Annotated in this window: 43 protein-coding genes and 20 pseudogenes (1 of these 63 running past the window's edge); 20 read left to right on the plus strand and 43 right to left on the minus strand. The window is 52.1% G+C overall.

Annotated features, from left to right (window positions below; translation table 11 throughout):
* Positions 1–117: 117 nt before the first annotated feature.
* The 7 genes and pseudogenes from cbiE to JCM15764_RS11600 form a co-directional block, all read right to left on the minus strand.
* A pseudogene (gene cbiE, locus JCM15764_RS11570) lies at positions 118–1333 on the minus strand (precorrin-6y C5,15-methyltransferase (decarboxylating) subunit CbiE).
* A 30-nt stretch (positions 1334–1363) separates the two neighbouring features.
* Positions 1364–2450, minus strand: a pseudogene (locus JCM15764_RS11575) (cobalt-precorrin-5B (C(1))-methyltransferase).
* Positions 2451–2460: 10 nt separating this feature from the next.
* Positions 2461–3098: pseudogene (locus JCM15764_RS23210) on the minus strand (precorrin-8X methylmutase).
* 46 nt (positions 3099–3144) lie between these two features.
* On the minus strand, positions 3145–3402 hold the full coding sequence (locus tag JCM15764_RS11585; protein WP_279384404.1) for a sirohydrochlorin chelatase: 258 nt from the start codon (positions 3400–3402) through the stop codon (positions 3145–3147).
* Positions 3403–3481: 79 nt separating this feature from the next.
* Positions 3482–4779: pseudogene (locus tag JCM15764_RS11590) on the minus strand (M16 family metallopeptidase).
* 21 nt (positions 4780–4800) lie between these two features.
* A complete protein-coding gene (locus JCM15764_RS11595) occupies positions 4801–5259 on the minus strand; it encodes a YqaA family protein (RefSeq protein ID WP_054695838.1) in 459 nt (152 codons plus the stop codon).
* Between the two features lie 201 nt (positions 5260–5460).
* Positions 5461–6240, minus strand: coding sequence for a hypothetical protein (locus JCM15764_RS11600; protein ID WP_054695841.1), 780 nt, complete (start codon positions 6238–6240; stop codon positions 5461–5463).
* Positions 6241–6654: 414 nt separating this feature from the next.
* Between JCM15764_RS11600 and aroF the strand changes: the two are divergent.
* The 6 genes and pseudogenes from aroF (at position 6655) to hslO (ending at position 12285) form a co-directional block, all read left to right on the plus strand.
* Positions 6655–7669, plus strand: a pseudogene (aroF, locus tag JCM15764_RS11605) (3-deoxy-7-phosphoheptulonate synthase).
* 144 nt (positions 7670–7813) lie between these two features.
* Positions 7814–8287 (plus strand): hypothetical protein, encoded by a 474-nt coding sequence (locus JCM15764_RS11610; protein WP_054695845.1) that lies wholly within the window; start codon positions 7814–7816, stop codon positions 8285–8287.
* A gap of 171 nt (positions 8288–8458) precedes the next feature.
* On the plus strand, positions 8459–10141 hold the full coding sequence (locus JCM15764_RS11615) for a peptidase U32 family protein (RefSeq protein ID WP_243688828.1): 1683 nt from the start codon (positions 8459–8461) through the stop codon (positions 10139–10141).
* Between the two features lie 141 nt (positions 10142–10282).
* Positions 10283–10828, plus strand: coding sequence for a hypothetical protein (locus tag JCM15764_RS29720; RefSeq protein WP_243688829.1), 546 nt, complete (start codon positions 10283–10285; stop codon positions 10826–10828).
* Positions 10829–10861: 33 nt separating this feature from the next.
* Complete coding sequence (locus tag JCM15764_RS11620; RefSeq protein ID WP_054695848.1) at positions 10862–11395, plus strand: hypothetical protein; 534 nt, start codon at positions 10862–10864, stop codon at positions 11393–11395.
* Positions 11386–12285, plus strand: coding sequence for an Hsp33 family molecular chaperone HslO (hslO, locus tag JCM15764_RS11625; protein WP_054695851.1), 900 nt, complete (start codon positions 11386–11388; stop codon positions 12283–12285). The genes JCM15764_RS11620 and hslO overlap by 10 nt, the downstream gene beginning before the upstream one ends.
* Positions 12286–12338: 53 nt before the next feature.
* Here the strand turns inward: hslO and JCM15764_RS11630 are convergent, their stop codons facing one another.
* The 25 genes and pseudogenes from JCM15764_RS11630 to dnaA form a co-directional block, all read right to left on the minus strand.
* On the minus strand, positions 12339–12563 hold the full coding sequence (locus tag JCM15764_RS11630; protein ID WP_230198996.1) for a hypothetical protein: 225 nt from the start codon (positions 12561–12563) through the stop codon (positions 12339–12341).
* Between the two features lie 90 nt (positions 12564–12653).
* Positions 12654–12908, minus strand: a complete 255-nt coding sequence (locus tag JCM15764_RS23220; protein ID WP_243688830.1) for a hypothetical protein — start codon at positions 12906–12908, stop codon at positions 12654–12656.
* Positions 12896–13594 (minus strand): cbb3-type cytochrome c oxidase subunit I, encoded by a 699-nt coding sequence (locus JCM15764_RS26660; RefSeq protein WP_279384406.1) that lies wholly within the window; start codon positions 13592–13594, stop codon positions 12896–12898. The genes JCM15764_RS23220 and JCM15764_RS26660 overlap by 13 nt, the downstream gene beginning before the upstream one ends.
* Positions 13540–14145, minus strand: a complete 606-nt coding sequence (locus JCM15764_RS26665; protein WP_279384407.1) for a cbb3-type cytochrome c oxidase subunit I — start codon at positions 14143–14145, stop codon at positions 13540–13542. Before JCM15764_RS26665 ends, JCM15764_RS26660 begins: the two co-directional genes overlap by 55 nt.
* Before the next feature lie 56 nt (positions 14146–14201).
* Positions 14202–14911, minus strand: a pseudogene (locus tag JCM15764_RS29725) (hypothetical protein).
* 255 nt (positions 14912–15166) lie between these two features.
* Entirely contained in the window at positions 15167–15358 is a 192-nt protein-coding gene (locus tag JCM15764_RS11640) for a hypothetical protein (RefSeq protein ID WP_054695854.1), read from the minus strand.
* Positions 15359–15451: 93 nt separating this feature from the next.
* The gene (gene hemE / locus JCM15764_RS11645; RefSeq protein ID WP_054695856.1) at positions 15452–16471 is read right to left on the minus strand and encodes a uroporphyrinogen decarboxylase; all 1020 of its coding nucleotides are present in this window, start codon (positions 16469–16471) and stop codon (positions 15452–15454) included.
* A 133-nt stretch (positions 16472–16604) separates the two neighbouring features.
* Positions 16605–17684 carry a radical SAM/SPASM domain-containing protein gene (locus tag JCM15764_RS11650; protein WP_054695859.1) on the minus strand — a complete coding sequence of 360 codons (1080 nt, stop codon included), beginning with the start codon at positions 17682–17684 and terminating at the stop codon, positions 16605–16607.
* A 92-nt stretch (positions 17685–17776) separates the two neighbouring features.
* On the minus strand, positions 17777–18340 hold the full coding sequence (locus JCM15764_RS11655; RefSeq protein ID WP_243688833.1) for an ABC transporter permease: 564 nt from the start codon (positions 18338–18340) through the stop codon (positions 17777–17779).
* 5 nt (positions 18341–18345) lie between these two features.
* Complete coding sequence (locus JCM15764_RS29730) at positions 18346–18531, minus strand: hypothetical protein (RefSeq protein WP_243688834.1); 186 nt, start codon at positions 18529–18531, stop codon at positions 18346–18348.
* A 13-nt stretch (positions 18532–18544) separates the two neighbouring features.
* Complete coding sequence (locus tag JCM15764_RS11660; protein WP_054695862.1) at positions 18545–19474, minus strand: ABC transporter ATP-binding protein; 930 nt, start codon at positions 19472–19474, stop codon at positions 18545–18547.
* Positions 19471–21627, minus strand: coding sequence for a hybrid sensor histidine kinase/response regulator (locus tag JCM15764_RS11665; protein WP_054695866.1), 2157 nt, complete (start codon positions 21625–21627; stop codon positions 19471–19473). The genes JCM15764_RS11660 and JCM15764_RS11665 overlap by 4 nt, the downstream gene beginning before the upstream one ends.
* Positions 21539–23458, minus strand: coding sequence for a sensor histidine kinase (locus JCM15764_RS11670; protein ID WP_243688835.1), 1920 nt, complete (start codon positions 23456–23458; stop codon positions 21539–21541). The genes JCM15764_RS11665 and JCM15764_RS11670 overlap by 89 nt, the downstream gene beginning before the upstream one ends.
* A gap of 18 nt (positions 23459–23476) precedes the next feature.
* Entirely contained in the window at positions 23477–25027 is a 1551-nt protein-coding gene (locus tag JCM15764_RS29735; protein WP_054695869.1) for an ATP-binding response regulator, read from the minus strand.
* Between the two features lie 129 nt (positions 25028–25156).
* Positions 25157–27271, minus strand: a pseudogene (locus JCM15764_RS29740) (histidine kinase dimerization/phospho-acceptor domain-containing protein); the annotation flags it as partial.
* Between the two features lie 66 nt (positions 27272–27337).
* On the minus strand, positions 27338–28345 hold the full coding sequence (locus JCM15764_RS11685; protein ID WP_054695980.1) for an NAD(P)H-dependent glycerol-3-phosphate dehydrogenase: 1008 nt from the start codon (positions 28343–28345) through the stop codon (positions 27338–27340).
* Positions 28346–28350: 5 nt separating this feature from the next.
* Positions 28351–29964: a HEAT repeat domain-containing protein gene (locus JCM15764_RS11690; protein WP_054695872.1), complete on the minus strand. Its 1614-nt coding sequence runs from the start codon at positions 29962–29964 to the stop codon at positions 28351–28353.
* A gap of 44 nt (positions 29965–30008) precedes the next feature.
* The gene (locus tag JCM15764_RS29745; protein ID WP_439645291.1) at positions 30009–30440 is read right to left on the minus strand and encodes a DNA gyrase C-terminal beta-propeller domain-containing protein; all 432 of its coding nucleotides are present in this window, start codon (positions 30438–30440) and stop codon (positions 30009–30011) included.
* A 12-nt stretch (positions 30441–30452) separates the two neighbouring features.
* Positions 30453–30500 (minus strand): annotated as a pseudogene (locus tag JCM15764_RS29750) (hypothetical protein); the annotation flags it as partial.
* A gap of 94 nt (positions 30501–30594) precedes the next feature.
* On the minus strand, positions 30595–31341 hold the full coding sequence (locus JCM15764_RS29755; protein WP_279384419.1) for a DNA gyrase C-terminal beta-propeller domain-containing protein: 747 nt from the start codon (positions 31339–31341) through the stop codon (positions 30595–30597).
* Positions 31229–32573, minus strand: a pseudogene (locus JCM15764_RS29760) (DNA gyrase subunit A). Before JCM15764_RS29760 ends, JCM15764_RS29755 begins: the two are co-directional and overlap by 113 nt.
* Before the next feature lie 51 nt (positions 32574–32624).
* Positions 32625–35005: pseudogene (gyrB, locus tag JCM15764_RS11700) on the minus strand (DNA topoisomerase (ATP-hydrolyzing) subunit B).
* Between the two features lie 9 nt (positions 35006–35014).
* Positions 35015–36108: pseudogene (gene recF, locus JCM15764_RS11705) on the minus strand (DNA replication/repair protein RecF).
* Between the two features lie 96 nt (positions 36109–36204).
* Entirely contained in the window at positions 36205–37323 is a 1119-nt protein-coding gene (dnaN, locus tag JCM15764_RS11710; protein ID WP_054695876.1) for a DNA polymerase III subunit beta, read from the minus strand.
* Positions 37324–37536: 213 nt separating this feature from the next.
* Positions 37537–38873 (minus strand): annotated as a pseudogene (dnaA, locus tag JCM15764_RS11715) (chromosomal replication initiator protein DnaA).
* Positions 38874–39158: 285 nt separating this feature from the next.
* Here dnaA and rpmH point away from each other — a divergent pair.
* The 11 genes and pseudogenes from rpmH (at position 39159) to JCM15764_RS11750 (ending at position 46835) form a co-directional block, all read left to right on the plus strand.
* Complete coding sequence (gene rpmH / locus JCM15764_RS23255) at positions 39159–39308, plus strand: 50S ribosomal protein L34 (protein ID WP_083767187.1); 150 nt, start codon at positions 39159–39161, stop codon at positions 39306–39308.
* On the plus strand, positions 39295–39654 hold the full coding sequence (rnpA, locus tag JCM15764_RS11720; protein ID WP_054695879.1) for a ribonuclease P protein component: 360 nt from the start codon (positions 39295–39297) through the stop codon (positions 39652–39654). Before rpmH ends, rnpA begins: the two co-directional genes overlap by 14 nt.
* Positions 39648–39860 carry a membrane protein insertion efficiency factor YidD gene (gene yidD, locus JCM15764_RS23260; RefSeq protein WP_243688839.1) on the plus strand — a complete coding sequence of 71 codons (213 nt, stop codon included), beginning with the start codon at positions 39648–39650 and terminating at the stop codon, positions 39858–39860. Before rnpA ends, yidD begins: the two co-directional genes overlap by 7 nt.
* 22 nt (positions 39861–39882) lie before the next feature.
* Positions 39883–41473, plus strand: a pseudogene (gene yidC, locus JCM15764_RS11725) (membrane protein insertase YidC).
* A gap of 28 nt (positions 41474–41501) precedes the next feature.
* Positions 41502–42866, plus strand: a pseudogene (gene mnmE / locus JCM15764_RS11730) (tRNA uridine-5-carboxymethylaminomethyl(34) synthesis GTPase MnmE).
* 138 nt (positions 42867–43004) lie between these two features.
* Positions 43005–44102, plus strand: a pseudogene (locus tag JCM15764_RS23265) (FAD-dependent oxidoreductase); the annotation flags it as partial.
* Between the two features lie 276 nt (positions 44103–44378).
* Positions 44379–44840 carry a tRNA modifying enzyme MnmG family protein gene (locus tag JCM15764_RS30620; protein WP_500778429.1) on the plus strand — a complete coding sequence of 154 codons (462 nt, stop codon included), beginning with the start codon at positions 44379–44381 and terminating at the stop codon, positions 44838–44840.
* On the plus strand, positions 44837–45490 hold the full coding sequence (gene rsmG, locus JCM15764_RS11740; RefSeq protein WP_439645292.1) for a 16S rRNA (guanine(527)-N(7))-methyltransferase RsmG: 654 nt from the start codon (positions 44837–44839) through the stop codon (positions 45488–45490). Before JCM15764_RS30620 ends, rsmG begins: the two co-directional genes overlap by 4 nt.
* A gap of 370 nt (positions 45491–45860) precedes the next feature.
* A complete protein-coding gene (locus JCM15764_RS26700; RefSeq protein WP_279384410.1) occupies positions 45861–46328 on the plus strand; it encodes a hypothetical protein in 468 nt (155 codons plus the stop codon).
* Positions 46289–46477, plus strand: coding sequence for a hypothetical protein (locus tag JCM15764_RS26705; protein ID WP_279384411.1), 189 nt, complete (start codon positions 46289–46291; stop codon positions 46475–46477). The genes JCM15764_RS26700 and JCM15764_RS26705 overlap by 40 nt, the downstream gene beginning before the upstream one ends.
* A 40-nt stretch (positions 46478–46517) precedes the next feature.
* Positions 46518–46835 carry a hypothetical protein gene (locus tag JCM15764_RS11750; protein WP_054695882.1) on the plus strand — a complete coding sequence of 106 codons (318 nt, stop codon included), beginning with the start codon at positions 46518–46520 and terminating at the stop codon, positions 46833–46835.
* A gap of 2 nt (positions 46836–46837) precedes the next feature.
* Here JCM15764_RS11750 and JCM15764_RS11755 read toward each other — a convergent pair.
* The 6 genes and pseudogenes from JCM15764_RS11755 to JCM15764_RS11775 all read right to left on the minus strand — a co-directional run bounded on the left by JCM15764_RS11755 (position 46838) and on the right by JCM15764_RS11775 (position 52028).
* Positions 46838–47847: pseudogene (locus JCM15764_RS11755) on the minus strand (protein-glutamate methylesterase/protein-glutamine glutaminase).
* A 58-nt stretch (positions 47848–47905) separates the two neighbouring features.
* Complete coding sequence (locus tag JCM15764_RS11760; protein ID WP_054695885.1) at positions 47906–48808, minus strand: HDOD domain-containing protein; 903 nt, start codon at positions 48806–48808, stop codon at positions 47906–47908.
* Between the two features lie 10 nt (positions 48809–48818).
* Positions 48819–49691: a CheR family methyltransferase gene (locus tag JCM15764_RS11765; RefSeq protein ID WP_054695888.1), complete on the minus strand. Its 873-nt coding sequence runs from the start codon at positions 49689–49691 to the stop codon at positions 48819–48821.
* Between the two features lie 30 nt (positions 49692–49721).
* Positions 49722–50003 carry a chemotaxis protein CheW gene (locus JCM15764_RS29770; RefSeq protein ID WP_439645293.1) on the minus strand — a complete coding sequence of 94 codons (282 nt, stop codon included), beginning with the start codon at positions 50001–50003 and terminating at the stop codon, positions 49722–49724.
* Positions 49937–51517: a chemotaxis protein CheA gene (locus JCM15764_RS11770; protein ID WP_439645294.1), complete on the minus strand. Its 1581-nt coding sequence runs from the start codon at positions 51515–51517 to the stop codon at positions 49937–49939. The genes JCM15764_RS29770 and JCM15764_RS11770 overlap by 67 nt, the downstream gene beginning before the upstream one ends.
* A 13-nt stretch (positions 51518–51530) precedes the next feature.
* A complete protein-coding gene (locus JCM15764_RS11775) occupies positions 51531–52028 on the minus strand; it encodes a chemotaxis protein CheW (protein ID WP_054695891.1) in 498 nt (165 codons plus the stop codon).
* A 287-nt stretch (positions 52029–52315) separates the two neighbouring features.
* On the opposite strand from JCM15764_RS11775, the pseudogene JCM15764_RS11780 reads away from it, so the two are divergent.
* Positions 52316–53717 (plus strand): annotated as a pseudogene (locus JCM15764_RS11780) (sigma-54-dependent transcriptional regulator).
* Positions 53718–53726: 9 nt separating this feature from the next.
* A pseudogene (locus JCM15764_RS11785) lies at positions 53727–54493 on the plus strand (lytic transglycosylase domain-containing protein).
* 146 nt (positions 54494–54639) lie between these two features.
* Here the strand turns inward: JCM15764_RS11785 and JCM15764_RS11790 are convergent.
* From JCM15764_RS11790 to JCM15764_RS28315, 5 genes and pseudogenes are all read right to left on the minus strand, one after another.
* The gene (locus JCM15764_RS11790; protein ID WP_243688842.1) at positions 54640–54906 is read right to left on the minus strand and encodes a hypothetical protein; all 267 of its coding nucleotides are present in this window, start codon (positions 54904–54906) and stop codon (positions 54640–54642) included.
* Between the two features lie 30 nt (positions 54907–54936).
* Positions 54937–55433 (minus strand): annotated as a pseudogene (locus JCM15764_RS11795) (ferritin-like domain-containing protein).
* 76 nt (positions 55434–55509) lie between these two features.
* Positions 55510–56286 (minus strand): tRNA threonylcarbamoyladenosine dehydratase, encoded by a 777-nt coding sequence (locus tag JCM15764_RS11800; protein ID WP_054695895.1) that lies wholly within the window; start codon positions 56284–56286, stop codon positions 55510–55512.
* Between the two features lie 30 nt (positions 56287–56316).
* Positions 56317–56775, minus strand: a complete 459-nt coding sequence (locus JCM15764_RS28310) for a TatD family hydrolase (RefSeq protein WP_369412301.1) — start codon at positions 56773–56775, stop codon at positions 56317–56319.
* Complete coding sequence (locus tag JCM15764_RS28315; RefSeq protein WP_369412302.1) at positions 56688–57098, minus strand: TatD family hydrolase; 411 nt, start codon at positions 57096–57098, stop codon at positions 56688–56690. Before JCM15764_RS28315 ends, JCM15764_RS28310 begins: the two co-directional genes overlap by 88 nt.
* A gap of 202 nt (positions 57099–57300) precedes the next feature.
* On the opposite strand from JCM15764_RS28315, the pseudogene JCM15764_RS11810 reads away from it, so the two are divergent.
* Positions 57301–57671, plus strand: a pseudogene (locus tag JCM15764_RS11810) (peptide chain release factor 3) (it continues 1211 nt past the right edge of the window).

The raw sequence follows: 57671 nt of genomic DNA on the forward strand, positions 1-57671 counted from the left end.
GGGAGAGGGTAAACTATATACTCCCCACTGGGGGAGGGATAGGGAGAGGGCACACGCTACGCCGAGGAAAGCGCCGACGCGGCAACGCCGCTCTCCGCCTGAAGGCGAATTCGCTTTTTAGTCTTCTTTGCTGGCTGCGATGATATACACCGGATTATGGGCCTCAAACATCTTGTACTCGGTAAGCCCCTTGGTCCTGGAGATGTTGACGCAGGTTATCTCCACGCTGTAGCCGTGGTCTTCAAGGAATTCCACCGCCTTGGTCAGGGTATCGAGGGTGACGGCATTGAGGACGATCTGGCCTTCCGGCTTGAGCCGCCGGTCCACCGCCTCGATGATATCTTCCAGCATGCCGCCGGAGCCGCCGATGAAAACCCGGTCCGGATCCGGAAGGTCCTCCAGCCCTTCGGGGGCAAAGGCCTCGATGAGTGTGACATTGCGGGCAACGAACTTTTTCAGGTTATCGCGGATGAAGGAGAGATACTGGGCATTTTTTTCCAGGGCGAAGATTTTGCCGTTGGGCATCAGGTTGGAGGCCTCGATGGAGACCGAGCCGCTGCCGGCGCCGATATCCCACATGACCAGGTCATCCTGCAGACGCAGCTTGGCCAGGGTCACCGCCCTCACTTCTTCCTTGGTGATGAGCTTTTTGGCCGTGGCGAATTCCTCATCCCTGATGCCGATGAGCGGGTAATGCTCCAGGGTCGGCTCCCAGGCTTGATGAGGATGAGGATGTTCAGCGGCGAACAGCTGATGTTGACCAGGCTTCTCACATCGGTTTTGGTGAATTTTTCCCCCGGCAGGCCCATATCCTCGCACAGCCACGCCTCAAAGCCTTCGGCGCCACGCGCCGCAAGTTCACGGGCAATGGCCGCGGGGGAATTGACGGCATCGGTCAGGACCGCCACCTTTTCCGAGGCAATGATGCGATCAATGGCACTCTTCAGCCTCTGCCATGAACGGAAATGAACACCGCATCATCCCACGGCTCCTTGATGCGGGCAAAGGCATACTGAACGCTGGTCACGTTGGGGAAGATCTCTATCCGCTCCTTGGGCAGGTTTCTCAGGATAAACCGGGCCACGCCAAAAAAGTTCGGATCCCCGGAACCCAGCACCACCGTCCGCTTTTCCGTGGTCTTCAGGTATTCGAGCATGATGGAAAGGTCTTCCAGCACCCGCTTTTCCCCTTTGAAGTCCGGAAAAATGTCCAGGAGCCGCTGATGGCCGATCAGGACTTCCGCCTTGTTGATAGTCTCCAGCGCCGTAGCCCCGAAACCTTCCCACCCTTCGATGCCTGCCCCGATCAGATATATCTTTTCCCTTTGAGGCATAGCCCCCCCTTGCTGACTTTCCTTCGTTAATCAGCCGAAATATAACACTTCCTGGCCATAGCCCGCCAGTAAAACCTTTATGTTCAAACCCGGAACCAGCCTTTCAGCAAAGTCCCTGACCCGGTCAACGACGACAGCAATGAGCACGGAATCGTGATGGGATTCCTCCAGCACTTGGCGGGCGGTGTTAGCCCGCTGGGCAAGCAGTACCAGCCCGAGGCCCGAGGTTCAGGGCCAAGCCATGAAACCAGCTGCTGCAGGTCAAGCTCCGAGGAGGAAACATGGGTCTGCTCGTGACCGCAGGCCACCTTGAGGAGTTTTGCGAACTGGCCGGCGATGACAATCTCTCTGACCCCCTTGGCAGCACAGGTCTTCAGTGCATAGCCCACGTGGTCCCCCATCATGATGAATGCTTCTTCTTGCGTCAGTTTTCCCAGCTGCAGGTGCCGTTCCGCGACCAGCTCGCTGGTACGCCCGGTGGAGAGGATCAGGGTTTTGCTGCCGCAGGCCAGGGCAACATCGATGGCGGCATCGATGGTATCGGTCCAGCCTTGGCCGATATGGGTTTGACGATGCCAGTGGTCCCCAGGATGGACAGGCCACCGATAATGCCCAGACGGGCATTTAGCGTCTTTTTCGCCAGTTCTTCGCCGTTGGGGATACTGACCGTTACCCTCATCAGGGAAGGAACGCAGCGGATGGCAAAAACTTCGTTGATGACGACCCGGATCATCTTTCGCGGCACCGGGTTGATGGCCCATTCCCCCACCGGTACCGCCAGTCCCGGCTTGGTTACCTTGCCGATGCCGGTCCCGCCGCAAATAGCAATCTCACCCCTGGTTCCCGGCGGCGCCGGCTCAATGGTGAGCGCAACGTTGATTTCGGCGCCGTTGGTGACGTCCGGATCGTCACCGGCATCTTTTACCACTGAGCAGGAGGCGAATTTATCACCAAGCTGCTGGTTCCGCAGGGTGAATGGCACCAGCTCCCCGCCGGGCAGGATAATCTCCACCCGGTCGATGATCTGCCCGTCACGCAGCATTTCCGCCGCACCTTTTGCCGCAGCAGCTGCACAGGCGCCTGTAGTATAGCCGGATCTGAGGAAGGCGCGCGTCATGATCAGAGTATCAACCCCCCTCTGCCATTATCAGCAAAGCGTTGACCACTGCCGCCGCCACATTGGACCCACCCTTGCGCCCCCGGTTGGTAATGAATGGAATTTCCGGGTAATCATCCTCCAGAGCAAGGAGAGCTTCCTTGCTTTCAGCGGCGCCGACGAAACCGACCGGCAGGCCGATGACCAGTGCCGGTTTGAAATTTTCTTCCCGCACCAGGCGCAGCAGTTCGAAAAGAGAGGTGGGGGCATTGCCGATGACGAAGATGCCGTTGGCGGATCGGCTGCCCCTTTGCCCATGGCAAGGATCGAACGGGTTACTCCCTCAGCCTGGGCCGCCCGCGCCACCTCGGCGGCGACAAAACAGGAGATCCTGTTGCCGAATCGCTCCCGCCTGGCCCGGTTTATGCCGGCAAGGGCCATGTTGGTATCGGTGACGATGCCGAGCCCGCGACGTAGCGCTGCAACGCCACGCACGACGGCTGCCGCCGAAAAGAACAGATTTTTGGAATATTCGAAGTCGGCACTGGTATGGATTGCCCGCCGCACCACCTGCCACTCCTCGAAGGACCAGGAATGGGGGCCGACCTCAGCCTCGATCAGGCGGAAAGATTCGGCTTCAATCTCTTCCGGACGCAGGTGGGTGGACATCAGTACCACCTCTGCTCGGTAAGGGATTGGGCGATGCGCTCGACGACTATCTCGGCCAGCTTGTGGTGAACGCCAGATGTTTGCCCATGGCCATTTCCACCTGGGGATGGCGCTGCCTGGCCTCTTCCAGTTCAGCCGGCAGGTCCTCCAGCACATGGGCTCCCATGTATAGGAAATAGGGAAGCAGCAGGATGCGCTCCGCCCCCCTGGCCACGCAGGCATCGATCCCTTTTTGGATGTTCGGGGCGTGCTGCTCGCGGAATGAGACCTCGACGATGTCGTAGCCGGTCATCTTTTTCACCATGCGGCTATTTCATGCACCGCCTGGTTGGCGTCGGGAATACGGCTCCCATGGGCCATGATCAAAATCGCTGTTTCCATAACTACTCCCGTATGCATTCCTGCTCATAGTCAAGCAGTATCTTTTCCACCTCACGCTTGAGCCTGCCTTCAACGGACCGACTGCCACCAGATTCAGGTTGCAGGGGGCAAACAGTGCTGCAGCAGCCGCCTTAAGCTGGTGAGCGTCGATAGCGGCAGCCTCGGCATGGTCCTCTTCAAGTTCCCGGACTATATCCATCAGCTCGCCCCACCCGTAGCGCACCTGCATCTCATAGGTGGAGTCGCGGCTGTATTCCAGATCGAAGAAGTATCCATCCTTGACCCGCGCCAATTCCTCATCCCCAACGGCTTCCACAGCAAGCCTTCTCACCTGGTTGAGAATTTCCCTTACCGCCAGCGGCAGGTTCTCCGGTGCCGTCGCCAGTTCGATGCCGAAAGAGCCCGTTTCATCATAGGCCGATATGGAGGCATCCACCGAGTAGACTATACCCAATTTCTCCCGCAAAAGCAGGTGCAACCTGGAGCTCCCGCCGCCGCAGAGAATCCGGCGAATCAGCCTGGTGGTCATGATGCGCTGGTCGGGGCGGGCAAAGCCGCGGAAAGCGATCTGCAGGTTGACCTGGCTGTCCGCGTCCCGGACGAACAGGGACTGCGGCCGGTGCTGGTCCCCAGTGGCCTGCAACAAGGCAGGGAGCGGCTGGCCGCTCCAGTCGGCAAAAGCGTCTTCACATGCTGAAAAAATACGCTCTGCCTTGATATCCCCGGCCACTACCACCACACTGTTGGACGGCACATAGAAAGATGCCAGATGGCGACGCAGGTCCTGTTCGGTAATGGCATTGATGGTTTCCAGATAGCCGATGGTCGGCATTCCCAAGGGATGACCGGGCCACATCATTTTGCTCGACAGGTTGCTGGGATTGGTCTCTTCGCCGCGGTCGTTGATATCTTCCAACGCTTCCTCGGTGATGATGCGCTTTTCCACATCGAGCCCCGTCAACGTGGACCGGAGCAGCATGGAGGCGAACAGTTGCAGCCCCTTCTCCACATGCCGGGGATGGACCCGTGAAAAATAGCAGGTGCTCTCCTCATCGGTTGCGGCATTGACGGAACCACCGATGGCATCGAAGGCCACCTCCAGATCTATGCCGGCAGGATAGTCCTCATTACCGCGAAAAAGCATGTGTTCGAGAAAATGTGACAGCCCTGCCTGTTGCTGCGGATCATTACGTCCACCAACCCTGATATATACGGCTATCTCCACACTATGCAGGTGTGGCATTTCCACCGCCACGACCCGCAAGCCGTTGGCCAGCACTTTTTTGCGACGGGTTATCATGTAACCTCCAAAATCAGGCATTTAACCCGTTATTATCTTTGAACCCTGCAACGTCAGCCATGCCACTGCCACGTATCGGCAAAGCTTGCCGAGGAAAACCAGCCCGGAAAATCTGACGAAGCCGATCCTTAAGAGCCCGCCTGCAAGACAAAGGGGGTCGCCGATTACCGGCAGCCAGGAAAAAAGCAGCGACCATGAACCATAGCGACGGTAGAATTCCTTTGCCCGCGCCTCTGACTGTTCATTAATCCGCAACACCCTGCGGATAAGCCACGGTCCCCCATAAATGCCGAGCCAATAGGTGGTGCAGGCGCCCAGCAGGTTGCCTGTGGTGGCCACCGCCACTGTAGCTACCGGATCATGTTGATTGACGAGCATTATCGCCAGCAGCCATTCGGAACCCAGCGGAACCAGAGTTGAGGCAAGGAAACTGAGGAGGAAAAGGGCTGGATAACCATGGCTGAGGAGTATGTCTTGCACCCCGCCAAAGTAGCGGAAAGGGGGCTGATTGTCAAAGAGTTTGGCCTTATCTGACTCGGCTCATGAGAGGAAAAGGAAGCTTCAGCAAAACCGGCTCTCCCTTTATGAGTATATTTTCCGCAGTTGTATAAAAAAGGCCCCCTGCAGCACAGGGGGCCTCAGATTGCTGACAAAGTCACAATATATAAGGCAATACCGCCGTTACTGGATTTCCAGCTCCGCTTTCTCGACAATTACCACGTACTTGTAGCCGCCGCCGAAGTCCTTGTCACCGTAGAGTACGCCTTTGGCGGTGACGACCTCCCCGATGACCGGCATGGCCTGGGACGTGACAACCAGATTATGGGTGCCTTTCTTCGGATCGCCACTGCCATCCTGGAGATGGATCCAGTTCTTGCCCATGATGTTGGCAGAGACCCTCACCACCTTCCCTCTGACGACAATGTTCTTTTTGTTCAGCTTGCCCTTCAGCTTGTAAAGCTCAGCGACTGTGTAAGCATTGGCACCCGTCGCCTTCTTCACCTTTATCTTGCCTTCGGCAACGGCGATTGCCCCCTTGCTGCCCGGTGATTTTTTTGTCCCCTTTTTCGCATTTTTCCCCTCCTCGACGATTCCTTCCGAGAAGATGATCCTGTCGAAGGTGCGATTCAAGGATTTGCTGGGCAGATTGACCATCTCCATGCCCGGCTTGAAGGTCAACTGGGCACCCAGTTCGACACTGGTCTGGGGGATCGCCAGCCAGATCTTGTTGCCGTCAGCCTGTTTCACGAGGATATAGGTGTACCCTCCGCCGTTCATGGTTTGCATGACTTTTCCCGACACCTGAACTTGCTTGGGCTGTTCGGCCTCTTTGGGCTTTTCAGCTCCGGGACGGGCCGATGAAATGACAGGATGAACCGGCTTCTGCCCCTCATCTGCCTGCCCTGCAAGTGGAAGAAGCGAAATCAGGACGGCGGCGGCAAGAATCAATGGCTGTTTCATGAATCTCTCCTTGTTGGTTGGAATACTTCCCACAGAATGTCCAACTATAACATGGCAATTGTTGAAGGTGCAGCAAAAATAAGTAGCTGCACCTGTCAGCTCGTCGTGTCGCTATTTTTTCACCTATACAATAAAAAATCTTGACATGACGGAAAAGATTCAGCGATTATAGCAACCATGCTCACGACCAGTTATTTTTCCTTTTTCAGCTTTTATTTTTGGTGCGGCTTTTTCTTTAGGCCGTCTGCCCAGGGTAGAGGTTCGAATTAGGCGAGAGCAGTAAACTTTACTAATAAAAACCGAAAGCCGAGGGTGGACAGGAATCCGACCCCCGGCTTTTTCATTTGCAGTACAATTTTCAAGGCCGGGGGCGATCCTCCGGCCTTTTTGTTTTCGGGAAAAAGGAGAGGAAGAATGATCATTGTCATGAAATCCGGAGCAGTTAAAAAGGACAGAGAAGAAGTGTTGAAGCGGGTCAGGGAGCTGGGATACCAGCCCCATGTCATCCATGGTGCGACCCGCGATGTAATTGGCGCAGTTGGCGACGAAAGGGGGAAAACAGTGCTTCAGTCTATCGAGTCCATGCACGGGGTGGAAAGCGTGGTACCCATCCTGCAGCCATACAAGCTTGCTTCAAAGGAAGTTAAAAAAGAAACCAGCATCATTCCCATTACTGATACTCTCAGCATCGGCGGCAAGGAAATAGTGGTCATGGCCGGCCCCTGTTCCGTCGAAAGCGAGGAACAGATTATCTCTTCAGCCTGGCAGTGAAGGAAGCCGGTGCCCACGTGCTGCGCGGCGGCGCCTTCAAGCCCCGCACCTCCCCCTATTCCTTTCAGGGCCTTGAAGAGGAAGGACTGAAACTCCTGCAAAGGCCCGCGACCTGACCGGACTGCCGATCGTTACCGAAGTGGTTAATCCTGAGACTGCGACCTCGTCGCTGAATATTCGGATATTCTGCAGATCGGCGCCCGCAACGCCCAGAACTTCGCCCTGCTGAAGAAGGTCGGCCAGCTCTCCAGGCCAGTGCTTCTCAAACGGGGCATGTCCATGACCATCCAGGAGTTCCTCATGAGTGCCGAGTACATCCTCAGCGAAGGGAACCAGAAGGTTATCCTCTGCGAGCGCGGCATCCGCACCTTCGAAACTGCGACCCGCAATACTCTGGACCTGTCGGCTATTCCGGTCCTCAAAGAAAAAACCCATCTGCCGGTTATTGTCGATCCTTCCCACGGCACCGGCCACTACCAGTATGTGGCCCCCATGGCCTATGCCGCTGTGGCCTCCGGTGCAGATGCTGATCATAGAAGTGCACCCTGACCCGGAGCGTGCTTCGTCCGATGGTCCCCAATCCCTGAAGCCGAAAAAGTTCGCCAGGATGATGGCCCAGCTGAAACTTTTTGCCGAAGCTGCAGATAGACGGCTTTAAAAAACGGTCGGCAGTCGGTGGTCGGTGGAGCTCTTTTCTCGCCTGACCGCCGTCTTCCGTCTTCCGTCCGCCGACTGTTTTTTCCCCTTGCCCTGTGCCTCTCGTTCTTCTATTATTGGCGAAATTTTACCTGAGGAGGTGCCCATGCGGCCGTTCATCCTTATGCTCACTGTGATACTCTCACTTGCCTGCTTCAGTCCCGCCCCGGCAAAGACACCCTATCTCTCTGCCGAGGAATTGCAGGCCGAGGCGCAAAAAGGCTTCGGCGAAATCCTTGATCTTTGGCGCGATGGGCGCTATGACCAGCTTTTCGACCGAACCGTTGCCGGCAAGGGAAGCAAGGAACAATTTGTTCGCAAACTCGCCACAGCCGCCAAAAAACCTGCCTGTTGCTGGGAAAAGATGCAGGAGGTAAAGGTATCGGTAAAAAATGATTATACCGTGACCCTGAGAGCAAAGGTAGGCATGGAAGGGGAAGCGGCAGGCACCGACCATGTAACGAGATCCTTCAAGCTGCAAAAGGAAGAGGGGGTCTGGTGCATTTCCCAGGCCGACATCTTCTCCCTGGCGGGTGAAGGCAGAAAAACGAGCAAAAAAAGGACTGCCAAGAACAACTGATTATTTACCGGCGGTGGGAAGGCTGATGAAGAAGGTGCCCACCGTGCCTGCCTCGCTGGACAACCAGCCGCTCGCTACCGTGTAAAAGGTTATAAGATTTCCCTTTCATTACAAGGCATGCACTGGCTCATTCAACTTGACGCATTTCCCCCCTTCGGGTAGTCTAACCGGATGTCTTTTGTAGAAAAAACAAGAAAAAAGCCTGAATTACTCTCCCCCGCCGGCTCACTGGAAGCCTTTTTCGCCGCCATGGAAAAGGGGGCCGATGCCGTTTATGCCGGGCTGCAAGATTTTTCCGCCCGGGCCAAAGCGAAGAATTTTTCCCTTTCCCAGATGGAGCGCATGCTTGCCTATGCCCACAGCATGGGACGCAGAGTTTATGTCACCATCAACACCCTGGTCAAGGAATCAGAGCTGCCGCGCCTGGTGGAGGTGCTTGCCTCCCTGGAAGAAATGCGGGTCGACGGGGTCATCCTGCAGGATATGGCCACGGCCCGCCTGATCAGAAATTTCTTCCCCGGCATTCCGCTTCATGCCTCCACCCAGATGACCATTCACAATTCCCTGGGGGTGAAGCAGCTGGAAAAACTCGGTTTCCAGCGGGTGGTGCTGGCCCGTGAGCTGCACCTGGACGAGATCAGGGCCATCGCCGACTCTACCACCGCAGAAATTGAATGCTTCATCCACGGCGCCCTCTGTTTTTCCTTCTCCGGGCAATGCTACTTCTCTTCGTTTCTCGGCGGCCACAGCGGCAACCGGGGACGTTGCGCCCAGCCTTGCCGCCGTCAGTATACCTACCGCGGCAAGGAAGGTTATTATTTCTCCACCAACGATTTCTCCAGCATCGATTTGATCCCCCAGCTCATGGACGCAGGCGTCTCCTCCCTGAAGATCGAAGGCAGGATGAAATCCGCCGAATACGTGGCCAGTGTCGTCGGCGCTTACCGGCAGGTTCTGGATGCCCCTGAACGGAAACGAGCCGAGGCGGTGGCCGCGGCCAAGGAACTCCTGAAGCTCTCTTTCGGCCGGGTGCCGACCAAGGGCTTTCTCGCCTCCCACCAGCCGACCGATATTGCCACCCCTTCCCTGAAAGGCGCTACCGGCCGGTTCCTCGGCGCCATCAAATCCATTCAGGGTAACCGCATCACCTTTGAAACAAAGGACAAGCTGCACGTGGGGGACCGCATCCGGGTGCAACCCAAAAGCGATATGGCTGGCCGCGCCTTTACCATCAAAGAACTTTACCTTGGCAAGCAGCAGGTCAAACAGCTTCATGAAAAAGCCCTGGTTTCCACGCCATCGCCATTTCCCTTTAAGATCGGGGACACAGTGTTCAAGGTCTCGTCGGAAACGGCCTTCACCATGAGCGAAAGCGCCTGCCTGAAAAAGCTGGATGCCGTCAAGGGGGACAAGCTGCCCTGCAAACTGCAACTGGCGATGGTCGACCAAAATTTGCGCATTGAGGCCATGGTGGCGGGAAAGAATGAATGCCTGGAATTCCATCTGGGACAACTGGAAGAGGCACGCACCACCGACATGGAGGCCGTGCTTACTGCCCAGTTCAACAAGACAGGTGATACTGCCTTCACCCTCGCCTCGTTGGCCGCACCCGGATTCCCGGCCGTGCTCATCCCTCCGGTCAAGCTAAAAGAAATTCGCCGTGAATTCTACCGCCGGCTCGAAGAAAAGGTGACGGGGGAGTTGAAGGAGCATACCCGCGGTCACCGGAAAGCGGCCCTTCAGGCCCTGGTCGCAGGAAGGCTGCCAAAGAAGCAACTCGGGAGGAACTCACTGTCCGCCTTGAGCATATCCGTGACTACCATCTGCTCCACCAGAACGGAATCGACTCCCTGATCCTGCCGGTGTCCAAGGCTAACATGCATCAGGTGTCCCTGTTTGTCCGCAAACTTAAGGCGCGGGAACAGCAGGTAATCTGGCAGCTTCCCTTTATCATTTTCGAAGCGGATATACTTTTTTCGTGAAGCAGTCACCACCTTGACAAGCCTCGGTTTCCGCCGCTTCGAGGCAACGAACCTGTCTCATTTCGAGCTGCTTTCAGGCCACGCGGTGGAGATTTCCACCGATTACCGGCTTTTCTCCCTTAACAGCCAGGCGCTGCTGGCGTGGCAGGAATTGGGCGCCACCGCGGCAACACTCTATATCGAGGACGATGCGGAAAATATGGCGGAGCTATTGGCTGCCGATGTGTCAATCAAAAGGCGTGTCATCGCCTATTGCGGCGTCCCTGCCATCACCTCCAAAATCCGCATCAAGGATGTGCGCAGCGATGTACCGGTGGTTTCCGACCGCAATGACGGCTACATGGTGACAAACAGGGATGGTCTTACAGTAGTTACGCCAAATGTCATGTTTTCCCTGACCGCATTCAAGGGAAAACTAAAGGAGATGGGTTGCAGCTCCTTCATTCTCGACCTTTCCCAGATCTCTTCCGCCGACTATGGCAGGATCATCAATGCCTTCGACAGGGGAGTGGAACTGAACGGAACGTCCGATTTCAACTTCAACCGCGGCCTTGTCTGACATCTTTATAAGACTCCACAACAGAGGTATAAAATGAGCATCTTCGACATGTTGAAAAATCCGGCCCTGCTTGATCTGATCAAGGATCAGCAGCTGAAAGAGATCGTAACCCGCAGGGAAGTGCGGGTGAGCCAGGACTACTTTCATCGGGAGTTGATCGCCCGGGCAATGGACGAGGAAATCCACGAGTTGTCCATGAAATTTTATGATGGCTATGGGGAGATCAGCGGCAAGGTGAAGAAGAAGCTGATTCCGTTCAGCATTCCATTTTCTGCGCGATTTGGCGTGGAACGGATATTCTTTACGCCAAAGGAGAAGATGATCTTTCTCAAGATTGAAGAGGTAAAACCTGTTGATGTGGATTTTGTCACGAGGAAGGTCGTGGGAAAAATTCCATTTCTTTCCTACAGCGAGGGCACCATCTCCTGCGATTTGACCCAGGTGCCCGAACTGCAGAAATTTCTTGCTTATAACATCAATGGGATCAAGGTCTGTGACTTTCTCACCATTAAGGAGTTGCTTTTCAGGGAGGGTGAAATGATCGGCCGTCTGGGATTATGCCTGTGAGTGATTATCTGGTGAGGATTATCAGCAAAAACGGCAAGGTGCGGGCGCTTGCCTGCCTCACCACCGAGCTGGTCAACGAGCTTTGCCGCCGGCACGATACCTGGCCGACAGCCTCCGCTGCCTTGGGGCGGGCCCTGACCGGTGGAGCACTTTTCGGTGCGCTGCTGAAGACGGGTCAACGGGTGGCACTCAAGTTCGAAGGCAATGGACCGCTGCAGAAGATCCTGGTCGAAGGGGACAGTAACGGTGCCGTTCGTGGCTGTGTAGGCGCTCCCCATGTGCATCTGCCGGAAAAAAACGGTAAGCTGGATGTGGCCGGAGCCTTGGGTCGTGCTGGATTTCTAACTGTCACTAAGGACCTTAGTCTCAAGGAGCCCTATCGTGGCACCGTCCAGCTTTTCTCCAGCGAAATTGCCGAAGATCTGGCACTCTATCTGACCGAATCGGAGCAGATACCCTCGGCAGTCGGACTGGGTGTCTACGTGGAACCAGACAACAGTGTGGCTGCGGCCGGAGGATTTCTCATCCAGGCACTTCCACCGGCCGATGATGTTGCAGTCGATACCCTGATGGAGCGCATAGCCAAACTGCCCCCCATAAGCGAGCTGCTGCGCAACGGCAGCAAGCCGGAAGAACTGCTGGCCTTGCTTTTTGCAGATATTCCCTACGACATTCTGGAGAGGCGTGCCCTGGCCTTCGACTGCTCCTGCAGCCGGCAAAAAATTGAACGGGTGCTGTTCTCCCTTGGTCGGGAGGAGCTATCAGACATGCTTGAAAAACAGGAACAGGTAACGGTGAATTGTGAATTTTGCCGCGAGAGCTATATCTTTGATCGGAAGGCTCTGGAGCTTCTGCTGCAGGAATTGACCGATACCGCATCATCAAAATAAAAGGCCTGCCGGGTAAATCGACAGGCCTGCCTGTGTGAAAAGCGAAAGCAACTTTACCTGGCCGAGGCAATCAGCTGTCGTGCCCTGTCCTCCTGATTGGGGAACAGGTCAGCCGGTACGTTTTCCCTGCCCAAGGCCTTGCACACCAGATATCTGGCACAGCCGCTGCTGTCTTCCCTGCAATACCTCATCTTGATGACACTGGCAGTCGATGGCATGTTACCCATCTTGTCGTTGAAGAAAACGCATTTTTCCAACAACTCACAATTTTCCATCATTCTCCCCCACCGTAGGCGATTTTTTCAGGTGCTTATGTAATTATTGCCACCCAAATAATGTGAAATTATATACTTTTTAATTTATTTTTTTCAAGCTTTTAAATTTTCGCCTCCGGCAAATCTCGTAAATTCACCCTCTTCCTGCCATCCATGGCCCCCCGGCCTGTTTCTGTTGATAAACATCCGCACCGCAAGGTAGACGACCGGGAAGATACCGCCAACAATGAAGATTGCATCGCCGGGAAAGCGAAGCCATTCAAAGACCCTGACCAATGGCTGCTGAAAAAACTCTGGAGCTCTGGCGTGCCAATAGGAGTAGGTGAGGGCATCATTCAGCTGGAGCACGCCAACTGGGAAGAGGTTGATGAAGAGCATCCAGCAAGCCCGATGTTCATACTCCAGAAAGAGGATCTCATTGCCAGCATGCCGTAAACACCCATCAGCGCCCCATGCCCGTGATTGGCCGTCCATTGGGTACCGATTTCGTAATAGCTGACGATGGGCAGGTTGATGAGGAAACCGAAGACTCCGGCCCCCAGGAAGTTCCAGAAGCCGACTGCAATGAGGAACATGACCGCCCATTTGTGTGGAAATTGGCTGCTGGGGGTTGCAAACATGGACTTCTCGCCCCCCGCGACCCCCAGCTGCATGAAGCGCCAGGCCTCGTAGGTCAGGAGTACCAGCGGAATGACCTCCATGGCCGAGAAAAATGCGCCCAGCGCCATGTGTATTGCCGGTGCACCGCTGAAATAGAGATGATGCATGGTGCCGATGACACCGCCAATTGAATAGAGGATGATATCCATATAGATGATGATATTCGCCACCCTGGCCCGCACCACCCCCAGCAGGACAAAAATATAGGCGACCATGATGGTGGTGAACAGTTCGAGAAAATCCTCCACCCACAGATGCACTACCCAGAAGCGCCAGAAGTCGATGACGGCAAAATTGCTGCTCTTGCCGAAAGCCATCCCTACCGCATAGAAGAGCGGGATGGAAAGGGCACTGTAGAGAAAGAGCCAGGGCATGTTGCAGGATGCTCCTCCTGGAGCGTATCCTTGAGTCCGCGCACCAGGATCACCAGCCAGAGAAACATGCCCAGGGTCAGCAGCATCTGCCACAACCGCCCCAGGTCCAGATATTCCCATCCTTGTGACCCTATCCAGAACCAGGGGCCGGCCAGACCTATGTAGTCCTTGATGCTGGCGGCTTCACCAGCCAGGCTGCCGACAACTACCACAACCAGTGCCCCAAAGAGCACCAGTGCAAGTTTGTCCTGGTGCCTTGGCTCGTGGCGGGCGATCATCGGCGCGAGAAAGATACCCATGGCCAAAAAACTGGAGGCAACGAAAAAGAGGGCCAGTTGCACGTGCCACATGCGTGACAGGTTATAGGGAAGCCATTGGTCGAGCTTCAGGCCGAAAAAGCCTTCCGGTTCCACATGATAGTGGGCATTGACGCCACCGAGCAGCCCCTGGCAAAGAAACAGGCCGGCCACAACAAGGAAATACCACGCGGTCGCCCTTTGCGCCGGTGTCAGCCTGACTTGGTCCGGCAGTATAAAACGGCGCTCCGGCAACTGCTCTTCATCACCATGCCAACCCAGCCACTTGTAACGGCCGAAAAGAAACAGAACTACTCCAGTGCCCCCAAGAAGCGCGGCCAGGCTGAGAACGCTCCAGAGAAGGGCTTGGGCCGTTGGTTCGTTACCGGCAAGGGAGTCGCCGGCCAGTTGTTGGTATAGGAATATGGGGCGTCGGGGCGTGTTGCAGCACTCGTCCATGCCGCCCAGGAAAAGAAGGCTGTCAGCTTCCTGATTTCTCCCTCGTTGGTGATGGACGGCCGGCGCAAACCTGTGTTGTTGCCGGTAGTAATTAACCAGTCACGGTAGAAATCCACCATGGTTCCGAAGGCTTGGTCCTGCCCCTTGGTATATTTCAAAGTTCCTGTGTTCGGATCGTAGAGGTTCGCCTTCAGCTCCCGCCGTATCCGCTCCCTGGCCTCAGCATCGGAAAGCTCCTGACCGCGATAGAAGGAGAGCATTCCCGTACTTTGGTAATGGAGATATTGGGCAGTGAAATCGGGGCCAGGTAAGCGCCATGGCCATAAATAGTGCCGTATTGCATGAGACCGTATTTCTGGAATATCTGTTGACCGCTAATGATGTCTTCACCGGTAAACAGGATGCTTCCATCGGCAGTCAGCACCTGACGCGGGATTGGTGGGTGGTCGGTACTGACGCGCAAGGCAAGGTAGCCAAGCACGGCAAAGCCGAGAAGAAAGGTGATTATGGCTGTTTGAAGCCATAGGGGGGACAGCAGCATCTTCCTGTCTGAGATTTTCATGTTCACCCCCTGCGGGGAGTCAACCACATGAAACAATATTAATCACATGCTCAGGGATGTCAATTGCGGCCCCCATGGGTCGCTTGCCAGCGCACCAGTGCCAGCGGGGGGATAGGCAAGGATTTTCGCACCATCGGATCTGTCATGCATTCCTGCCTTTGCCACCGGTTAGCCTCCTTTGCTGCGAAAACAGAAAAGGCGGGGTTTACCCGCCTTGCCTGCAGAAGTTTCTCAGTTTTTCAAGCGAAGATTGTATTAATCCTTGCCTTTGTGTTTTCTTTTACCTTCTTTTTCCTTAAAGTGACCCTTATGTTTTCCATGGCCCTTTTTCTCTTTGATTATGATGGTCTCCTTCTCAATCACTCTCACCTGAGGGGCCGGAATACGGGGAGCGGGCACGCCCACATTAACGCTGACATCCACGCCGGCAAAGGCAATACCTGTCATCAACAGCAGTGCAGCAGCACCATACCTGTTTTTCTTAGCATAGTCTTCTCCTTTACTTTGTCTATGCCCTGCATAGACAGGACTGTTCGTTCCTTATTGCTGCGAAAGACGGTGTACGCATTCCACCATGTGGATGGCATTCTCCGGCGGTACCGTCGGTAAAATTCCATGTCCCAGATTGAAGATATGGCCGGGGCGTCCGCCGTTCTCATCCAGCACCCGTTTAACCTCTTTTTCGATGACATCTTTAGGCGCAAACAGCACGGTGGGATCCAGGTTGCCCTGGACGGCCATGCTACCGAGAATGTCGCGGGCTTTTCCCAGATTTGTGTGCCAGTCGAGGCCCATCACATCCCCCCCCGCCTTTTTGACGGTGTCGAGCATGGTGCCGGCTCCCTTGACAAAGTGGATAACCGGAACGTTTTGCCGGTTGAGGCCGTTGATCAGCTTGGTGGTGTAGGGAAGAACGAATTTTTCGTAGTCGGATGGGGACAGAACGCCTCCCCAGGTATCGAAAATCTGGATGGCTTGGGCACCGGCCTTGATCTGGGCATTGAGGTACTCCATGTCCATCATGGTCACTTTTTCCATGAGAGCCGCATAGACCTCAGGGGCAGCATACATCATCCGCTTGATGGTGGCCCAATCCTTGGAGCCTTTGCCTTCCACCATATAGCAGGCGAGGGTAAAGGGAGCGCCACCGAAGCCGATCAGAGGCACCTTGTTGGCCAGCTCGCGGCGAAGGATCTTGATTGTTTCCAGCACGTAGGGAACATCCTGCTCCATCTGGGGGATACGCAGCTTTTCCACGTCGGCCATTGTCCTGATCGGGTGTTCGAACACCGGGCCAGGGACAAAATCCAGGGCCATGCCCATGGGCTCCACCGGGGTAAGGATATCGGAAAAGAGGATCGCAGCATCGACACCGAGAATATCCACCGGCTGGATGGTCACTTCAGCGGCCAGTTCCGGAGTCTTACACAGTTCCAAAAAGGTGCACTTGCTGCGCACCCGCATGTAATCGGGCAGGTAACGGCCCGCCTGGCGCATAAGCCACACCGGTGTCCGGTCGACAGGCTTGCCCCAGCAGGCATCCAAAAAACGTGTATTCATTGATAACCCCTCCTTTTAATTATACAAAACGTTTTTCACCACTAAGACACGAAGATCACGAAGAAAAACAGAAGCGCAAGAATGGTGCGGCACGAATGACTCTCTTAGTGTCCTTCGTGCCTTCGTGGTGAGATTATTTTTTTTCGGACTGCTTCTGAATCCTGATCGGCACGTAATTGCAGAACGGCTCTTCTGCCATGTAATCCCCATACACCGCATCCGCCCTGGCCCGGCACCCGCCGCAGACGTTCAGATACTCGCACTGGCCACATTTGCCCTTGTACGCCTTGAAATTACGCAGCTTCTTGAAGATCTCCGAGTTCTCCCAGATTTCACGGAATGGCGTTTCTTTCACGTTGCCGGCGGTGCGGTGGAAGTAGGAACAGGGCTTGACGTTGCCGAAGCAGTCGATGAGGCAGATGGTCTGGGCGGCGATGCATCCCTTGCCGCCGCCGGTAGAGAAAGTCAGGCTGCGCCGCTCGAATTTGGATCCTTCGGCCTTGGCCTTTTGGGGGACAATGCGATAGTAATGGGGAGCGCAGGTGGGACGCATGAGGATGTCATCCTCCATCTTCTCCTGCTGGTAGTGCCAGTCCAGGATCTCTTCGTAGTCTTCCTTGGAAATCAGCTCATTCATGATTTCCTCGCCGCGACCGGTGGGAACGATCATGAACATGTACCAGGCAGTGGCGCCGAGGGACTTGGCTACCTTGAAAGTATTTGCGATATCATTCTGGTTGCGCTTGGTGAAGGAGGAATTGATGAGGAACTTTTGCCCATGCTTGCGAAACAGCTCTGCCGCCCTGACGACACCGTCAAAGGCGCCGGGGCACTGGCGGAAGTTGTCGTGTACCGCTGCGGTTGAGCCGTCCAGGGAAAGGGAGACCATCTTGATGTCCGCCTCTTTCATCTTCTGACAGACTTCATCGGTCACCAGGGCGCCATTGGTCGCCATGCACATGCGCAGGCCCAGGGAGGTGCCATACCCAGCCAGCTCGAAAATGTCCTGGCGCATCAAAGGTTCGCCGCCGGAAAGAACAACAACCGGCTTGGAAAAGTCTGCTATTTCCTTTAACAGCTTCTTTCCTTCGTCGGTGGTGAAATCTCCTTCCGACGAGGTAAGATCAGACGAGCAGCGGCAATGTACGCATTTAAGGTTGCATTTCTGGGTTGTTTCCCAGGCAATCCATTTAGGGATGAATTCTTCAGCCATACGATCTCCTGGGGAGGTTCGAGGTCGAGCCTCTGCGATAGCGAACAAGTGAATTTACTATGAAAGTCGGCTAAAACTCAAGAAGATTCGCCTTATTCGGACATCTTGCGGTTGAAGGTGACGGCTGCCACGGCAAAGGTGACAGCAGCGCTGGCTACCAATACGATGATGTACTGCCAGTCCAGGGCGCCGTGCAGCAGAGCCTGCCTTGCTCCTTCGAAGATGGCGGTGGTGGGCAGAATTCTGATCAGGGGCTGGATAGTTGCAGGATAGGAAGAAAGAGGAAAAAAGATGCCGGCCATGAAAATGAGCGGCACGATAATGACCGACTCTACCCGGCCGATGTTCTCCGGTTTATCGATAGTCGTCCCACAAACGGTGCCGAGACAGGAAAAAATCATGGAGCCCAGGACTATATAGACAAGATAGGCGACGAGATTGGAATAGTCCATGCGGAAGGGGGTAAGGAGAAAGATGACCACGGCCACGGCCATTCCTTTGATCGCCCCCTGGCAGAACCCTGAAAAAATCTTGCCGACGACGATGTCGTAGACGGTGATCGGCGTCACCCGGTATTCTTCAATGGTGTGCTGAACCCGCCGGTGGAACCACATGCTCCAGGCGCTTTCGGTAAAGGCGGCATTGACGGCGGTCATTGAGATCAGCCCGGTGCAATGAAGAGGGGGTAGGGGATGCCTTCCACATCGGCAATATAGCCCTTCAGGCCGAAGCCGAAGGCCAGGTAGAGGGTAAGGGGATAGGCTGTAACCGCCAGCAGCTCGGAGAAGATGCTCCGGCGCATTACCAGCATGTCGCGCCTCCAGATTGTCAGGCCACCTCTGAACATCAACTCCCTCCGTCTACTCTCTTATGGTACGCCCTGTCAGCTCCAGAAAGACATCCTCAAGAGTCGGCTCCTGAAGGCAAATCTTGCGCACATCGTTGCTGCCCAGGCAGTCCATCAATGGCTTGAGGCTCTCTTCGCCGGCCAGGACCAGGCGAAAAATATTGCCGTTACGCTCCAGGGAATCGACGAAAGACAGGCTGTGCAGGATCTCTTCGTAACGGTCGCTATGATTGCGAAACTCCACCTCGTAGATATGGGCACGGGAAAGGGCTTCTTTGAGGGCAGAGGCAGTGCCGTCAACCAGTGCCTTGCCGTGGTCCATGATCATGATCCGGTCGCAGAAGGTATCTGCCTCGTCCATGTAATGGGTGGTAAGGAAGATGGTCATGCGGCTGCGCAAGGTCTGGATGTAATCCCAGAGGACCCGCCGTGACTGGGGGTCGAGGCCGGTGGTCGGTTCATCCAGGAACAGCACCTGCGGTTCGTGAACCAGCGCCCTGGCCACCACCAGGCGCCGCTGCATGCCGCCGGAAAAAGTGTCGGGAAAGTCATTCTGCCGGTTGGCCAGACCGATCAGGTCCAGCAGGCGATCAATGCGCTGATTGTACAGGTGTGGAGACATTCCATGCATCCGGGCATGAAACACCAGGTTTTCCCTGGCGGTAAGATACCGGTCCAGGTTGTTTTCCTGGGGCACGACGCCGATCAGGCGGCGGACCTGCTTGCTCTGGGTCAAAACGCTGTAGCCTTCGATGAAGGCGTCGCCACTGGTCGGACGCATGAGTGTGGTCAGGATCTTGATCAGCGTCGTTTTGCCGGCACCGTTGGGCCCAAGCAGGGCAAAAATCATCCCCCGCTCCACCTCAAGGGAAAAATTACCCACGGCGGTAAATGAGCCATAGGCCTTCGACGCCGATTTGATGGAAACTGCCGGATTTGTCATAGGCAATCACTGTCCATTGGAAAGAGCAGGGTAAAAACGCTGCCGCTGGCATCCTTTCTCTGGCTGACCCAGACCAGTCCACCATGGGCATCCATAACGCCGCGGACGATGGATAGGCCGAGCCCGGTCCCTTTTGACATGAAATCGGAAGTACCGGAGGAATGGTAGGCAATATCCCCGACACCGTAGAATTTTTCGAAGATTCTTACCTGTTCTTCAGCAGGGATGCCGATGCCGTTATCGGTAACATTGAGACGGTAAAAGCAGCTGCCGCTAAGATTCTTGGGAAAATTCCGATAGAATGGGCCGATAGTCCTGGATTGAGAGACAATATCCTTTTTTCCCAACACCTCTCCCCGAATCTGAACCTCACCCCCATCAGGAGTAAATTTTATCGCATTTTCCAGAAGGTTTCTAATGGCCAGACTGGCAAGGCTCTCATCAACCGGCACTTCATCTTCAGCGCCGGCGAAATCGATGGTGATTTTTCTCCCGGTCAGGGGAAGGCAGAAGTTTCCATATACCTCTTTGCAGAGCACAAGCAGTCGGAGCGGCTTTTTATGGGGAATGATCTCCTTCGCCTCAATTCTCGAGATGGAGAGAAGGTTTTCCACCAGGCATTTCAGCTGACCTATTCCCTCATAAACAGAAATAAGGATGTTCTCCTGCTCCGGGGTCATCTGCAGGCCGCCGTATTTGAGAAGGAACTGTACCCCTCCCATTATGGAGGTGATGGGCGTTTTCAGCTCATGGGAGGCCATGCCGATGAAATTGTTTTTGGCCACGTTGAGGCGATCAAGCTCTATGTTTGCCCGCTTGACCTCAAGCAGATTCTCCTTGAGCGCCTTGCGGCTCCTTTGCAGCTCCGTGGCCTTTTCCCGCATCTGATCATAGAGGGTGTAGTTTTCTATGAGAACCGCCAGCTGGTTTGCAATCAGGGTCAGCAGAAATACTTCACGGTCGGAGTAACTTTTCTTGGCGCTGGAAGCAACCATCATAACCCCGATTACTTCGCTTCCTATCCTGAGAGGAATGGTACACCAGGCGGTAATGCCCACTCGGGTTATGGCCTGGGCCACATTTGCCGGAAGAAGTCTCGCCGGAGTTCTGGCCTTGGCCAGCTTGCCTTTCAGCATGCTTTTAACCCAGGGGAGATCCACATGGAGGCTCTTCAACCCCTTTTCCAGATCCTGATCCAGCCCCAGGGAGGCCGTCAGTTTCAATTCCTTTTGCCGCAGGGTGTGGATGCAGGAAAACTCGATGCGGAGCATATTATGCATTTGAAAAAGAAGTTCCTCCATGATCTTTTCCAGGCTCTGCTTGGTATTAAGCCGAAAAGCAATGGCATAAAGAGTCAGCAGCTCCCGGTCGATGACCCTTTTTTCCTCCTCCATCTTTTTTCGTTTGGTGATGTCCCTGATGATGAAAACGATACTGACCGGCTCATTCTCCACATTCATTGGATAGCTGGCGACGCTGAACCAGCCGTTAAGCAGGGGAAAAACAAGATCCTCTTCAGCCGCTGCATGAAATTTATGGGGAAAGAGAAAGGCCTTGGATGAAATGTTTTCCTCACCATAAAAGAGCCTGCCGATATTCCGTCCGAGAATGTCAGCATAAGAACAGCAGAAGTAGGTGATGACCCGCCTGTTACAGCGGGTTATCCGCCCCACGGTGTCGGTGATGATAATAAGGTCGGAAACCGAATCGAAAACCGCCTCCCACTGCATCTTCCCCCGTCGGATGTCTTCCTGTGCCGACCTATGCTTCTGCCGGTCGGCTGCCTCCCTGAGTTCACGGTCAACAGCGGGCATAAGCCGGGAAAGGTTGTCCTTCATCAGGTAATCGTGGGCTCCCGATTTCATGGCTGCAATTGCCAGATCCTCGCCGATTTTACCGGAAACGATAATGAAGGGTAGGTCCAGATTGCTTCCATGAAGGACTTTCAGGGCTTCAAGGGCATCGAACTGGGGCATGTTGTAATCGGAGATCACCAGATCCCATTTTTGTTCGGCAAGAGCGCGGCCCATATCTGCCGCAGTCTCCACCCTTTGCCAGACAGGCTCAAAGCCTCCATCTTTCAGCACCCTGAGCAAGAGCAGCACATCTTCTTCCGAGTCCTCCACCAAAAGAATTCTCAATGGTCGCTTCATTCTCCCACCCCGGACAGCGTGAAATAAAAAGTTGCTCCCGCCTCTGGCGCACTTTCAGCCAGATCCTTCCACCGTGCCTGCCGACGATCCTTTTCACTGTGGCCAGCCCGATCCCGGTTCCCTCGAATTCTTCAGTTCTGTGCAATCTCTGAAAAGGAGCGAACAGCTTGTCCGCATACTTCATATCGAAACCTGCCCCATTGTCCCTGACATAATAGATTGCCACCCCCCTGTCCATATAGCTACCGAATTCAATGATGGCCTCCTCGTTTCTTGCCGTGTATTTCCAGGCATTGCCGAGGAGGTTCTCCATGACAACCCTGAGCAACCTTGCATCACCATCGGCCATGACATCTTCGGCTATTTCCCACTTCACCTTGCGCTCTGGCTGGGATTGCCCGAGTTCAAGCAGAACCAGGTGCGCCATTCTGCTCAAATTCGTCGCCTGGCAATTCAGCTCTGACCGGGTGACCCGCGACAGCTCCAGCAGATCGTCGATAAGCTGCGACATGCGCTGACTGGCTCGTTTCAGGCGCAGCAGATGGCTTTGCCCTTCTTCATCTAGCTGTTTCCCGTAGTCTTCCAGGAGCAGCTGGCTGAAACCTTCTATATGGCGTAGGGGTGCCCTGAGATCGTGGGAGACCGAATAACTGAAGGATTCAAGCTCGCTGTTGGCCTCTTCCAGCTGAGCAGTGCGTTCCATAACCCGTTTTTCAAGCTCCGCATTCAGGCTGCGGTAGCGCTCTTCCGAGGCCAGCAAGGCTTCCGCTGCTATCTTTTGTGTGGTGATGTCAAACATGACGCCACGCAGCTTCGCCGCATGGCCTTTTTCGGTGCTGACGGTGACGATGTCGCGCAACCAGACGTAATCACCGTTGGCGGCAAGGAATCTATAGACCAGTTCGTGGTTCTTGCCCTGATCCGAGGCTTCGAGGCAGAGGCGAACCGTTCGGTCACGGTCTGCATGATGAAGATGATCCTGCCAGAAGGAACTGCTCTTCAGCCACTCTTCTGCCGGATAGCCGAGCAGTTCTTCCGCCCTTTTGCTGACAAAAGTGAAGCAGAAGGTTTTGTAATCAAGTTCCCAGACGATGCCGTCTATGGAGTCGACCAGCTCCACATAGAGTTGCTTCGAGGCCTGCGAAGCCTCTTCCGCCTTTCTGCGTTCGGTGATGTCGGCCAGTATGGCCATAATGCCGGTAATGGCTCCGTCTGCGTCACGAATCGGAGCTGTGGAAAGGCTCACATCCAGCAGTTCCCCGTTTTTCTTCTTCCGGCGTACCTGAATGTCGTTGGATACTTCCCCCTGCAGGGTCTTCTCCAAGAAGTGTCTTTGCTCTTCCAGGCTCCAATCTGGAAGAAGAGGGTAGGGGCTCCCCTTGATTTCCTCGGCTGTCCAACCAAAGAGCGATTGTGCAGCTTTGTTCCACTGGGTTACCCTGCCGCACGGGTCCAGAGCGACTATGGCCAGCGGTGAAGTATGAAACAGTGTCCTTAATCTCTGGTTTGCACCGTGCAGTTCCGCTTCCGTTTTTTGTTGTGCGGCGATCTGGCGCCGCAATTCCTCCTCTGTCCTGGCCAGCTCTCGGTTACGCTCCCTGACTGCAGTTTCAGACCGAATAAGGAGGAGCATATGGCGCCTGACCAGAAAATAAAGCATCAACCCGGTGGCGGCCACAAAAAACCATCCCTTGGAAATCGAAACGAGCTTGATGGTACGAACATCTTGCACCAGGTAGGCAAGCAGTTCATCGGAAAAGAGGATCCAGACTGCTCCCACCAGGATGTAGATAACGGTGATCTTCAGCGAGATTTTGAATGCCCGTTCCATAAGCCTCTCGATCTTCAGCTATTCATGGTGCTCTACCTCGTCTGATTCGACTACCGCCGGAAACAGCATAATGAACCGGCTTCCCCGGCCAACAATGCTTTCTGCCCAGATAAAACCTTGATGAGCATCCATGACCTTTCTACAGAAGGTTAACCCCAGGCCGGTTCCGCTGCTTTTGCCCTGGCGCCGGTTCCTGGCCTGAACGAAACGGTCGAAAATATCCTCCAGAGAATTTTCGGCTATCCCTTCACCGGTATCCCTGACCGTTATCTGGACCATCGGTTTGTCCAGGGTCAGCTTTTGCGCCCCATACCTTGCCGGAATCTTTCCTCTGACCGTTTCCGGATCGTTTACGGCCACAGCGGAAATCTCGATCTCACCACCCTCAGCCGTAAATTTCAGCGCGTTAGAGATAAGATTGCCAAGAAGCCGGGAGAAGGTGGCACGATCAGCGGAAATTGCCGGCAGATCATCCTGTACCGTAGCAAAGAGTCTGAGCTGCGCCCTTCTGGCTACAGTCAGAAACCTGGTCATGGTCCGCTGGATAAGTTGGGCCGGCATCTCCTCCTTGAAATGCATGAGCATCTTCCCCGCTTCGAATTTATGCACTCCCAGCAGGGTATCAATCATCTCGACCATCTCGGCACAGCTTTCCATGGATGATTCCAGGTATTCCCTCTGTTCCTCGTTTACCGGCCCCAGGCGCCCTTCCCGCACCAGGTCCACGGAACCGACAACTGCAGTAATCGGTGCCTTAAGGTCGTGGGACAGCATGCTGACGAAGTCTTCCTTTTCCTGTTCCAAGGCTTTGTATGCCGAAATGTCACGAATAATCTCCACGCTGCCGGTAAGTTGGCCGGAAGCGTTGAACAGTGGCGAAGCGCTGGAAGAAACCGGGATCGCCGCAGTATCTGCCAGTATCGTGTAGTAAACGTCAAGACAGGGCTGGCCGCTCCTCAGAACCTCGCGGCAGGGAATGGACTCCGCGGCGATATCGGCCCTTAAGGCCTCTTCCACAGGCATGCCCAGGAGTTGGTTCCGGTTAAGGCCCAGCACCTGTTCCGACTTGAGGTTAACCGTGATTATTTTTCCCTCCGGATCCACGGCCAGAAGAAGGTCTGCCATCCCCTGCAGTACGGCCTCCATTTTTTGTCGCTCTTCATCCAGCTGCTGTTGCAGCCGGATATTGTCCCTTTTTGCCTTGTTCAGCTGTATTGCCCGTTCCACCTTCTGCAGCACATCCTCAGTGGAAAAGGGTTTGGCTATGTAATCCAATGCACCATTCTTCATGGCTTCCACGGCTATATCCTCACTACCGTGGGCTGTCATCATGACAACCGCAACCTCCGGATGAAGATTCTGGACCCTCTCAAGCATCTGCAGGCCATCGATGCGCGGCATCTTGATATCAAGCAGCACCAGGGAAAACTTGTCACGGTCAATCGCCTCCAGCCCTTCTACACCATCCCTGGCGATGGCGGTTCTGTATCCGGCATCCTCCAGCTGCAGCTTGAGAATAAGAGCTATATCCGGCTCATCATCAACAATAAGTATCTTTTTATTTGCCATGATTTTCCTCGTATATGGGTACCGTGAAGGAGAAGACATTACCCCCTTCCTTACCGGCATTGTAATAAATTTTGCATGATGTTTTTCGATGATTTCCTTGCAGATGGCAAGCCCCAGTCCCGTGCCCCCCTGCATTGGCTGATCCGATTCAAGCTGCTGGAATTTTTTGAAAAGCTTTTCCCGGTCCGACCATTGGATCGCCCTGGCCCGATCGGCCACTGAAACGACCAGATAGTTTCCTTCCCTTTCTGCCAGTACCATGACAATTTTACCTTCCGGAGAAAATTTGACCGCATTTGAAAGGAGATTTGTCAGAACCTGGATCAACCGGTCGTGATCGCCATATACAAGCGGCAGGTGATCCCCAAGGCTGTTGACGATGGAAATACTCCGGTTATGGGCGAAAGTCTTTATCTCCTCTATGGCGTAGACCACCAGTTCTCCCATGGAAAGAGGCTTGAACGTGAAATCCATCCCTCCAGATTCCATCCTGGAGATATCGAGTATTTCGCTGATCATTCTTATGAGACGCTGGGTATTGCGCAGGCAGACGGAGAGGAGCTGCCGTTCCGTTTCGGTCAGCCATTTGCCCCTGTTGAGCAGCAGCTGTAGCGATCCCTTCATGGAGGTCAGGGGTGTTTTCAGCTCATGGGAGACGGTTGATATGAACTCGGTCTTCATCCGATCGATCTCTTCTTCCGCTGTTATATCCCTGAGAGACATGACGATTCCTGCAAACTCATTTCCTTCCCGGGCCATGGGTGCCAGGTTTACCTTCAGTTTTTTCCCTTTCAGGGTAAGATCCTCCTGTCGGCTGGCAACCGGGCCCCATGTCTCCTTGATCTCCCGGATACACCGCACAAGGTTGGAAAACTCCCCTGAATTGCCCAGCTGTTCGATGGACTGACCTATGACCTTGTAAGGAACAATACCGAGAATCGCCTGCGCTGCCGGATTGAACAGGATAACCCGGCTGTCACTGTCGGTAACGAGCACCCCTTCCACCATGCTGGTCAGGATGGTTTCAAGCCGTCCCATTTCCATGCTCAGTTCTGCGGTTCTCAGGGACACCTTTTTTTCCAGAAGCTCGTTCAGTTCCTGAAGGTCCTTGTTCTTCCTGGAAATGATGCTGTCCCTTTCGGCCAGGGCATTCACCATCCTGTTGAAGGAGCCGGCCAGATCTCCGATCTCATCATTGTTCCTCACCATTACACGCTGACTCAGGTCCCCCAACTCTATGCGCCTGGCCCCGTTTGCCAATTCGAGGATCGGCCCGGCGAACTTCCGCGCGGCAATAAAGGCAATGACGAAGGAGAGCAGGATGCCGACAATTGCCGACATCAATATGTTTTTCAGGCTGTCCACCCGTATCTTCTGCATGTTTTTCCTGGACAGCGCCACTGACAGCGAGCCGACAAATTCGCCGCGACTGTTGGTCAACGGCTCAAAGACCGTCTCATATGCATTGTTGCCGATTTCTGCCTGCCCCCGGTAGGAATAACCCTTTTGCAGTCTTTCGATGACGTGGGATTCCACAGTTGCAGTCTGGATATTGTCTTCCGCACGGTTGCTGGCAATGCGCATACCACGCTGGCTTACCGCTACTTCTGCCTCTTCGCCGAAAATTTCCTGGATCTGGAAGGGGAGGTACGGATCGTTGTTGATCTTGTCTCCGGCGACCACTCCCCCAAGTAATGTCCCGTCAGCATTGAAAACTGGAATCGCGACCAACACCACCATTGCTTCCGTATCTGCGCCGGCAGGATCTTCTTCCTGTTGCAGAAATTCTTTATCCACCAGTTCGATGGATATCACAGCTTTCTTGTCCCTGTACATCTGCCTGACGATATCAGGGATCCCGAACAGGTCGCCGCTCTGTTGATTGTTGTATCTGGCAATGACCCTGTTTTGTGGATCGATGATAGTGAGCATATCAACAAAGGGGAGTACCTTTTTCCAGCGGCGCATGGCGTCCTTCAACCAGACGGAATCCCGCCTGATCAGGTGCTGTTGCACGGGAGGGGCCATAATCGGCTGCATCAGGGAATATTTGATTTGCTCGGCACGGGCGTAAAACTGACTGCGGGCATAATTGAGATGTGCTTCCAGCCCCTTGCCGATATCTTGTTCGATATGGCTTTCGAGCCCTTCGACGGTGGTAAAGAGGAGGGTTGTATAGGAGACTACAAGAATGAGCAGTATGGATAGAAAAAGTTTGCTTCTTATGCTGAGGCTGAATTGCATAAGTGGCCTTTTGCCTGGCAAGATTATGGAAAGGAAAGGACTTGCGAGAAAAATCCGGCTGACTGTTTAATAATCTTCCGCTTTCAGATCTCTCGTCATAAGCTCCAGGACTGCTTCGCGCGCCGGTTTGTCCTGATAAAGCACTTCATAGACCTTTTCGGTAATGGGCATCTCCACCTTGAGCCTGGCCGCCAGATTATAAGCCGACTCCGTCGTCTTCACACCTTCTGCAACCATGCGCATTTCACCGAGAATCTCTGTCAGCCGCCTTCCCTGCCCCAATTGAATGCCGACGGTGCGATTGCGCGAAAGATCCCCCGTACAGGTGAGGACCAGATCCCCCATCCCTGCCAGACCGGCAAAGGTCGCTTCCCTGGCGCCAAGAGCCCGGCCAAGGCGCGTCATTTCCGCCAGCCCGCGGGTAATCAGGGCGGCTCTGGTATTGTGGCCAAAGCCAAGTCCGTCAGATATACCGGCTGCAATGGCAATGACATTTTTGATTGCCCCCCCCAGCTCAACCCCCGCCACGTCGTTGTTGGTGTAGACGCGGAATTTGTGGGTATTGAATATCTGCTGAACCTTCCTGGCAACCTCGCCCCTTTCGGAAGCGACCGCAACCGCTGTGGGCATTTCCTGAGCCACTTCCCGTGCAAAACTCGGGCCGGAGAGGGCGGAAAAGGTGGCGTAAAGCTCCTGGGGCAGCAATTCCCGGTATACCTGGGAAACGGTCATCAGCGTATCCACCTCTATGCCCTTGGAAGCACTGACAATGATTGCGGAGGGGGAAATGAAGGGAAGGGCGTTTTTCACCACGCGGCGAGTCACCTGGGAAGGTACGACAAACAGCAGCAGCCCTTTGTCCGCCACAGCCTCCTGCAGAAGGTTTGTGAACTTGAGTGCCGGCGAAAGCGATATTCCTGGAAGAAAAATGCTGTTGTATCGTGTCTGGGCCATTTCCACCACCAGCTCCGGCTCGTAGGCCCATAGCGTAACATCATGGCCTTTTTTTGCCAAAAGGTCCGCCAGGGTTGTCCCCCAGCTGCCAGCCCCTATTACCCCGATTTTTTCAGGTATAAGCATCATTTTCTCCGATCTTTTGTCTTACCAGGAACTTCGTTGGTTCTCAGCCACTCAATCATCCATTCTTCGCCAGATTCCGGTTCATAGCGGCGGGTATCGAAACCCTCTTCCAGGGCCTCGCGAGCCATATCCATACTTTCCAAGGCAAGTCGTCGCAAGAATGGGTGAAAGTGGTACGGCAGCTTAAATTCAGCAACGTTACCGGCAAGGGCCGCCGTCTTTTCAGCAAGGCGGGGGTCACGCCCCACCCGGCGCATCAAATCTGCCACCAGGAGCAGCCGCCGGTGGATTCGTTCAACCAGGTGCGGAAAAAGTTCCTGACAAAACCGCGCCAGGATCAATTCAAGCCCCCGGGTCAGTTCTCTGCCGCTGCACCTGAGCTGGAGGTCGCGCCATTCGGCGGCATAGCCATAAACACTGCTGTCGGTCATGAACCAGCAGGAGAAGAAATCGTCATCTGCTATTTCATCCAGACAATCATTGGTCAGGCGAACCTTCGCCTTCGTCGGTTGCAAAGGGGGTTCATAGATGGTCGGCACCAGTTGGCCGCGACTGAACATGCCGCTACGGACATAAAACTCTGCCGGCAGCTCCGTGCCGGTCTCCCTGTTCCGGTACAGTGCATCCTGCATCAGGCAAAGAGCATAATCCGCTTCAACAGGTACTACCTCTTCCTCGCCGTGCAGCTCGGTAAGTTCTTCTTCCAGTTCTGACCCGGCCACCGAAGCACTGCCCCTGGCTCCGACTATGCCGATCAATTCATGGATCTGCAGACAGAGAATGGCAAAGGTATCCCCACCACTGGTGCGGGAAAAAAACAGCGTACGATAGCCGTCTCCATCGGGCGGTCCGGCACAGCAGATGTGAAAGGGGAGGGAGGTATCCTGCTCTGAAAGGTTACCGGCATCGACCCCAAGAAAGGAGAGCCGGCGCAAATTTCGGGCTGCGATACCGGCCAACGGTTCTGCAGCCTGGGACAAGTATTTTCTCAGCAGCTCTGCAGATGCTTTTTCCCTGATTCTTCCCAATGCAGCGAGTGTTGCCGGCGTTACCCCACCATCATCAAGCCTGAGCAGAATCTGCAACAAATCAACCACCTTGGGATTGCCGACTTCCGGCAGCCGTCCAATCACCATCAACCGTATTTCCTGCGGGTAGAGAAGGAATTCTTCCATAAAAGAAATGAGTCCTTCTTCACCACGGTCCAGTACTTCCGGTACGGATATGGATGCGCTATTGGCGATACCGGCGAACAAGTACGAAAAAGGAGGATGACTCACATCGACACCATAGCCTTCCAGTGCCGCCAGTATTGCCGCCTTGGCATCGTGGTCCAGGTCCCTGCGTTTCAGGGCAATCTGAATGAGCTGGTCGATCCAGACTTCATCCTCGAAAAAATCCAGAAGATAGGTATATCTTGAAATCAGGTCACCGCGCCTCTCCAGCCAGAGATTTCGCACCAGGGGGCGAAGGGCGGACTTGCCGTTTTTTTTCAGGAACCCGCCAATCTCTTCCAGCTCATCGAGACTGATATTTTCCTCTTTCACTCTTTCCAGCTGGCGAAGAATGCCACGGCGGTCATTAAGGCTTGTATCTATTTTTCGCTGGTGCATTGCATCCTTCAGGCGGAACTGGGCTGGATAAATCCGGAATCGGCTTATTCCTGTTCTTCCACCTCTGTGTCCAGGCCCCCATCAGTGGATTCGTCGGCGTCATCTTCTTCTTTCTCGGCCAGCCGGGCAACAGCCACCACCCGTTCGTCGTCCTCAGTCACCATCAGGCGTACACCCTGGGTGTTGCGGCCAATGATTGAAAATCCTTCCACCGGCACCCGAAGGATTTTCCCCTGGTCGGTGATGAGCATGAGATCGTTTTCGTCCACCACCTGCTTGATATCGACGACACAGCCGTTACGTTCGGTGGTCTTGATGGTGATGATCCCTTTGCCACCTCTGGACTGACAGCGGTATTCCCCCAGCTCGGTCCGCTTGCCGAAACCGTTTTCGGTAACGGTGAAGAGAGTGGAATCGGTGTACTCTTCATTGATGATTTCCATGCCGATGACCACATCGTCATCCTCCAGGGTCATGCCCCGCACCCCTCGGGATACCCGGCCGACGGTCCTGACATCCGACTCCCTGAAGCGGATGGATTTGCCGTTTCTTGAGCCAGCAGCACATCCTGGCGACCGTCAGTGAGCGCTACCGAGATCAGCTTGTCCCCTTCGTCAAGGTTGACGGCGATTATCCCCCCAAGGCGCGGATGGAATATTCCATAAGCGGCGTCTTTTTCACCACACCATGACGGGTGGCCATCATGATGAATTTGTCGGCGGCAAACTCTTTAACCGGCAAGATGGCGGTAATTTTCTCATTGGCGGAAAGGTTGAGCAGGTTGACGATAGCCTTGCCCCTGGTAGCCCGTCCTGCTTCCGGGATTTCATAGACCTTCAACCAGTAAACCTTGCCCGCATCGGTGAAAAACATCAGGTAATCCTTGGAAGAGGCGATGAACAGCTGCTCTACGAAATCCTCTTCCTTGGTCTTCATGCCGGTTTTGCCCTTGCCGCCACGGCGCTGGGCACGGTACATGGTCACCGCATTACGCTTGATGTATCCGGTGTGGGAAATGGTCACCACCATGTCCTCTTCGACTATCGTGTCTTCCAGGGATATTTCCGCCGTCTGATCGATGATCTCGGTGCGCCGTCTGTCGCCGAACTTCTCTTTAAGCTCCAGAAGTTCGCCGACTATGATCTTCAGGATCTCCGTTTCCGAAGCGAGAATCTCCTTGAGACGGGCGATATACCGAAGAATCTCGTGGTATTCATCGACGATCTTGTCCCGCTCCATGCCGGTGAGGCGGTGGAGGCGCATCTCAAGGATGGCTTGGGCCTGGAGCTCGGAAAGCATGACGGGTTTGGCATATTCGGCATGATTTGCCGGCAGGGAAAGGCCAAGCTTTTTCAGCCATTCCTCGTCGGAAAAAATCCCGGACATGAGCTTCCTTGGCCTCCGCCGGGTTTTTAGACCCGCGGATCAGTTCGATCACGGCATCGAGCCAGTCCAGTGCGATTTTCAGGCCTTCAAGGATATGGGCACGGGCCTCGGCCTTCTTCAGATCGAAGATAGTGCGGCGGGTGACGATCTCCCGACGGTGGTCGATGAAGTGATTGATGGTCTCCCGCAGGTCAGAACCTTCGGCCGGTTGTTGACGATTGCCAGCATGATGATGCCGAAGGAGGCCTGCATCTGGGTCTGCTTGTAAAGGTGATTGAGAACGATCTGCGGATTCTCGTCCTTTTTCAGCTCGACAACGACCCGCATCCCTTCACGGTCCGATTCGTCCCGCAGGTCCGAAATACCTTCGATCTTCTTTTCCCTGACCAGTTCGGCGATCTTTTCAACCAGCCTTGCCTTATTCACCTGATAGGGAATTTCGGTGACGACTATGGATTGGCGCTCGGTCTTCTTATGGGTTTCAACGATGGCCCTGGCACGCATCTGGATGATACCGCGGCCGGTAGAGTAGGCTGAAAGTATCCCTTCCCGCCCATAGATAAAGCCGGCGGTAGGGAAATCAGGCCCGGGAATGAGTGCGATAAGTTCCTCGAAAGTCAGCTCGGGATTGTGGATGACGGCAACGATACCGTCAATGACCTCCGTCAGATTATGGGGAGGAATGTTGGTCGCCATACCGACGGCAATACCAGAAGAGCCGTTGACCAGCAGGTTGGGGAACTTGGCCGGCAGAACCAGCGGTTCTTTCAACGAGTCGTCGTAGTTCGGCCCCATCTCCACCGTTTCCTTGTCGATGTCGGCAGAAGTTCATGGGCCAGCTGGTACATGCGGATTTCCGTATAACGCATGGCTGCCGGAGAATCTCCGTCAACGGATCCGAAGTTCCCCTGACCATCCACCAGCGGATAACGGAGGGAGAAATCCTGGGCCATGCGCACCAGTGTGTCGTAGACCGCCGTGTCGCCATGGGGATGATATTTACCGATGACATCGCCAACGACACGGGCCGATTTTTTGTACGGCTTGTTGTAATCGTTGCCCATGTCATACATGGCATAGAGACAGCGCCGGTGGACAGGCTTCAGACCGTCGCGCACATCGGGAAGCGCCCGTCCGATAATGACGGACATGGCGTAATCCATGTACGACCTTTTCATTTCATCTTCTATGTTGACCGCTACCTTGTTAGTTTGAGTAAGCATTACGACCTCTTTGCAATTGGCATATAAGGGCGGAAAAGCACCCTTGTCTCATCAAATGTCCAGATTGGAAACGTTCAGTGCGTTCAACTCTATGAATTCACGCCGCGGCTCCACCTGATCACCCATAAGGACGGTAAATATCTCTTCTGCTTCGACAGTGTCCTCGATCTTCACCTGAAGCAGTAAGCGGTTCTCCGGATGCATGGTGGTTTCCCATAACTGCTCAGGATTCATTTCTCCCAAACCTTTGTAGCGCTGGATATACAGCCCTTTTTTAGCCGTTTCGAGGAAAAATGCCAGCAGTTCCTCATGGCTTTCCGTTTCAAGCAATTGCTTTTCTTCGGTGGCTACCGTTGCCGCCACGTTGCCCATGATGGCTTCCACCTTGCGCTGACTCTCAACCAGAAGGTCATATTCATAGGAATTGATGGCGTCAAAGATGTGCTGATCAATGCTGACCCTGAGATTCCCCAGCATGAAGATAATCTTCTGATCCCCCGGCATATAATCAGCATCGGGAAAGTTCTCCTTCATTCTTGCCAGGTAAGGCTCCAGTTCGCTTATTTCTTCCAGCCCGCTTTTTACGCCGCTCTTGAGGAAAATCTTCAGCAGTTCCTCGTTGACCCCCTTCTTCACCACCTTGCCGAAGAGGGACTGATGTTCGATGATCTGCCTGAGCAGGGGGATGATCTGTTTCCCACGGTAGGTGCGCTCATCGCTCCCAAAGCGGAGGATCAGATCTTCGGTGCCCTCCTCTAACAGGTAGCTTTGCAGCGCCGCCTCATTTTTCAGATATTGTTCCTTCTTCCCGCGTTTGATCTTGTAAAGGGGAGGCTGGGCAATGTAGAGGTATCCACGTTCGATCAGTTCAAGCATCTGCCTGAAGAAGAAGGTCAGGAGCAGAGTCAGGATGTGCGAGCCGTCAACGTCGGCATCGGTCATGATGATAATGCGGTGGTAACGGAGCTTGGCGATGTCGAAGTCCCCTTTGCCGACACTGGTGCCAAGTGCCGCAATCAGGGTGCGTATCTCCTGGGAAGAGAGCATTTTATCGAAGCGCGCCTTCTCCACGTTGAGGATCTTTCTGAGGGGGAGTATGGCCTGATATTTACGGTCCCGCCCTTGTTTTGCCGATCCACCTGCAGAATCACCCTCGACGAGGAACAGTTCGCACAATGCCGGATCCTTTTCCTGGCAGTCGGCCAGCTTGCCCGGCAGTGTTCCAACCTCCAGCGCTCCCTTGCGCCGAGTCAGGTCACGGGCTCTACGGGCGGCTTCCCTGGCCCGGGCCGCATCGATGGATTTTTCCAGAATACGTTTGGCGATCTGCGGATTTTCCTCCAGGTAGGTTGCCAGCTTTTCGTTCATCAAGGTTTCCACATAACCCTTCACTTCCGAGTTACCCAACTTGGTCTTGGTCTGGCCCTCGAACTGGGGCTGGGATATCTTTACCGATATGACGGCCGTCAACCCTTCGCGCAAGTCTTCTCCGGAAATGTTCTCCTTGACGTTTTTCAGCAGGTTATTGGTGTTGGCATAGGTGTTCATGGTGCGGGTGAGGGCTGCCTTGAAACCAACCAGATGGGTTCCCCCTTCGTGGGTGTTGATGTTGTTGGCAAAGGAGAATACCTTCTCGTCGTAGGAATCGTTGTACTGCATGGCTATTTCCATCTCTACGCCACCTTTTTCGCCGTTGATGAATATCGGCTGGGGATGGATAGGGGTCTTGTTCTTGTTCAGATATTCGACAAAGGACCGTATGCCCCCTTCGTAGAAGAACTCATGCACCTTTTCAGTCCGCTCGTCAACTATCTTTATCTTTACCCCGGCATTGAGGAATGCCAGTTCCCGCAGGCGCTGGGAGAGAATATCGAAGGAAAACTCCGTAGTCTCGAAAATCTCATCATCGGGAAAAAATATGATCTTGGTGCCGCGCTTCTTTGTTTCGCCCACCACTTCCAGTGGACCCTGGGGGTCACCACAACGGTAGGACTGTTTGAAGATTTTTCCATCCCGGCGTATTTCCAGCTCCAGCTTCTTCGACAGGGCATTGACAACCGAAACTCCGACGCATGAAGGCCCCCGGAAACCTTGTAGGAAGTATTATCGAATTTTCCACCCGCGTGTAGTACTGTCAGTACTACCTCCGCAGCAGATTTTCCTTCTGTCGGATGCATATCTGTAGGAATACCGCGGCCGTTATCTACGACGGTTACAGACCCGTCAACATTGATAGTCACCGCAATGTCATCACAGTGGCCAGCCAGTGCCTCGTCTATGGAGTTATCAACGACCTCGTAAACAAGGTGGTGCAGTCCTTGGATGGAGGTTGACCCGATATACATGGCTGGTCTTTTTCTTACCGCAGAAAGACCTTCCAGCACCTTGATCTTATCCGCACCGTAATCTTTGGAAGTTTCGTCATTGCTCATCGTTGTCCCTCAATGTAGAACCTTTCCCTCTTCAATCCGGTAGGTCCTGTAGTTTTCTATTTCATCAACGCTAATATTCTGCAGAGACGTGGTAGTGATGAAAACCTGCATATCTCTTTTCTTCAGGAACTCCATCAGATTTTTTTTCCTTTCCTGATCCAGCTCGGAGCTGAGATCGTCCAGGAGAAAGATTGGCTGGCTGTGGAATTTCTTCTGCATGTATTCCGTTTCTGCCATTTTTAAGGCAAGCACATAGCTCTTCTGCTGTCCCTGGGAACCGAACTGTTTCAACGGCCTGCCGTTGAGAATGAATTCCACATCGTCCCTGTGGGGCCCTGCCAGTGTCGTTCCCCGTCGCTCTTCTTCCGTCGCTGTTTTAGCAAGGGCTTCTGCAAAAGCATCGGCACATCGCCTCTACAGTCAGCCAGGTCCATATGATAAGGCCTGTAGTTTATATCCACGGCCTCTTCATTTCCCGATATCTCGCGGTAAAAGCGTTGAAGCAAATCTCTAAGGGCATCGAGATAGGCAAGCCTGGAAAGGATGATATTTTTTCCCTGTTCGACTAGCTTTTCAGTCCAGATGTCAAAGCTGACCTTTTCTCCCCTTTTCAGAAGCATGTTCCTGTTTTTCAGGACCTTGCTGTAAGCATGATAGACGGAAAGATAGGTGATATCACTGCTGAAGACAGCCCTGTCCAGATATTTTCTTCTCAGCTCCGGCAGGCCCTTGACCATGTTCACTTCTTCCGGAGTGAATACCACCACATTCAGGTGGCCAAAAAAATCATCTATTCTGGTAACAGCCTTCTGGTCTACCCTTATTTTTTTTCCCTGGTTATCCAGGAAAACGGCTATTTCTCTAGTTACTCCATCCCGCTCCACCCAACCCTTTAAAAGGCTGCTGATGGCGCCCCACCGCACAAGGTCGCTGCTCCTTGCCGTTTTGAAGGATTTCATGGTTGCCAGAATAAAGATGGATTCAAGGAGATTTGTCTTGCCCTGACCATTATTGCCGTAAAAAATATTGAAATGCTGTGCCGGCATCAGCATGGTCTCTTCAAGATTTCTAAACGACTGAAGATATATTTTATTTAATTTCATCTCAACTGTTATTTCATTAAAAAGGCCACTCCTTTCGAGAGGGGCCTTATCAGGGAGCTGATCCCTGTGGCTGAACCTTCTTTGATCGGGAAAATTCTAGAGACGCATGGGCATGATCACCGACATGAAATCATCCTTTGCAATCGGTTTCATTATTATGGGGGATAACTCATCCCGGAGATCCAGCTCAACCTGATCATCCCGGAGGACAGTCAGAACATCGATCAGGTATCTGGCGTTGAACCTCACGGACAAGGGGGTGCCATCGTACAGAACCTCCTGCTCCTCCCTGGCATCACCCAACTCGGGATTACTGGATGAAATCTCTATACTGCCGCTTCGTACATCAAGTTTTATACCTTTGAATTTTTCACTGGAGAGGATGGCCATCCTTCTCAGTGAATGGAGTAGGGCCTCACGGGACACTGTTACTTTCTTGTCGTTGCTTGCAGGGATCACTTTGGTATAATCGGGAAACTCCCCATCGATAAGGCGCATGACGATGACCGTATTGTCCTTCTTGATTACGGCGCTGTTATCCATGAAGCCCATCATTATGTCGCCGCTTTCTTCTTCTGCAATCTTCTTCAACTCATAAATCCCTTTTTTGGGAAATATGACCCCTTTGCTCAGCTCGTTGCTGATGGCCCCTTCAAATTCCTTCTTTGCCACTGACAGTCGATGTCCATCGGTGGCAACCATCCTGATGGCATTTCTGCCTTCTTCGCTGGCAGCTTTTATGAAAATTCCATTGAGATTGAATTTACTCTCGTCAGTGCAGATTGCATAGGAGGTCTTTTCAATCATTTCACTCAAAAAGTTGTTGCTGAGGTTAACGAAAATGTTGTCGTTTACCTTGGGAAAATAGGGAAATTCATCGGGAGAAAGGCCTACTATGTTGAAGTGAGCTTTGCCGCAATGGATCTCTATCCAGTCATTTTCTTTTGTGGAAAAGGTTATTTCTTCATCGGAAAGCTCTTTTATGATTTCGTAAATTTTCTTTGCCGCTACGGTAATCTTTCCTTCTTTGGCAATTGTTACAGGGTATGAGCTTTTCATGCCCACTTCCAGGTCGGTAGCCGTAACATGCAACAAGCCGTTGCTTGCTTCAATGAGGGCATTGGAAAGGATGGGCATAGTATTTCGCTTTTCGACGATTCCCTGGATCTTCTGTAAGGCTTTAGTGAATGTTTCCTTGCTGATGCTGAATTCCATCTACTCCTCCATGTCACATACGAATAATATATTTTAAATCTTTTAAGTAGTAGTAGATAGTGGCTGTGGATATGTTGATATAGTGGCTAATTAGCCGATGGTACGTCTTTTTTTCACTTTATAAAATTGTTGGCAATTACGACAGCTGGGAGGTTTTTAAACATCGCACTAAAATTGTCAACAGCTGTCGGTAAATATTAACAGCTTTTCCCATCAACTCATCAATTCCTTCTTCATCTTTTCCACAGCGTTTTTTATCTCCAGGTCATTTTCCATCTGTTTCTCGATTTTTTTAACCGAATGTATGATTGTAGAATGATCCTTACCGCCGAATCTCTCTCCAATCTCAGGATAGGAGGCCTTGGTGAGCTCCCTGCTGATGTATATGGCTATTTGGCGCGGTATTACGAAGGTTTTCAACCTTTTGTCAGATTTTAGCTCTGATACTTTGATTTTGAAATGATCGGCAACATGTTTCTGTATCATTTCTACGGTAATATCTTTAGTTTTTTCGACAATTATATCTTTCAGAATGTCGCGGGCCATGTTCAGGCTGATTTCACTGCCGGTGAGGCTGGCATAGGCTCCAAGCCTGATCAACATGCCTTCCAGTTCCCTGACGTTGCTAGTGGCACTCGATGCAAGAAAAAGGGCCACATCGTTGGGCAGGGTAATGGCGTTCAGGTCTGATTTTTTCTTTAGGATCGCTATCTTGGTTTCAATGTCGGGAGGCTGGATGTCGGCAATCAAACCCCATTCGAAGCGCGAGCGGAGCCTTTCTTCAAGACCTGGAATATCCTTGGGAAATTTATCCGAGGTAACAACTATCTGTTTGTGTGATTCGTATAATGCATTGAAGGTATGGAAGAACTCTTCCTGGGTAGCTTCTTTTCCCGCCATGAACTGAATGTCGTCGATGAGGAGTATGTCCATTTTTCTGAACTTATTGCGGAATTCATCCATTTTTTTATAGCGGAGGGAATTGATCATCTCATTCATGAATTTTTCAGATGAGTAATAGCAAATTTTCGCTTTTTTATTGTTTTCCCTGATCTGATTGCCGATTGCAATGAGAAGATGGGTCTTGCCGAGCCGACGCCGCCATAAATGAAAAGAGGATTATAATTGCAAGCCGGGTTGTTTGCCACTGCCTGGGAAGCGGCATGTGCAAACTGATTGCTGGCACCGCAGACGAAGGAATCGAAAGTGTATTTAGGGTTGAGATTGGTATTGAAATCAACATTCCTGGTGGAGTCATTTTCGATCTTGTCGGTAGTCTGGAGGTCGACCTTTTTTTTCTCCACCTGGGATTTTTCCGTTATTTTGAAATCAACTTGATATTTGATGTTGGTAAGAGAGGATATTGCCTCTATAATGATTGAAAGGTATTTTTCAGTGACCCATTCCTTGATGAATTTGCTGGGAACTTCCAGTGTCAGATTGGTGTCACTGACATTGTGGAAATGAATTGGTTTGATCCAGGTGTTGTAGGTCTGCGGAGTTAGGACCTTCTTTATGTTCGATTGGGCTTCAAGCCAAATCTTTTCCATTTGAATATGACCTTCTTGGATAGGTGACTTTTAAACAGATTTATCAACAGATGTTGAAAAAAATAAACATATTAATTTCAGTCTGTTACATTTCTAAAAGGAGAGATATTTTGATCTAGCCGATGGTGGTTGAAATGTAACAAAGCTACCCTTAATTTGCAAGGTAAATTTTCCAAAAGGGATAAATAATTCATTGACAAATCACTGGTATTATGTTTAATTTTACAGCTTATTTTTAGATAACATTACCAATCACCACATGTAAATATAAGGAGCTTTTTAGAGATGAAAAGAACATTTCAACCAAGCAATGTTTCCAGGAAAAGAACCCACGGATTTCTTGTCAGAATGTCGACCAAGAACGGCAGACTCGTTATTAAACGACGCCGGGCTAAAGGGCGCAAAAACCTAGCGGTATCAATTGCATCCAAATAATACCCGAAATTCATTTACAAAAGACGAAAGGCTGTTGAAGCGATCCCAGTTCCTGCATGTTTCAGATGCAGGGAAGAAGATCCATACAGCTCATTTTATCATTTTGGGTTTAGTCTCAGCTGATTTGACAAAAATCGGGATTACTGTCAGCCGTAAAGTAGGAAATGCCGTTTGCAGGAACCGTATCAGGCGGCTGGTTCGTGAGTTTTACAGACTTAATAAACAACATTTTGCTGTTGCTTATTACAATATCATTGCCAAGAGAGGTGCAGAACAGCTGAATTATCAGCAGGTTTGCAGGGAATTGGCTAATGCTCTGGAACGCCTATATATAAAGCCATGCTGAGACAAACAGCTATTCGCGCCATTCGTTTTTATCAAAAGTTTATCTCCCCTTACAAGGGAGCCTCCTGCCGGTTTTATCCTTCCTGTTCAGATTATTCATTACAATCCTTTGAGAAGCACGGATTACTGACCGCCCTGTGGTATTCCGTGCTGCGTATTCTGAAGTGTCATCCCTTTCATCCGGGTGGCTATGATCCTGTTAAATAACTTTCTGGTTATTGGAGTAATTATGGAAAAAAGAGTTGTTATTGCCGTTATTTTATCCATAGCGGTTTTGTATGCTTTTTCGTATATGTTTCCACCGCCGGTAGCCAATCTGAAAGAAAAGGCCAGGCCGGTTGCAGCTGTGCAGAGCCAGCCTTCTTCTGCGAAACTTTCTGCCATCAATAGTGTTCCTGTAGCAGCAACTCCACAGGCAGGTCTTGCTGCTCGTAACATTGTGGTGGATACCGATTTGTTTATTGCCGTCTTCTCCACGAAAGGGGGCGGTCTCCAAAGCTTCCAACTGAAGCATTATAAAGACAAAGCGGGGGCAGTCGGACGGGATATCGTCCTTAAGAACGAGTCAGATGCTGACAAGCTGTCCCTCTTGAGTGAAGGAAAAAACTTTGGACTGGAACCGAACCTGGTATTCCAATCCTCAGCCAAGGACACAAAATTGGCTGGAACCGAAAAATCTTCCATCGAATTCACGGTTACCTCACAGACTGGTGTCATACTGAAAAAGGTCTACTCCTTTTCCGGTAATGGTTATGGCATCAATCTTCATCAGGAATTGATCAACACCGGTTCGTCACGGGTTGAAGGAGCCATTTCGCTGGTAAACTACAATCGTCTGGTTGCAGAGGCTGGCGATGGTAGATATGAAGTATACGGTCCCGTCACAATGGCTGGTGATAAAGTAATAACCGACAAGGTCTCCGATATCGCGAAAGGGCCGAAGCAGTTCGACAATAATGTTTCATGGGCTGCCTTTGCCGACAAATATTTCATGGACGCCGTCATTGCCGTCAAAAACAGCATAGCTTCTGCGCGTGTAGCTAAAATAAGCGACAATTATGTCCAGACTAACGTCACGTCTTCACCACTTTCCCTCAATCCGGGGCAAAGTGCTTCAATTGATTACCGCCTTTTTTATGGTCCAAAAGATCTGGATATTCTTAAAGCCCAAGGAAGCAGACTGGAAGAGGCCATCGATTTCGGCTGGTTTTCTGCTTTAGCCAAGCCGCTTCTTCGTTCAATCAAGTTCTTTTATTCCTATACACATAACTATGGCCTGGCATTATCATCATTACCATCATCCTCAAGGTGCTTTTCTTTCCCCTCACCCACAAGAGCTACAAGTCAATGAAGGAGATGCAGAAGCTGCAGCCGAAAATGGCCGAGCTCAAGGAAAAGTTCAAGAATGATCGTGATGCCATGAACCGTGCCGTGATGGATCTTTACAAGACCCACAAGGTTAATCCGATGGGGGATGTCTGCCGATGCTTGTGCAGATCCCCGTTTTTTTCGCTCTTTACAAGGCCTTGATGTTTTCCATTGAACTACGCCATGCACCATTTGTGCTGTGGATCACCGATCTCTCTGCCAAGGACCCCTATTATGTAACTCCCGTCATCATGGGTGTGACCATGTTCATTCAACAAAAAATGACTCCTACCAACATGGATCCCATTCAAGCAAAGATGATGCTGGCCTTGCCGGTCGTCTTCACCTTCATGTTTCTCAATTTTCCTGCCGGTCTGGTATTGTACTGGCTCATCAACAATATTCTGACAATTGCCCAGCAGGCTTACATCAATAAGTCTTTGCCTGCCTGAGCAGACGTAGAATACCGGGTGAAAAGAGATGTATCTGCGTGACACAATAGCAGCGATCAGTACTCCCATCGGGGAGGGTGGTATAAGCATTATAAGGATAAGCGGTCCGGATTGCCTTTCAATTGCCGATCGCATCTTCCGCAGGAGTCGTGACGGTGGCCTAAAAAGCCACCGTTTCTATTATGGGGTTATATTCGATCCCGATTCTACCACCATCCTTGATGAGGCCATGGTTGTCCTTATGCGGGGACCCCACTCATTCACCCGCGAAGACGTTCTTGAACTCCACTGTCATGGCGGCTATCTGGTTGTTCGACGCATTCTGGCCCTTGTGCTGCGACAGGGAGTGCGCCTTGCCGATCCAGGAGAGTTCACCAAACGTGCTTTCCTCAATGGACGTATCGATCTGGTTCAGGCTGAAGCCATTATGGATATCATACGCAGCAAGTCGGAGATGTCCCTTAACCTTGCCCAGCATCAGCGTGAAGGCCTTCTTTCCCGGCACTTGTTCCAATTGAAGGAATATCTCCTTTCTTCCCTTGCTTTTCTTGAAGCCTTTATTGACTTTCCCGAAGAAGATATTGATGTTTCTGCCAAAGAACATATAGCAGAATATCGATTCCTCACTTCTTATGTTGGATGAATTGCTGTCGGGGTTTTCAGAGGGAGAATTATCCGCGAAGGGGTCTCGGTGGTTATTGCCGGCAAACCCAATGTGGGAAAATCTAGTCTCCTCAATGCACTTTTGCGTGAAAAGCGGGCTATTGTCACTGCCATTCCCGGCACTACCCGTGATCTTATCGAAGAGCAAATGACCATTAAGGGGCTTCCGGTTAAACTGCTCGATACCGCCGGCATACGTGAATCAGACGACCATGTGGAAAAGGAAGGGGTTAAGCTGTCACTGGAAAAACTGCCCTCAGCTGATCTGGTTCTTTTTGTTGTTGATGCCTCATCTCCCTTTAGTGTTGAAGACCAGTCGATACTTGAGAAGCTTTCTGGATTCAACTTCATGGTCGTTAAAAATAAGTCTGACATTGATGGCTCTTATGTTCTTCCATTTGAACCAGAATTGCCGGTCCTGTCCATTTCCACCCATACCGGTCATGGACTTGTCGATTTGCAGCAGGCAATTTTCGATTTTTTTATCCATCATCCCGATCATGACAACCGAGAATTTGTTGCCATATCCCAAGTGCGGCATCGTGATGCTTTGACTAGTTGTCGTAATGCACTTGCCAACTTTAAGGACAACCTGGATCGGGAAGTCAATCTTGACCTCTTGGCCATAGATCTTCGTGATGCTCTTGATTCGTTGGGTGAAGTGACTGGTGAAACTACTGCCGATGATGTGTTGGATAGGATATTCCAGCAATTCTGTATCGGCAAATGATATGTTTCACGTGAAACATTTGTCGTCAAGGCTTGCTGGTAAAGGCGTAATTGTTGAAAAGGGGTTAAGGTTTATAATCGGCAATATGTTTGGAGTGGGACGTTGATAGTATATGATAAAGAATATGACGTGATTGTGGTGGGTGGGGGGCATGCCGGTTGCGAGGCGGCTCTGGCGGCAGCCAGGATGGGTTGTGAAACTTTACTGTTAACGATAAATCTGGATGCCATAGCCCTGATGTCTTGCAATCCGGCTATTGGTGGATTGGCTAAGGGGCACCTGGTCAAGGAAATTGATGCCTTGGGAGGCGAGATGGCGAAAAACATCGACGCCACCGGTATTCAATTCCGCATTCTCAATACAAAAAAAGGACCGGCGGTCCGCGCTTCAAGGGCCCAGGCTGATAAGCAGCAATATCGTCTCAGGATGAAACGGGTTCTGGAGAAGCAGGAAAACCTTCACCTCAAGCAGGCAGAGGTAGTTGCCCTGGTGATGGATGGAGAGACGGTTGTTGGTGTAGACACCAAAGCCGGGGTGCGGCATATGACCAAAACGGTGATTCTTACCACTGGCACCTTCATGCGGGGCTTGATCCATATCGGCCTTGTTCATTATAGCGGGGGTAGGGCGGGCGATCTTCCGTCAGTGGGCTTGTCCGACAATCTCAGGGAGCTTGGCTTCGATGTTGGGAGGCTGAAAACGGGAACACCGGCCAGGCTGGACAGTCGCACCATCGATTTTGGCAGCTTGAGGCCCAATATGGCGATGATCAGCCATTCCCTTTTCCTTTTCAACGGAGCGGATATTAAATAAGCAGGTGCCTTGCCACATAGCCTATACTAACGAACGGAGCCATGACATCATCGCTCTGGCCTGGACCGCTCACCCCTATACTCGGGTATCATAGAGGGGGTCGGCCCACGATATTGTCCGTCCATAGAAGACAAGGTGGTCCGCTTTCCGGAAAAGGACCGCCATCAAACCTTCATCGAACCGGAAGGGCTGGATACGGTGGAGGTCTATCCCAGCGGGCTTTCCACATCACTGCCGATCGATGTCCAGTGGAAGTTTTACCGATCGATAGCAGGTTTGGAAAGGGTAGAAATAATGCGTCCTGCCTATGCCATCGAGTATGATTACGTGGACCCGATTCAGCTCCATGCTTCCCTGGAGACAAAACCGGCCAGGAACCTCTATCATGCAGGGCAGATAAATGGTACCTCAGGCTATGAGGAGGCTGCGGCCCAAGGGTTGCTGGCAGGTATCAACGCCGCCTTGCGGGTGCAGGGAAGGGAGCCGCTTATCCTTGGCAGGAACGACGCTTACATCGGCGTGATGATTGATGACCTTGTGACCATGGGAAGCAAGGAACCATACCGCATGTTTACTTCCCGCGCTGAATACAGGCTCCTGTTGCGAGAGGACAATGCAGATCTGAGATTGCGGGAGCGGGGCTACGAAATCGGACTGGTCAGGGATGAAGAATACGGGATATTTCTCAGGAAAAAAGAAATGATTAAAGAGGAGTTGCAGCGACTGCGCCAGGAAAAACTGCTCCCTTCCCAGGTTGATGTCGATTTTCTTGAGGATTTTGACCTGAAAGGGGTGCAGAATGCCCTTACCTATGAGCAGCTTCTCAGGCGTCCGGACTTCACCAGCAGCGATCTGTCAAGGATTGACGAGAAAATCATGGAGACGCCGGCTGATGTGCGGGAGCAGGTGGAGATACAGATAAAATATCAGGGCTACATTGACAGGCAGCTTGAGCAGGTGGGTAGAGCAAAAAAACTGGAGCACACAAAGATTCCCCAGGATATGCAGTATATGGGTTTGCCGGGATTGTCGGCAGAGGTTCAGGAGAAGCTGCATAAATTCAAACCCGATACCCTTGGCCAGGCGTCACGCATCCCAGGGGTAACTCCGGCAGCCATAACCATACTTTCCATTGCCTTGAAATCGCGGAGCGGGCAGTGAATACGGCAACGAGAAAAATGCTGGAATGCGGGGCGGCGGATTTCGGGTTGCAACTGTCTCCCGAACAGGTGGAAAAATTAGTTCTGTACGCGGAAGAACTTAAGAAATGGAACCGGAAAATTAATCTAACTGCCATAAACTCCGACGAAGATATTGTCATAAAGCATTTTGTCGATTCACTGGCCTTGGCCAAGTTTGTTAAGGCCGATGCCATGCTGGTGGATATTGGTTCCGGTGCCGGTTTTCCCTGCATACCGCTGAAAATAATAATGCCGGCGCTGAGGGTTACCTCAGTTGATGCAGTGGAGAAAAAAATAATCTTTCAGCGCAATGTGGCAAGGCTCATTGGATTAGCAGGTTTTGAAGCCGTCCATGGCAGAGCTGAACAGCTGCAACCGGACAACAAAGCCGATGCGGTCGTCTCTCGCGCCTTTTCCGATATCCTCACCTTTGCCGGTATGGCCAAGAGACTTATGAAGCCTGAAGGAATGATCATTGCCATGAAGGGAAAAGAGGGCCGCGAGGAAGCGGAACATGCGAAAGTAAAATTGGAGCAGATGGGTCTGACCGTCAGTGCGGTGGAGGAATTCCGTCTGCCATCCAGTGGCGATGCCCGCAGCTTAGTTTTTATCAGGAGCAAAACGGGTTAAATGGCAGCCAGGATGGCGATTTCTTTCAAAATCGCCATCCTGGCTATTTTGTCTTATGGAACAGCCTAGACCCTTGGACTGGGGGTAAAAATGCCCTTACAGGGCGTTTTTGCAAGCTTTGAATTTTAACAGTAAATTCGGATACTTGGCAGAGGATGCTGAAGAAAGGTAGGTTGCACATCAGCTGGCCGCTGTTATAAGTATAATAAGGATCCCAGTTGCAGTCTCTCAGGAGGAAATCGATGAAGCAATTTTGGATTTTCCTGATTATACTCATAATTTCGGTCGGTGGCTGTACCAGGTATAAGACTCAATATGCGGCATTCAAACCACCTGAGCTTATGCCAATTTCCAGCAAATGGATGGGATCATGGTCGGCGGAGAAGCATATGCGGATAGCGATGCCGCAGAGGATGCCTTTGGCTTCGATGTGAAGGGAACCGGCCTTCTTCCAGTGCAGTTGGTGCTGGACAACAAGAGCGGCAAGAGTGCGGAAATAGTGGCTGATCAGACGTTTCTGGTTGATGGAAAAAATGGCTACTGGAGGATAATCCCGACCAATGTGGCCATCTCACGTCTGGAAAGTTCCACTCAACTTGCCTCATATTTCGGTAAAGGGGCAGGCAAAGGGGCGGTACTGGGTGCTGCTGCAGGAACTGTCCTTGGTGCCGCTTTGGGCATTGTCAGCGGCAGGAGTGTGGGTGAGGCCGCTTTGCGAACCGGAGCCTCGGGACAGCAGGAGGAGCGGTTATCGGCGGGGCCGGTGAAGGAAGTTCTCTGGAAAGGGGGCGTCGCATCATGGATGATATCCGTGCCAAGAGCCTTGAGGGGAAGGTAATTCCTGAAGAGCACCTGGCCAACGGCTTCATCTTCTTTCCGGGAGAGGCTGAGACAGCCAAAGAACTGCGTCTGCGCTTGCGCCAGCCGGAAAGTGGTATTGAAAGGACAGTTGTTCTCTCCTTCAGCGGACAGCAAGGCAAAAAATAACTGGATGTAAAACTGAATTCAGAGAAAAAAGATAACAAACATGAAGTGGATGATCACGGCCAGAGTAATTGCCATGACTTTACTGCCGGGCAAGAAGCGCGAAATCCCGTTGGAATCGCTATTCACCAAGGCTTCGCCGGCTGTGGGGGGCGAGTTTATCTCCGTACCGGAAACGCAGTTGTCGCACCTTAATGATTTCCGGACGGTTGTGAACGACAAGCAGCAGCTGCGGCTGTTTTTCAAAGATTGTCTGGTTCCGGCGGCGCCTTTTCTGCTCTTTCGGTTGAAGCGGCAGGGGTTTTCCCAGTGCCGGGCGCAGGCAACAAGAGAAGGCATCTATTTGAGTGCCGAGAGATAAGATCAGCCGGCAATCCTCGCTATTTCAAATCCTATCTGCTCCAGAGGCAGAACCTCGTCGGCAACACCCCCATCGATACAGGCTTTGGGCATCCCATAGATGGTTGAAGTCGCCTCATCCTGCACCAGTGTAACCCCTCCCTTTGTTTTTAAAAATTGCATCCCCTTGAACCCGTCGCTACCCATGCCGGTAAGCACCACACCAAGCATGGAGCCGTTGCTGGCCTCGGCAAGGCTGTGCATCATCTGATCCACAGAGGGAATATAGAGGTATTGGGGAAAAAGGGTGGTAGGATCGGTCTTTACAGTCAGGCCGGCTCCTTGCCTGACTATTGATGTATGCCGTCCTCCGGGAGCAATGAGAACGAGTCCCGGCCGCAGAACATCGCCATCCTTGGCTTCATGTATTTCCAGTGAACATTTGGCATTCAGCCGTTCGGCGTAGGGGCCGGTAAATGCCTTGGGCATGTGGATTGCCACCATAATGCCGAAAGGGAAGTTTGCCGGTATGCGGGAAAGCACTTCCTGGAGGGCAACCGGACCACCGGTTGAGGCGCCGATGCGACGCAGTTCACTCGTTTGGAAAATCTGGATTTGGTAATGGCGGCAGGGGAGGGGGCAATGCTGCGTTTGACACTGGTGCCGAATTGAACGAGTGAGCTGCCGGCTTGTTTGACCTTGTTCAGCAGTTCCTCGCGGAAGACCTTCTGGGCTTCAGAGGAGTCGCTGATATTTTTTGGAATATAATCTATTGCACCTGCTTCCAGCGCTTCAAAGGTTGCCTTGGCTCCTTCACAGGTAAGGGTTGAAACCATCAGGACCCGAGTGGGAGCTTTGGCCATGATCTGCTTGAGGGCAGCAATCCCGTCCATGCGCGGCATTTCCACATCCATCGTAATGATATCCGGACGCAGTTCGATAGCTTTTTCAATGCCTTCGATTCCATCGGCGGCAATGCCGACTATTTCTATCTGTGGGTCTTTGGCCAGAATGCCGCGGATCGCCATTCTCATGAAGCAAGAATCATCGACGACCAGAACTTTCAATCTGCCTGATGCATTGGGGTCATGGTTACTCCGCAACAACTCCCTGAAAAATAGATTGAACCAGTTCCTGAATTTCCGGCACCCGGTCATCCAGCTCATAACAGAATCTTTCCACATCGAAATCGGCAAGATGTGGGGCGTAGTTTTTCAGTATGGACCAGGATTTTTCATCGGCCAGGTTGAAGGTTACCCAGGACTTGCCGCCATAATCCAGCTGACGCACGGAACAGAAAAGATCTGCCAGGTTGACAATGGAAACGAGTGTCGGGTCAATGGTTGCATCTTCAGGCGCATGGTGGAGGGCTATGACTTCACAATACTCTGGGGGGAAATTCCATTTTCTGGCGATGCAGAGTCCGATTTCGCTGTGGCTGGTACCGAAATATTCCTTTTCAGCCTCAAACATTCTGTATGATTTGCCCTTGATGGACTCCAGCAGTTTTTCGAAGTCACTACGCTTATAGTAGCTTAAAAATACTTCGCCGATGTCGTGGACAATACCGACGAGATAGGCCTTCTCGGTATCTGGGTAGCGGAACCGCTGGGCTATGATCTTGGCAACGATGCCCACACCGAAAGAATGCTCCCAGAAGGTTCTGATGTCGAAAGCACCGTCTTTGCCCTGAAAGACATCGATAAATGAGCAGGTAAAGGCCAGCTCCCGGATGTGACGGAAACCCAGGTAGATCAGGGCGCGTTTCACGGATTTGATTTCGTGGGCCGGCTTGTAGAAAGGTGAGTTGACCATCTTTATCACCCGTGCAGCAAGCACCTGATCGGTAAGGATCATGTCTGCAACTTCGTCCAGTTCGACCTCCGGCTTGTCGAGCAGATCAATGACTTTGGTGGCGACATGGGGGATGGTGGGCAGCTCGGAGATGGCATCCACCATGGTTTGTGCTTTAACCATCAGGCCGTTGTCAAACATAGTAAGGTCCTTATTTGTTATAGGCGAATCCGCCGGGAAAATGGATTGTTTTGAATTTTTCGCTTACCCCGTGCAGCGATTCCGACTGACCGACAAAAAAGTAGCCGTAGGGTTGCAGGTTGTTGTAAAAATGCTGCACCACCTTGGACTTTGAAGCCAGGTCAAAATATATGAGAACGTTTGCGCAGAAAATAAAGTCAAAGCTTTTCATGAATAGCATTTTATTTTCATCGTAAAGGTTAAGAAGGGAGAAATTGACCATTTTCTTGACTTCCGGGGCGAGTTTGAAACGGTCAGCCGACTCCATGCTGAAATATTTACGGCGATAATAGTCAGGGGCGTTGCGAACAGAATACGAGCCATAAATGCCTTCCTTGGCTTGGGCGATAACGGTCTCGTTAATATCCGTGCCGACAATTTCGATTATCCAGTCCTTGAGCAACGAGGTCCGCTTTTCAAGCAGGATCATGGCAAGGGTATAGGCTTCTTCGCCCGAGGAAGATCCGGCACTCCAGATTCTCAATTTGCGGAATCCCATCTTTGATTTGGTTTCGACGATTTCGGGTATGAACTTGTTTTCCATGGCCGCAAGTTGTGGGCCATTGCGGAAAAAACAGGTTTCGTTGGTGGTGATTTCATCCAGAAGATAACGCAATTCCGAACTGCCGGTAACACTGCTTCTTATGTACTGGTAGTACTCGGCATGGCTTTTGACCTTGGTTGCGTCCATGCGGCGGCCGATGCGGCTCTCAAGAAAGTATTTCTTGCTGGTATGGAAATAAATGCCGCACAGATTATAGATGTAATCCCTGAGGATCTCGAAGTCCTTATCGGAGATCTTTGCATTGGGAGCTTTAAGTTCGGGGAAAAACGTGGGTTCCATAAAGTGCCTGATTGAAATGCGTTTGAGTTATTAATTGTCACCGTGTTGAACGAATGCCAGAGGATCGACGATAAGAGCCACACTGCCGTCGCCGAGAATGGTAGAGCCGGCAATGGCCGGAAGGTTTGCCAGGAAGCTGCCGAGGGATTTTATCGCCACTTCCTGTTGGCCCATAAGCCTGCTGACTACCAGTCCTACTCGCTTTTCGGCAACTCCCACGACAACCACATAACAGGTGTCTCTGCTCAGGGATTCCCCCTGGCAACCAAAGAGCCGGTGCAGACGAACCAGTGGCAACACCGAGTCCCGCAATTTAAGAACTTCCTGGCCCCCAACCTGGTGAAAGACGCTCTGTTGAACTTGATAGTCTCGATAACCGCAGAAAGGGGTATGGAATATATCTCACTTTCCACTTGCACCAGGAGGGACTGAATTATGGCAAGGGTAAGGGGCAGCCGGAGAATGAATTCCGATCCCTGTCCCACTTCGTTTTTAATTTCAATGATGCCGTTCAATTTTCTGATATTGGTACGCACAACATCCATGCCTACCCCCCTGCCGGAGAGATCGGTGGTCTGTTCTTTCGTGGAAAATCCGGGAAGAAAGATGAGATCGAGAATTTCCCTGGTGCCCATAGCCGCCAGCTGCTCATCTGTAACAAGGCCTTTTTCAAGGGCCTTCCTGGCAACCTTTTCCGGATTTATACCACGGCCATTGTCCTTGATGCTGATGACGATCTGATTCCCTTCGTGGGTAGCAGAGAGGACTACGGTGCCCTTTGCCGGTTTGCCGGCAGCTGTTCGCTCCTCCGGCGTTTCCAGTCCATGGTCCAAGGCGTTTCTGATCAGATGGATCAACGGGTCGCCGATTTCATCGACCACGGAACGATCAAGCTCGGTTTCCTCACCAAAAATCAGAAGCTCAACCTCTTTGCCAAGCTCTCTGGCAAGATTGCGAACTATCCTGGGAAATTTCTTGAAAACCTTTTCCACGGGAATCATGCGCATTTTCAGAACCTGCATCTGCAATTCCGAGGTAACGAAATTAAGCCGTTTGGTCAATTTGCCGAACTCGTCGCTGAAGCCGGTTGGATCGAGGCCTTCCTGAAAATCGCTATAGAGCTGCACCATACGGTTGCGTTCCAGCACCAGCTCGCCGACCTGGTTCATCAGATCGTCCAGTCTTTTGACATCAACCCGCACGGTGGCACTATCTGCAAGTTCCTCGGTTTTTGCAGGGACAGGCTTTTGCGAAGGAGGGGCGATGACAGCTGGATTACCGGCTTGTTCAACAGCTGCTTGCTCCTTGGCCGGCTGGTTGATTGAAGGATCGTCCCCGTCTGTCGCCGAGACAGGCGGCTCATCCCAAGCTGTAGGGTTAGTGTCGCAAGAAGAAGCCACCGGATCCGGCGAAGGGAGTATCGAGCCCGCTGCTGTTTCGGAAAGGTAAGGAAGCAGTTTGGCAATGGTAGTATCGATATCCCGCTCTTGAATTTCCCCACCCTTGATATCATTGAGGAGCACCTTTACAAGATCGACAGCCTCAAGAATGACATCCATTATCTCAGGATTTACGGAAAGTTCGGTTTTACGCAACCGATTCAGGACGTCTTCGGTTTTATGGGTTACTTTGACCAGCAAGTCAAAACCAAGAAAACTAGACGCCCCCTTAACCGTATGAATGGAGCGGAAAATTCTGTTCAAAAGATCGGTGTCGGAAGGAGATTTCTCAAGGGTGACGAGATCGTCATCGAGTTTTTCTAACAGTTCGGTGCTTTCGGTAAGAAAGCCGTCAAGCAATTCCTGGTCTTCGCAATCAATAGGCATTTTCCGCTCCCGATCAATTCATGGCATTGCTGAACAGCAAATTATCTTCATGGGTGCACATCTTTTCCAGGTCCAGCAGCACCAGCAGACGTTCAGCCTGATTTACGACCCCAGACATGCAGTCCAGGTCGATAGTGCTGTTAGCGACCGGCGGAGGCGGCTGGATATCCCCGGCAGAGATTCGTATTACCTCTGAAACCTCATCCACGATAAAACCCATCATTTCGCTTCCTGATTCTATGACCATGATACGAGTTCTTTTGTCGATTTCTGCATCGGGAAGGTTGAATTTTTTGCGCAGGGAGATTATGGGAATAACCTTTCCACGCAGGTTAATGACACCATCGACGTAAGAAGGGGCGTTGGGCACCCGGGTAATGTTCAGCAGGCGGATGATTTCACGGACTTTCAAGACATTGAAGCCGTATTCTTCGTGGTCAAGACAGAAGCTGACAAGCTGGATCAGTTCGCCTGTTACAGATTCATTCCTAACCTGCAACGCATTTTCCATCGAGATCCTCCTGATAATCGGTTAAGAAATGAAAGGAACTGATGAGCTCCTTCCTACCCTAATCGGTAGGAGATGGCCATTGGTTTAGCGTTTTTTCTGTGCTGCCCAATGAAGGGTGAAATATCTCCTATCGGTTCCCATGTATGGAAAACCCAATCAACAATGGTAAAATAAGCCAAGTCATTTTATTGACATTGCACCTGTGGTTGACTATAATGTTTTTTGCCTGACGCAAGAGGGGCGGTCAAAACTTTCATCACCATCTTACCTGAACGAATGGGGAAAAAATGGAAAGTGCCAGAATACTCATAGCGGATGATGACAAGAAGACCCGGGATTTCGTTGCAGCCTTTCTCAGTTATAAGGGCTACCAGGTGTTCCAGGCAGGCGATGGCCAAGATGCCCTGGAGAAAATAGAACTCAACGATGTGCAGATGGTTATCACCGACATCATGATGCCGCGTATAAAACGGCCTGGAATTTATCAAAAAACTGAAAGCAATGCGACCGGAGATAGTGACCATCGCATACAGCGCCTTTGCCAATTATGAGATGACGGCGAATCTTCTCAAGGCAGGGGCTTTTTTCTTTCTGGAAAAACCGTTTAACCTTGAAGAGCTGGAAACCCATGTAAAAAGGGGGCTTGAGCACCAGACGCTGCAACGTCAGAGTTTCAAGGCCAAGCCTTGTATCAAGAACCGTTCGCTGTTGAATCACATCATCGGTGAGAGTGAAAAAATGCTCTCCCTCTTCGAAATGATCGAAAAAGTTGCCGGGTCTGACTCTACCGTCCTTATTCAAGGTGAATCAGGCACCGGCAAAGAGCTTGTGGCAAAGGCCATCCACGATTTAAGCAACAGAGCGACCAAAAATTTCGTGCCGGTCAACTGTGCTGCCATACCCGATGACTTGCTGGAGAGTGAACTTTTCGGCCATGTGAAGGGTTCTTTTACCGGGGCAGTAGCGACACGCATCGGCCGATTCGAGATGGCCGACCGGGGAACACTGTTTCTTGACGAGATCGGGGACATGAAACCGAACCTGCAGGTAAAGCTGTTGCGGGTACTGCAAAACAAGGAATTGGAGCCGGTCGGTGCTGCCAGAACAAAAAAAGTGGATGTACGCATCATTGCTGCCACCAATCAGAACCTTGAGCACCTTGTAGCCTCTAAGATATTCCGGGAAGACCTCTATTACCGGCTGTCTGTCATTCCCATAATGCTGCCTCCGCTCAGAGAGCGAAAATCCGATGTCCCGTTGCTGATCAACAATTTCCTAGAGAAGTTCAACAAGAATAAACAGCGTAAGGTTCAATCTTTTGACAAAAGCACCATGGATATCTTGTGTAATTACGACTGGCCAGGAAATGTCAGGGAGTTGGAAAACCTTGTGGAGCGCATGGTTATAATAAAAGGCAGCGGCACCATCCTTTTCAATGATCTGCCGGAAAAATACCGTGGCATCAAATCTGCAGGAAAGTCAGAACAATTGACCCTTCCCGACAGCGGTTTCTGCCTGAACAGTGCAGTGGAAGATTTCGAAAACCGGCTGATCTTGCAGGCACTGGAGAAAACCGGGGGGAACAAGAAGGAAGCTGCGAACCTTCTGAACCTGAAACGGACTACGCTGATCGAGAAACTGAAGAAAAAGAAGCTCCTTTTTAACGATGCTTCCTTTTCCAGCTCTTAGGATATCTCAATGGCCATAAATCAGATCGAATCCGCCCCACAGGTTGCAACAGTCCGGTCATCGGTGCGGATTAACTCTGGTGACAGGCAAAAAGAAAATGAATTTTTTGAACTTCTTACAACTTCCGAAACCTCCACCTCCGTCAACAGTGTAGCACCCGCCGATGCTGAGACGGCAGCAGAGATCCTCCGGCTGCAGATGCTGCGTTCAGCAGTATCTCCGGCAGGCAGCGATGACGGTTACAGTTCAATGCCCACTGCTGATTCCATCAGCAGAGCCCTGTCCACATACCTTGAGCAGCAGCGACAGCACCCCATAGCCTCCCATGAGGCCCCGAATGCGATAAGCATCGCTCCTGAAGAGCACCCTGCCACCACTTTGCCTGTAGCCCAGAACTCCTCACTGGAGACTATTATCGTTCGCGCTTCCAGGCGGTATGGGGTTGAGGCGGGGTTGATCAAGGCAGTGATAAAGGCGGAGAGTAATTTCAATCCCCATGCCGTTTCCCATGCGGGAGCACAAGGCTAATGCAGCTCATGCCATCCACTGCCAAGGGCCTGGGTGTGACCGATTCTTTCGATGCCGAACAGAATGTAATGGCAGGAACAAGGTTTTTAAAGGATATGCTCAACCGCTATGGGGGGAATGTGGATTCCGCTCTGGCTGCTTATAACTGGGGGCCCGGCAACGTTGACAGGCATGCTGAGTCGCTGCCGCGGGAAACCAGAGATTACCTGGTAAAGGTGAAAAGATACTACCGAGACTACAGCGTTTAATAACATGTCCAATCTGATAAAAAAGCTCCCGCTGAATGGGGAGCTTTTTATCAGGTTTTGAAAAATTATTGCGGGCCAATCTGCTTGTTGCCGCTCACTCGGAACTCAAACGTACTTGAGCCTTGCATATCGGCCTCACCTTAGGTCTACTTGTCTTTTTTCAAGGGGTTCTGTTGCCAGAAATGCCCCAGCACCTGGCGATCCGCATCAGTCAGGGTAACCCCCTTTTCCTCCATCTTGCGCATGATCTTTTCCATGCTTTTCCGCTGTTTTACAGCAGCATCGATCTTTTGCCGGTTATGACAGCCAAGGCATTTCTCATCGATAATCCGGTTTTCGGCAGGGGGGAGGCTTATTCCCCTGACATCTCCCTGGGTGGCGGCCAGGACATGGCCGGAGCTGGCCAACATCATTATTGCAGCCACTAAATATAATAAATACATTTATTCCCTCACGTAGATGTCCTGATCCGACCTGTGGACCATGGTCATGATATGCATGTATTCGTCCTCGATCATCTCATAGTGGTTTTGCGTCTCTTTCACCACCTGCTCGAATATCTTTCTCACCAGGGGATCGACGATATCCTTGGCCAGCAGGGTGTACTGTTCAATGCAGGCCTTCTCTTCCTTGAGGGCGATTTCGAGCGCTTTCTGTTCGTGGGTATCCTCGTCGACAGCCTTTTCCAGGGCAAGAAAAATGGCATTTTCTTGTTGGGCGGTGACTCCATATAGGATCTGAGATCCCCGAATTCTCCCCCCTTGTAATGGTCGAAAAATGACTTCAGGTGTCCGACCTCTTCATTGGCCAAAAGTTCCAGAACTTTCCTGGCTCTCTCATTCTTCGTTACCGCAGCCGCACGACGATAGAAATCCATGCTGTCCTTTTCGGCCTGAATGGCGAGTTTCAGCGCTTCCTGTACCGTGTACTCTTTTCCCATGGTATCCTCCTGTCATGCACCAATAAAAGTGAGGTAAAGAAAAGTATAGCGGGAAAAAGAGAGCGGTCAACAGTGGTCATTTTTTATTGGCATCAAGAAGGGAATTGACCACGACTCCGGCCATGGTAAGGCCGAAGATGGAAGGAATATAGGAGATACTGCCGAGAATTACCCGACGGTGTTCGCAGGAAAACTGCTGATTGTCCTTGTTGGGGCAGATGCAGTTGCCTTTGCAGCCACCATCCTTAACCTCAGGCTCACGGTATTCCTCGGTGGAATAGACGACCTGTACCCCTTTTGGTATACCCTTCTTCCGCAGCAGCTTCCTCATGGAACGGGCCATGCGGCATTTGTGTGTTTCAGCGATATCGGCAACCTTTACCTGGGTCGGGTCCAGTTTGGCGGCTGCGCCCATGCTGGAAATAATCGGTATCTGCCGTTCCCTGCATGTCACAATTAGATGGAGCTTGCTGGTGAAGTGATCGATGGCGTCGACCACATAATCGTAGCCGCTGGCCAGGAGAAAGTCGCTGTTTTCGGCAGTATAAAAATCCTTGAAGGGGATGATCTCTGCCTCAGGATTGATCAGCCGCAACCGCTCAGCCATGACGGTGGCTTTTGCCTTGCCGACAGTGCCATCCATGGCATGTAGCTGTCTGTTGACATTGGTCAGGCAGATGTCATCGAAATCCACCAGCACCAGCTTGCCGATTCCGGCCCGGCACAATGCCTCGGCGGCATAGCTGCCGACACCCCCAAGACCGAAAACAGCGACTGAGCTTTCCTTGAGCTTGGCGAGCCCTTGCGGGCCAACGAGCAATTCGGTTCGTGAAAAACGGTGCAAAGCCGACATGTATAAACCTCGTGATTGTAGTTGAAAAATCTAAATTAATAATGCCGGCAACCGAAACAGTTCGACGGCATTCCTGGATGTCTGGGCGGCAACTTCTCCAAGAGTCAGCCCCTTGATTTCGGCTATCTTGGTTGCTGTTGCCATGAGAAAAGCGGGTTCATTGCGCGTGCCACGGTAGGGTTCGGGGGAAAGGTCTGGCGCGTCCGTTTCAAGGAGCAGGTGGCTGAGCGGCATTTTCCTGGCCACAGCCACCGGACGGACCGCATTGGCGAAAGTGACCGTCCCGGCCATGGAAATGTAAAGCCCGATACCCATACATTTTACCGCAGTTTCCATGCTGCCGGAAAAGGCATGCATTACTCCTCTGATCAGCCCCTCCCCCTCATCTTGCAGAATGGTTATCAGGTCCTGAAAGGCATTGCGGCAGTGGAGCAGGACCGGCAAGTCCAGCTTTCGAGCAAGCCTGAGTTGTTGGCGGAAAGAGTACATCTGTATTTCCTGGATACGGCCAGGGTGTAATCCAATCCGATCTCGCCAATAGCTATGGCCGATCGCGCACATGACTCAAGCTCCTCCAGTATGTTCCGGGAAAATAGTCGTGCATGCATCGGGTGCAGGCCATAGGCTGGAAAAATTTCCGAATGGGACTTATGGAGAACTTGAAGCCTTTGCCATTCCTCCGGCTCGATTGCCGGGACGATGAATTTCATCACTCCGGCCATCCTTCCTGCCCGGATAACGGCAGGCAACCTGCCGGCAAAGGCCCGGTCAGCAAGGTGACAATGGGTATCGATCAGCAGGGGAGAGCGCATCGTCCTGTCCATCATTTAAATCTATCACTTAGATAACTATAAAAGGAAGAGGTTTTCTGGATGGGCCATCGGCAAACCCAGTTTTTTATTGCCCTTTTAGGGGCGACATGGCATTATTTAACGGTACTTCCTAAGGCGAAGATAACCTCTTCGCCTTTCTTTCGTCTGCACTAATTGCTTTGCCAGGTACAGGAGCAGGTTAATGAAGAAGCATTTTGAGAAGGAAACTGACAGCAGGCGCACTTTCGCCATCATCAGCCATCCCGATGCTGGAAAGACGACCATAACGGAAAAGCTGCTGCTTTTCGGCGGCGCCATCCAGCAGGCAGGGGAGGTCCGGGCGCGAAAGGCCGCACGCCATGCCACATCGGACTGGATGGAGATGGAGAAACAGCGCGGCATTTCGGTCACTTCGTCGGTGATGAAGTTCACCTACCGGGATTACGAGATCAATCTTCTCGATACCCCAGGTCATAACGATTTCTCCGAAGATACCTACCGGACCCTTACTGCCGTGGACTCAGTATTGATGGTGATCGACTCGGTAAAAGGGGTGGAAAGCCAGACGAAGAA

The organism is Geotalea toluenoxydans JCM 15764, from assembly GCF_001311985.1.
GTDB lineage: Bacteria > Desulfobacterota > Desulfuromonadia > Geobacterales > Geobacteraceae > Geotalea > Geotalea toluenoxydans.

Coding starts and splice junctions, on each gene's coding strand:
- JCM15764_RS11600 (WP_054695841.1), bottom strand. CDS start 6,240: ATGAAACAGCCATTGATTCTTGCCGCCGCCGTCCTGATTTCGCTTCTT.
- JCM15764_RS11765 (WP_054695888.1), bottom strand. CDS start 49,691: ATGGAACCCACGTTTTTCCCCGAACTTAAAGCTCCCAATGCAAAGATC.
- yidD (WP_243688839.1), top strand. CDS start 39,648: ATGCTGAGACAAACAGCTATTCGCGCCATTCGTTTTTATCAAAAGTTT.
- rpmH (WP_083767187.1), top strand. CDS start 39,159: ATGAAAAGAACATTTCAACCAAGCAATGTTTCCAGGAAAAGAACCCAC.
- JCM15764_RS11750 (WP_054695882.1), top strand. CDS start 46,518: ATGAAGTGGATGATCACGGCCAGAGTAATTGCCATGACTTTACTGCCG.
- JCM15764_RS29735 (WP_054695869.1), bottom strand. CDS start 25,027: ATGGCAAATAAAAAGATACTTATTGTTGATGATGAGCCGGATATAGCT.
- JCM15764_RS11760 (WP_054695885.1), bottom strand. CDS start 48,808: ATGTTTGACAACGGCCTGATGGTTAAAGCACAAACCATGGTGGATGCC.
- JCM15764_RS11630 (WP_230198996.1), bottom strand. CDS start 12,563: ATGATGGAAAATTGTGAGTTGTTGGAAAAATGCGTTTTCTTCAACGAC.
- JCM15764_RS11655 (WP_243688833.1), bottom strand. CDS start 18,340: ATGACCGCCGTCAATGCCGCCTTTACCGAAAGCGCCTGGAGCATGTGG.
- JCM15764_RS11620 (WP_054695848.1), top strand. CDS start 10,862: ATGAGCATCTTCGACATGTTGAAAAATCCGGCCCTGCTTGATCTGATC.
- JCM15764_RS11650 (WP_054695859.1), bottom strand. CDS start 17,684: ATGGCTGAAGAATTCATCCCTAAATGGATTGCCTGGGAAACAACCCAG.
- JCM15764_RS11770 (WP_439645294.1), bottom strand. CDS start 51,517: ATGCCTATTGATTGCGAAGACCAGGAATTGCTTGACGGCTTTCTTACC.
- JCM15764_RS28310 (WP_369412301.1), bottom strand. CDS start 56,775: ATGTACTCTTTCCGCCAACAACTCAGGCTTGCTCGAAAGCTGGACTTG.
- JCM15764_RS11800 (WP_054695895.1), bottom strand. CDS start 56,286: ATGTCGGCTTTGCACCGTTTTTCACGAACCGAATTGCTCGTTGGCCCG.
- JCM15764_RS11690 (WP_054695872.1), bottom strand. CDS start 29,964: ATGCACCAGCGAAAAATAGATACAAGCCTTAATGACCGCCGTGGCATT.
- JCM15764_RS11670 (WP_243688835.1), bottom strand. CDS start 23,458: ATGGAACGGGCATTCAAAATCTCGCTGAAGATCACCGTTATCTACATC.
- JCM15764_RS28315 (WP_369412302.1), bottom strand. CDS start 57,098: ATGCGCTCTCCCCTGCTGATCGATACCCATTGTCACCTTGCTGACCGG.
- JCM15764_RS26705 (WP_279384411.1), top strand. CDS start 46,289: ATGGATGATATCCGTGCCAAGAGCCTTGAGGGGAAGGTAATTCCTGAA.
- JCM15764_RS11775 (WP_054695891.1), bottom strand. CDS start 52,028: ATGGAAAATGCGTTGCAGGTTAGGAATGAATCTGTAACAGGCGAACTG.
- JCM15764_RS30620 (WP_500778429.1), top strand. CDS start 44,379: ATGATTAAAGAGGAGTTGCAGCGACTGCGCCAGGAAAAACTGCTCCCT.
- JCM15764_RS26700 (WP_279384410.1), top strand. CDS start 45,861: ATGGTCGGCGGAGAAGCATATGCGGATAGCGATGCCGCAGAGGATGCC.
- JCM15764_RS11660 (WP_054695862.1), bottom strand. CDS start 19,474: ATGACAAATCCGGCAGTTTCCATCAAATCGGCGTCGAAGGCCTATGGC.
- JCM15764_RS11610 (WP_054695845.1), top strand. CDS start 7,814: ATGCGGCCGTTCATCCTTATGCTCACTGTGATACTCTCACTTGCCTGC.
- hslO (WP_054695851.1), top strand. CDS start 11,386: ATGCCTGTGAGTGATTATCTGGTGAGGATTATCAGCAAAAACGGCAAG.
- JCM15764_RS29745 (WP_439645291.1), bottom strand. CDS start 30,440: ATGACCCTGGAGGATGACGATGTGGTCATCGGCATGGAAATCATCAAT.
- JCM15764_RS11585 (WP_279384404.1), bottom strand. CDS start 3,402: ATGGTGAAAAAGATGACCGGCTACGACATCGTCGAGGTCTCATTCCGC.
- JCM15764_RS11640 (WP_054695854.1), bottom strand. CDS start 15,358: ATGACAGGTATTGCCTTTGCCGGCGTGGATGTCAGCGTTAATGTGGGC.
- JCM15764_RS29730 (WP_243688834.1), bottom strand. CDS start 18,531: ATGTTCAGAGGTGGCCTGACAATCTGGAGGCGCGACATGCTGGTAATG.
- hemE (WP_054695856.1), bottom strand. CDS start 16,471: ATGAATACACGTTTTTTGGATGCCTGCTGGGGCAAGCCTGTCGACCGG.
- JCM15764_RS11665 (WP_054695866.1), bottom strand. CDS start 21,627: ATGAAGCGACCATTGAGAATTCTTTTGGTGGAGGACTCGGAAGAAGAT.
- JCM15764_RS11615 (WP_243688828.1), top strand. CDS start 8,459: ATGTCTTTTGTAGAAAAAACAAGAAAAAAGCCTGAATTACTCTCCCCC.
- JCM15764_RS26660 (WP_279384406.1), bottom strand. CDS start 13,594: ATGCCCTGGCTCTTTCTCTACAGTGCCCTTTCCATCCCGCTCTTCTAT.
- dnaN (WP_054695876.1), bottom strand. CDS start 37,323: ATGGAATTCAGCATCAGCAAGGAAACATTCACTAAAGCCTTACAGAAG.
- JCM15764_RS11790 (WP_243688842.1), bottom strand. CDS start 54,906: ATGATGTTGGCCAGCTCCGGCCATGTCCTGGCCGCCACCCAGGGAGAT.